This window comes from Ureibacillus chungkukjangi, from assembly GCF_003217295.1.
Classification (GTDB): Bacteria; Bacillota; Bacilli; order Bacillales_A; family Planococcaceae; genus Ureibacillus; species Ureibacillus chungkukjangi.
The window spans coordinates 1-57,671 of sequence record NZ_QJTJ01000005.1; the positions used below are offsets into that span (position 1 = coordinate 1).

The following is a 57,671-nucleotide window of genomic DNA, read 5'->3' on the forward strand; positions in this document are numbered from 1 at the left end:
AACATTCGAATTCACGGAACACTAGGTTATTTATCGCCAGTGGAATTCAAGAACAGGTCCTTATAAAGATTGTCCAGTTTAGTGTTGACATTCCAATGAGAAACCATGTTGAGTTAGAGCCTAATACTGTAAGAAGAGAAGTAACTATATTGGAACTCACTTGATCTATACACTTTCGAAAATCTCTTCAACTAAATCAGAAAATGGAAGTTATTATTTAATTATAGTGGCTTATCTTAAATAAAATAGCGCTTATTTTTAATAATTAAATTTTTTACTTCTATTAGTAAACTATTTTATCTTTTATTGATGTCTTTATTTTTGCCTATGAATGCCTCACATATTCTTCATAAACTATAGTAGTAAATATAGTAAGGAGGAATAAATATGTCAACTTGTCAAAATCTTGCGGATATTATCGGTGGTGAAGTTATTCAATCTACTCTTGTTTGTGTAGTGATGCGTCTTCGAGATATTGGAGCAACCATTTTAGGTCGTCGCACTCTTTCTCCATTAGTACTACCATTTATGTTATCTTTTGAAAAAAATGGTCTTAACCTAGGAGAAACTGTGCTCCTTGAAAAAGAAGTTAATCCAATGCTCGATGCTTTACAAAAAAGAGGGCTTAAAGTAACTGCATTCCATAACCACTGGTTGTTTGAAGAACCAAGGTTAATGTATATGCATTGGGAGAATGCTGGAATGGATCCGGAAGAGTTCGCTAGAAGAAGTTTTGAGGCAGCAAAAGAAGCACGTCTTAGATTTGTTTGACATTTAAAAGTAATATTCGACAATCGGGTTCGATTTGTGGAGTACATAGATAGAATAATCAAACTTCTTTATTGTAAATAGTAATTCATTTTAGTACATTAAAACCTTAAAATCAAGTCGCAGAAAAATGATACAAAAATTAATATGGGCTTCAGGTTATAATATTATAGCCATTCGATTTGCTGTAGGTGTTCCTGTGCATAGATTGTTATTACTCCTGAAATTGGAGAGGCAATCATGTCACTAAGTACAATTATGGGTGTTGTATAAGCACAATTGTTTAAAGATCGATTAATTAGTGAAAGTAATTAATTCGCCTACATACTTTAGGTGGATTTTTTATTATTAAAGTATTATAAGAAGTATTAGAATTAAAGAATACACTATATAAAATGAAATGAATCTAAAAAGTTATTGAGGTGAGAGAGTTGTGTGTTAATAATGATTTTATTGAACAGTTTGCATATAAAATGTATGAGGAAATAAATAAAAGTTCATTGTTTAGAGTCGTTCGAGTAGAAGGAATAGAGGGGACATATTTAAATTCTGAAAGTTCAAAGAAACAATGGGATAGTAAGAATCTTATTACAAAGCTCGTGCTCAAAGATAAAAATAATAACTCTTTTGTTGTAAACCCAGATTCTATTGGTTTAAAATTTGCCACTGGAGAAATTAGTTATAAAGAATATAAAAGAATGCAAAAACTGGACGATTTTAAATGGATAAGTTTTTCGCTTTTAGGAATTAGTTTTTTATGTCTAATGATTTATTTTCTATTAAAATTTTTTAACTAAGAATAGCTATGAATAACTTAGATTTAGATAAAAAACAAAGCTAATCTACAATTTGATTAACTTTGTTTTTAATTTGTCATTTCAACTAAAGTAATCATTAAAAAAGTTTTTCTGCATAATTTTTGCAAATTTAAAGTTTATACTACGAGAAGTAGGATAAATTAAAATGAAGAAAATTTTAGGAGGACTATATAATGACAAGTAAAATTATGATAAGTATTATTTCATTGACTGCAGCTTTAGTGCTTTCCGCATGCTCAGGAGATAATAATGAAGAGGCAAATCAAAATGAAACAGCTCAAAAAGAAACAAATGAAATGTCCGGGCATGACATGGAGGGAATGGAAGAGACTGATGAATCTGAAGGAATGGAGGACATGGATCATTCCTCAATGAATCACTCAGGAGATGGTGAAATTCCAGAAGGATTAGAAGAATCAGCTGCTCCTGCATTTCCTGTTGGTAGTAAAGCGACAATTCAAGCAGATCATATGGAAGGCATGAATGGTGCTGAAGCTACAATCGTAGGCGCTTATGATACTACTGTTTATACTGTTTCCTACACTCCTACAAATGGTGGAGAGCCAGTAACAAATCATAAGTGGGTAATCCATGAAGAGTTAGAAGGAGCAGGAGATGAACCATTTAAACAAGGTGATGAAGTAACGATTAATGCAGATCACATGGAAGGGATGCAAGGAGCTACAGCAACAATTGATACTGCAGAAGAAACAACAGTCTATATAGTAGATTATACTTCTACAACAGGCGTTGAAGTAACAAATCATAAGTGGTTAACAGAAAGTGAACTTTCTGCTACTGAATAATTGTAATTAAAGTACACCTTGAACTTTCAAGGTGTACTTTATAATTTTAGGGTGTTAATTAACATTTTCTGTTGGGAGTGTTTCTTGAAGAATAGTTGAAATGGCTTTTGAAAGAACTGATAGAGTGCGATTGATTTCCTCTTCAGTATTATCAATGCCACCTAGCTCAATCAATACCATATTTTCTGCGAGATCTTGATTATAGACGCCATCAACATGATCTCCTTTTTTACTAATTACACCACGCGAAATACCAGGGATCAATTCATTTAATTGCGTTGACATCTTTTGAGCATAAGATTTATTCGCAAGGTAATTTGAATGTTCTTCGCCGACAACAAAGTATAGTTTTCCATAAGTCTCATTCTGGTAATTAAGGGTTGTAATTTCCCGGTTTGCAGAGTCCCTGTGCAAGTCTATTATTATGTCATATTTTTTGTTATTAATCTGAGATTCTAAGGCAGGTCTAACTATATTGTAAGCCTCAGAAAACTTTCGATTAGTTTTTGCCATTTCATCCATTGTATTGAATTCCAAAAAATCTGCAGTTATTGAATTAAGTGTAAAGTAATTTTTAATTGTCTCGTTAAATGACATAATATTAGATGTGGAATCATAAACAGCTGTTTTCCCATCTTTACTTTTAACTATCGGTTTAAAGGCTTCGTGTGAGTGAGTAAACAGTATTAATGCATTCCTTGGTACTATTTCTTTAGTATTATCTAAGGGGGTATCGCGGGTATCACTGTTAGTAGAATATACAAGCTGGTTACTTTCTATTTTTTCAGCAATAGCTAAGTCCTCTTGTTGTGTTGTGGGTACTAGTTCTTGTTCAGTACTTGTATTTGTACTTGCAAGGAGTGTAGCATTACTATCCAAAGTTGCAACAACTATTGGAGATATAAATAATAGTAATATAAATCCAAAGAATATTAGTATCCTATTTTGCACATCTTTTCACCTCACAACACTATATGTCAGAGGTGAAATTATTATTTAATAAAAAAATTAAAGTTTTAATATGAAATTTTAACTTTTAAATTTTATAAGGGGTTAGTTTTAGCCATGTTTTTTTAATAGCAAATAAAAGAGAACAATATATCAATCTTATTAATAAGGTAAGTCAATGAATTTATGAAAATGAGTTGGTGCTATGATGAAAATTTTAGGTCCAGCTGGGATGTTTTCGATTTTTGAGAAACGAAATTTAGGCTATAATAAGTAGTTAACAAAAAATAAATTTGTAATTGTTCGTACTTTTATAAATTTTTTACTACAAAAATAAGTTTTTATTATTCGCATTGGATACAAACGAAATGAGAGTCAGGAAAGGATAGAAGTAACTGAATGTCTCCAAGATTAAAACAGAATAAAAAGGCTAGTCCCAAAAAAAGAACTTTACTAGTACTTCTTTTAAATTTTGCATTAATATTATTTTTCCTTTGGTTTCTGAGTTTCCTATGGTTTATGTTTTTTAATGAACCTAATAAAAATGAAAACAGTGAAACTTTTGATAAAACTACTTTACCTGCTAAAAGAAATGTAGGCGATGGTTCGAGTAATTCAAAGAAACCTAATGATACATTTGGTGAAAATACAGAAATAGAAAAAGAAAATAACTTAGGTCCACCAGAGCGTGATGAATATCAACCTTCAATGAAGTCTCTTTTTGAGAAAAGAGAACTTAAATTTGAAAACATAGAAGCTATTTTCGAAAATATGAAATCACCCAAAAGACCTGAAATGCATTCTACTTTTGGAAAAGATGTAGTTTTCGTCTATCATACCCATAGTAGAGAATCTTTTTTGCCCTATCTTAAAAATACATTTAGACCAGAAGAAGCTTATCATTCAGTAGTAAACATTACTTTAGTTGGGAAAATGCTTGCTAGAGCTTTAGAAAGTAATGGTGTAGGGACAAAAGTTGATACATCAGATATAGTACAACTATTAGAGACAAATAATTTAGATTATGTTAGTTCATATGATTTATCAGGAGAAATAGTAAGTGCTGCACAAAGCGAAAATAAGGATTTGGCCTATTTTATTGATGTACATCGTGACTCTTTAAGAAAAGAAAATACTTCAATTGAAATAAACGGTTTAAAGTATGCTAGGTTACTTTTTGTGGTGGGTACTGGACATCCAGATTATGAGAAGAATCTTGCGTTTGCAAATGAATTACAAACAATGTTAGATACTTTATATCCAGGACTATCGAAAGGAATTTTACAAAAAAGTAGTAGTCAAGGAAATGGGGTCTATAATCAAGATCTTTCGCCAAATTCCATTATATTAGAAATTGGCGGTGTAGATAATACAGTTGAAGAACTTAACCGTTCTACTGAAGCTTTTGCTGAAGTGTTAAGTGAATTCTATTGGCATGGCGAAGAGTAATGGAAGGCCAAAATTTTTGCAAATATTAATTTTTGAAAGATGTCCGAAAAAGATGGGCATCTTTTTTTATAAGCTCTTTTAAAAGTAAATGTTGATAGGGATACCTGTTTATTAAACTAAGGGCTACAGTTTAAATAATTTTGGATTTTTCAAAGTAAGAACCGAATTATTAAAACCATCTACTAAATTCTGAATAATAGATGGTTTTGTGCAGTTTAATTTATTTCACAAGTTGGCAACATAAACTGCCTTTACCTTTTTCAAGAGCAGACTTTAAGCTACTTAAAACACCTGACCATGCCATTTGATGCCATTCAAATGCTTCTTTCCAAATATCATCTTCTTTGAATCCTGTATGTTCAATAGTAACTTTAGTAGTGTTGGTATCAACTGGTTCAAAACTAACATTTACAGTAGTTAATTCATTTTCATTATTCATTATAGATTCAAATTGATCTGGGCCTTTCCAAGTAAATCGTAATTCATTCTCGTCAACAAGTTTAACAATCTTGCAACCTTTGGTATTCATTCCAGTTTTATTCCCAGGAATAAAAATAAAGTTCATAAGCCCAACCTTCTATAGCTTCTACGACTGTTTCAGGTGGGAACCATTCTGAAACCCGTTCAGATATTGTCCAAGCGAACCAAACTAAATGCAAAGGGGCGTTAATTGTAACTTCATTACTAATGGTTCTATCATTTGTAGTGGTTCTTAAAACAAATCCTCCTTTTGTAAATAATTTCATTTGTAGAATAGCATTAATAGTAAGTTGAATAAAGAATTTTCTGATTTATCTATCGAAAAAGACTGTGAAGGTTAGTACTTAAAGTAACTGGTAATGTTAGTTGAATAAGTATTAAGGAAACCCAGTTTATTAGGGTTTCTTCTTGCTTTCTCGCCTTTATTAATATTAACGTTTAACAGAGTCTTTATTTAATTTTACGATAAAAAGCCATGGTGCTTTAAAAATGCATATTTTTTTCATATTTATTTGTTACATTACAAGTGTGATATATATAAGGGGGAGATAATATGAATTCAAAAGTTTTATTTACTTCATTATTACTTGGTATTGTAATCATTGGGGGATGTAGTGGAAATAATTTTGAATCCAATGGAAATGCGTCTATGGATCATTCGAATATGTCAGAAGAAGAAATGATGGATATGGAAGGAATGGAAATGGAGGGCGATCCAGAACCTGTTGAATTAAAAAATTCTACAGGAGAGAACGAACTTGTACTCCCACCATTACTTGAGCCTGAAAATGAAAAAGGAATTGTTTATAATATTACAGCTCAAAAAGGAACAACTGAAATCTTTGATGGTGTTCAAACTGCCACATATGGATACAATGGTTCTTTTTTAGGTCCAGTCATTCGACTAACTGAAGGTGATACAATAAAACTTCGCACAAACAATGCTTTGTCAGAAGCAACGACATTCCACTGGCATGGTTTAGATGTACAAGGAGCAGGAGATGGAGGACCTCATCAATTGTTACAACCAGGGGAAACTAAAGAGGTAGAGTTTACAGTAAATCAACAAGCCTCTACATTATGGTTCCACCCACATCCGGAGGGTGCTACAGCTGAGCAAGTGTACAATGGGTTAGCGGGGTTAATTTATGTGGAAGATGAAAATTCTAAAAATCTAGCTTTACCAAATGAATATGGAGTAAATGACTTTCCGTTAGTATTCCAAGACAGAGAATTTTCTAATGATAAACAATTAGATTACCAAGCTGTTTTAAATGAAGATGGGACTCTGGGTGATACGTTATTAATTAACGGAACACTTAATCCAAAACTGACAGTTAGAAAAGAAAAAATCCGACTACGCTTATTAAATGGATCTAATGCCAGAGAATATACATTTAAGTTAAATACAGGTGATAAGTTCCAACAAATTGGAACAGACGGTGGCCTATTAAATAAACCAACGAAACTTACTGAAATAATTTTAACAACTGGAGAACGAGCTGAGATTGTTGTTGATTTTTCAAAGTACAAACCATCAGAAGATATTGCAATAATCAATGAAAATGGTGCAGTTTTGTTACCCTTTAAAATAGATGAACAAAAGTCAAATTCGGTTGATCTACCAGAAACATTAAATAATTATGCAGTTACTGAAGAAGAGCGTAATTTACCTGTTACGAAAAAAATTGAACTTTTCGGAATGGGAGATATGGTAACTATTAACGGTAAAAAATTTGATATGAACCGAATTGACTTTACCCAACAACAAGGTGAAACAGAGATTTGGGAACTCTATAATAAACCAGATATGATGGGGGGAATGACGCATCCATTTCACATTCATGGAACTCAATTTAAAATTGTCTCAATTGATGGAAAAGAACCACCTGCAAGTCTCCAAGGGTGGAAAGATACTGTTGCCATTCAACCGAAGCAAACAATTAAACTAGCTGTGAAATTCAATAATAAAGGAGTATATATGTTCCACTGTCATATACTTGAACACGAAGAAAACGGGATGATGGGACAAGTTGAAGTGAAGTAGAGATAATTTATAAAGCATCTTAAAGATAAATTATGTTTTTTGTAGTTATATTAATATTTTCAATTACTAGCTGAAATTGTTTTGAACAAAATGAAAGAGGTTAGAAGTAGTTATAAAAAAGCAAACCACTAATTACTTAATAAACCTCTATAGAGTCATATTATCATGTATCTTAATAAATATGGGGGAGTTAGATTATATTGTAAGTTTACTTGGTAACGAGAGTGAAACAAGAAAAGAATATATACTTAATAATTTCTATATTCCAATAAATTTAATTGAATTTAAAATAGAAGAGAGAGATATCAAAAGTGCTTTTGAAATTGCAAGAGTCGATTTATTAATATTATTAATTCGATTGAGGAAATTGATATCAAAGTATTAAATAAAGATTCTTTGATATTCACGTTTAAAATATTGAAGATGGAATGAAAGTGGTATGTCGAATTTATTCAAATATTGAACAAAGAGATAAATTGCATATAATATCTAATTAAATTAGTAATAGTAAAAATGCTAATTAGGATTCTAGGAAATTAAAGATTAGAACAGCTTGTGGATACAAATATCTACAAGCTGTTTTTTATTTCACTTTATAAGTACTAAAAATTTCATTTGCAATTTTTATAATCATTGTAATTTCTTCTTCGTTTTTATTTTCAATAAGATTTAATAAAAGAGTTATTAATTCTTTTCTCTTAAAAAATTGATCATTAAGGTTTAAATTTTCGAAATTAAAGATGTTTGCGGGAACTTCATCAAGACCTGTTATTATTTTTTCTAATGTTTGTAGAGTGATATTTCTATCTCCTCTTTCAACATTTGCTATATATGGTGTTTGTAGACCACATTTTTCAGCAAGTTCATCTTGTGTCATTTTTTTTGATTTTCTAATCTCTTTTATATTCAACCCTACTAATTTAACTAAATTATCCACATAATCACCTCACTTTAAGATTATGTGAGGTAATCAAATGATTACAGATACATATATGATAACTTTTATTGAAAATTTAACTTATAAGTTATATAATTTCAAAGTGTCAAATTTTTAATAAGGAGAAATTATTTATATGAGTAATGACTTACTTTCAAATATAGCAATAGAAAACGTAATACAATCAAAGATGCGTGGTCGTGTAACATATCAAGGTTTTGTATCATCTCAAGTGGCAGTTAATTTTTCATATTCAAAACTATTTAATGATCCTTCAGGTAAAGGATATCAACGTCCTATAGATAAAAAACGTTGTAAGGATTTTGCTAATTATCTATCTAAAGGGGAAGAGGCTCTCTATACACCAATATTATTGAATGCAGCTGGGCATTGGGAATTCCATTCATACGATAATCTGCGTCCAAATTATGGGAGGCTAATTTGTAAAAAGAAAGCAACTTTAATGGATGGTCAACATAGACTAGGTGGAATTGAAGCGTATATAAAGGAAACTGATACAACCTTAAATGTTCCGTTTCTAGCATTTCATTTTTTAGATGAAGATGAAGAGATTAAATTATTCGATGTTATAAATACCAAAGCAAAAGGTATAGGTACTTCATTAAGCCGTTATCTCAATAGAGGAAATGATGAAATTAGTTGGATAGCAACAAATTTAATTCTTAAGCCGGAGAGTCCGTTCTTCAGTAAAGGAACACTAATAGGAAAAAGAACAAAAGAGAAAAATATTACTCTTCAAAACTTATATAATATTGTTAAATATTTAACTAAGAAGTCAGAATTAGAGGGATTATCTAAAGAAAAAAAACTTAATATCGCATTGTTTTATTTTAACTTAATCAAAGAATTATTTCCTGAAGAGTGGGAAGATAGCAAAGATTATAAAATCACACATATAACTTGCTTGTATGGCTTAGCAATAGCGGGAAATAAAATATTAAATGATAATTATTTAGCTAAACCACAACAAGTAGATTCAGTAAAAATAGCAAATATATTAGTAAATTTAAAAGAGATCGATTGGTCTTCAAATGGAGATTTAAAGTATATAAAAGGTTTACCTGGAGCAAATATGTTAGCAAGTGATATTTTAAATTGCTTAAGGAACTAAGTGATTGAAAAATCTCAAAATTTATCACAGTATTGATCCCTACTTTCAATAATATAGTAGGGATCTTATTTGTGTTTCAAAAACTTGTGTTTGCAGGAATTTATCTTATTCCACAATAGGCGTGTTTCTGTAACAAGGAACAGCGCTTATTTTTTCATTATAGGGCCATATTATTGAATATAAGCTTTTATGAAAGTTACCAAACGACACTTTTGGGGCATTTTAAAGGATTCTTATAGCCCTGTCTAGAAGTAGTATGTTATTAAAATGAAATTAAATTGGAGGTATTTTATATGAGACATTCTATATATTATATATTTCAATTTGTTTAATGCAATTATGTATATTAACAAACATAACTTTATTAGAAGGTGAATGGAATCACTATGTGGTTAAGTACTGGTAACTTTTCTTTGCATCTACAATTTTTGGATTAAGCCGAAAAAGATTACTCTAAGAAAACAATTGATTTTAAGTGATTTTATCTAAGGTAGTTTCCAAACAACGCTTTGGTACCTTTTGTAACGCAAAAAATAAGCAGGTTAGCTAGACTGAATATCATTTTGGAACTTCAAATTTTTAATTGAGTGGGGGATAAAAAATAAGGATAACAATACAGTATACGATATAAATTCGACTGATTACCAATAATGATTTTTATTTAATGATTACATGGTTAAATCACCCGAAGGTATTAGAGTTCTATGAAGAACAACCTTCAAATAGAGAGAGTGATAAATAAATGTGGTCCCAAAATTTAAGGAAAACACTATATTACACCTTTTTTTATAGAGTACAAAAATGAACCAATAGGTTATAAACAACAATATAAAATTCAAGAAACTTATTATATAGAATAATAAATCCATTTCTGTATAATAAGTATAATTATAATTTTCAATATTGTGAATAAGGATGTGGATTTTGCTTGGTAGAACAAAAGCATGGAAATGAGAAGAAAATTTATGTCGGTGAGGGAAATGTACCTCGAGAAAATAATAGACAATACATAAAACCCGTACAAAGTGCCAATGTACTTTTTAAATTTATGAAGGACATAGAATATTTAAAGACAATTTTATTACATAAAGCCATATTACCTCGATATTGTGAAGAAGATATTAATTACTTAAATATCAATGGGATAAATAAAATTGCTTTTCCTATGTCTTGTTTTTGTGATATTCATTTTAATAAATTGAAATTTCATGTTCATAAATATGGGGCGTATGGAATTGGTCTTAATAAAACATGGGGAATTGAACAAGGAATTCAACCTATTCATTATATAAATATGGATTCGAGATTACGCAAAGATTTTAGTGATGCGTTTAATATTGCATTAGAAAATACTTTTGAGAATAAAGAGTCTGTGAAATACCTTAAGAACTATGTTCTACATCATTTGTTATATATGAAACCAATAGATGGGCAGATGAAAATTGGAAAGGATGAAATTGAAGACCGCAATTTCCATGATGAGAAAGAATGGAGATTTATCCCCGACTTTAATAAGGTTGAAACCCAACTTCCGCAAATCGTGATTCCCCCTCATATAAATTATGGAAGCCTAAACAGTTATTCGGAAGGAATAATTAAAAAACCAGATTTATGGTTACATTACAAACTTGAAAATATAAAATATATCATAGTTAATTCAGAACAAGATAGAACAGAACTAATACGCTTTATCATCAGCAACAAAGTAGCCACTGACGAAGAACAGTATATATTATTTAGTAAAATTTTGGTTTTCAAAGAGTTAGGAGAGGATATTTAATATGTTTATTAATTTTGATAAGGTTTTTTTTAACGAAAATAATTCAAATCAGGTTCCTAAAGAAGTAATAGAAGCATTAACAGATAAATTGCCAAATGGATTTAAGTATGAAACTTTAGAGGGTGGAGCATTAGTTTTAAATCCAACAACTCAAGGAATAAAAATAGGTGGGCTTAAGATTGATTATACTGATCCTATATTTGAAGATTTTGTTCCTAAAGATAATGCAGAAGCTTTAGAGTATTTATACCGCGCCCAAAGAAATTTGCAAATAAAATTGAATGATGAAGATGGATTGTTTATTAATGATAAATTTTTCAGTATGAGTGATGTGATTAAATTACCATTAGTAGAAAGTATTAAAGGGGAACATCAAATTTCAATTATTCCGGAACCATTTCAACCGCCATTTGAATTAAAGTTAGAAACAGAGGACATAAATGAAAAATTTATGGTTCAACGTATGCCCTTAGCCGACATGAATAAATTAAAATTTGAAAGTATTGATGAAGGTAGCTTTAAAATTTCATATATTATAGATGAGAAAAAGAAGACATTTAATTTTAATTTTAAAATTCAGTTCGATAAGATAATAAGCACTTTGGATATGCTTAATGCTTTGAAATTATACTATGGATGTCTCACAAACAATTTTATAATAAATGGACATGAAATAAATAATAATAGATTTAATGAAGAAGAAGCCAAATCTGTATCAAAAAATATAGAAATATGGAAAAAAATTCTATCATTAGAAAGTAAATTAAATGTAAATTTTATTCCGGAAATTGGGCTGGACAAAGAGGATGTAATAATTATTGAGAAATTATATAGAAGTTTAATTGAAAATATGCCTTATAAAGAGTTTATAACACTTAATAATTTTTCAATGAACAGAGTTGGAAGCATTGAAAAATTACACGAGGTCTTGGGCAAAGAGGGAATAATGTTTAGTTTAACAAATGAGGTTGAAATTAATTTGCTAGGTATTCAATTGAAGCTTTATCAGCTGGCTTACTTATTTGATTTAATTGTGATTGATCTTGAAGAAGAGAATGATAATATAAAACTTATAACAGTTGCACCCAAAGGGAAGAAGACATACCAATCTGTGAAATTTTACTTAAATGAATCAGAAATAGAAATTTTTGATAAAGAGACAACGGAATTTCATTATGCCAAGGAAATTATGATATAAGTGGTTGGCATCAGATTTTTAAACGGTCTTCTTGTGTTATCGGGTATTATAATAAGGAGCCATATAATTTAAAAATTCCTAAAAATAAGCTATTGTTTTGAACAATCTTTAATTAAACAACAGGTTTTTATTTGCGATGAAATTAAGATTTAATTGTAATTTTTAATCAAACTTACTATAAAGCTACAACAATCAGACTTTCTAGATATTGCAAAAAACGCTGTAGGTGTATTATCTGAATTAAACGGGTATATACCGAAATTTATCTTGGTATATCTGAATTTCTTAATCTGTACCTCAAAGTCAATAACAAGGGCATTTCTTGAGATGAGCTTGAGCAATCGGGCGCTAAAATTTCTTAAAATATAATTCATCAGAAAAATAAAAAAGAAGCGTAATATACAAATTGTATATTACGCTTCAGACTGTAGACAAACTCGAAATTTCGAGTTTGCCTACAGTCTTTTTTCTTTTAAAATAGTATTAAGAGCTTTTGAAATATAGGTTGAGGTGAATGGATATGATGTCGAAAAATCAAATAAATGAACGTGATCAAATTGAGATGATTACAATTGAACAACTTGTACCACGGGATCATCTTGTCAGAAAGCTTGAATCAGCTATTGATTTTTCTTTCATTTATCCACTAGTAGAACCACTTTATTCAACACTAGGTCGGCCTAGTGTTGACCCTGTAGTATTAATTAAAATGACATTTGTGCAATATGTATTTGGGATTCGTTCAATGCGTCAAACAATAAAAGAAATTGAAACGAATATGGCATATCGATGGTTTATAGGGTTTGGTTTTCATTCTGAAGTACCTCACTTTTCTACCTTCGGTAAAAACTATGAACGTCGTTTCAAAGATACCGATATCTTTGAACAGATTTTCTATCGTATTCTTAAAGAAATCGCAGATAAGGGATTACTTAGTGCTGATCATGTTTTCATCGATTCAACTCATGTTAAAGCGAGTGCGAATAAACGTAAATTCGAAAAGAAGATTGTCCGTAAAGAGACTCGTGCATATGAAGCTAAACTTCAAGAAGAATTGAATCAAGATCGTATCGATCACGGGAAGAAGCCATTTCCACCTGATAAATTTGAAAAAGAAGAAGTGAAGGAAATTAAGCAAAGTACGACAGATCCTGAAAGTGGATACTATGTAAAAGATGAAAGAACGAAACAGTTTGCTTATTCATTTCATGCTGCAGCTGATCGGTATGGATTTATACTTGGATCGATTGTGACACCTGGGAATGTTCATGATAGTCATATTCTTCAGCCGCTTGTTGAAAAGATTATGGAAAAAGTGAAGAAGCCACTTGCTGTTGCTGCCGATGCTGCTTATAAAACTCCTGCGATAACTAAATTCTTATTTGACCAAGAGATTCAACCTGCACTCCCTTATACACGTCCAAAAACGAAGGATGGATTTTTACGGAAACACGATTATGTATATGACGAGTACTTTGATTGCTACCTTTGTCCGGAAGGGCAAGTTCTTAAATATTCGACTACCACTAAAGAAGGTAAACGCCAATACAAATCGAACCCTTCTCAATGTGCAACCTGTCCTTTGCTTACTCAATGTACGAATAGTAAAGATCACCGAAAAATCATCGAGCGTCATATTTGGGCAGAATATGTAGAGGAAGCGGATCATCTTCGTCATCATAACGAGATCAAACAAATATATTCGAGACGTAAAGAGACGATTGAACGTGTCTTTGCGGATGCGAAAGAAAAGCATGGTATGCGCTGGACAACCCTACGAGGGATTAAAAAATTGTCCATGCAAGCGATGCTTACTTTTGCTGCCATGAACCTAAAGAAGCTTGCCAATTGGACATGGCAAGCTCCAGAAATGGTCTAAATTATAATACTCGAAGAGTACTTTTGACTAAAATCAGACTATAAAATACCCAAAAGAATCTCAAAAAGACAAAAGGCCTTCAGAATGTGACCATTCTGAAGGCCTTTTGTCGACAATCTGAAGCGTAATATACAAATTGTATATTACGCTTTTTTCATAATTTAATTTGATTACAAGAAAAATTTTTATATGTTTCACTTTTAAATAAATCTCAAAAAAATTTAAAAAGTGTCTAATAAAACCATATAAAATATTATCAAGTAGATAACAATTAATGAATTTAAAGGTAATCTACTGTTTTATTTGTGTCTAAAAGGTTTATTATGTTAAATATAGCTATAGAGCCTAGTGTATCAATAAATGATAACGATTAGACATTTTTCCCACTAATCATAAATGATTGATATGAATAGCTTTTATGCTTCAGTTGAACAAGCACATAATCCTGATTTGAAGGGGAAAGCAATCGCGATAGCTGGTAATCCAAAGGAACGTCGGGGAATTATTGTTACGAGCTCATATGAAGCGCGGCACAAAGGTATTTATACGACCATGAATGTAGGAGAGGCCCTTCGCAAATGTCCAGAATTAATCTTATTACCTCCTGATTTTCAGAAATATCGTGTTGCCTCCAAGGCAATGTTTACAATCTTAAGGAGCTACACGCAATTAATAGAACCTGTTTCTATCGATGAAGGCTACTTAGATATTACTCAAATAGCATCTACAAGACATCCAATCGAGATAGCGAAAGAGATTCAAATGAGAATTTTTCATGAATTAGACCTTCCATGTTCGATAGGGATAGCACCGAACAAATTTCTTGCAAAAACTGCTTCAGATATGAAAAAACCAATGGGCATATCAATTCTAAGAAAACGTGATGTACCAGAAAAGCTTTGGCCATTACCTGTCATCGAGATGCATGGAGTAGGGGAAAGCACTGCAAAAAAGCTTGCTACACATAAGATTAATACAATTGGTGAACTAGCGAATATAGAAGAATATATAATTCGACAGGCTTTAGGGAAAAATGGGATTCGGTTAAGAATGCGTGCGAATGGTGAGGATTCTCGTGAAGTAGATCCTAATTCTATATATGAAACAAAAAGCGTTGGCAATTCTACCACGCTGCCAATAGATGAAACAGAGCTAGAAGAGTTGGAAAAGACATTTCTAAAATTAGCAGGAAAAGTTGCCGAACGATTGGATGCAAAAAAACTTAGTGGTTCAACAATAAGTATTCAAATACGAGATGCAGATTGGCACAACCATTCTAAGAGTAAAACATTCCAAAATCCGGTTTACAATAAGGATGTAATTTATGAAGAAGCTGTAAAACTATTTCATAAATCATGGGATGGGGCTCCAATTCGGCTATTGGGTATTACGGTTTCAAATGTGATGGACCGAAAACAATCCGTGGAGCAGCTATCAATTTTTAATTTTGAAGATTTCGCAAAACAAGAGCCGATTTATGAAGTGATCGATGAAATAGAGAAGAAATTTGGCAAAGGAGCCATACAAAGGGGAATTGAGATTTCCAAGTCAAGTTATGCGTCAAAAACAAGCTTTAGCAAAGATTTCCTGGAGGACTTAAAGGATAACTAAGTAAGGGCTATTAGGATCTATGAAGGAAAACTAAATTAAATTAAATAGAGTATTACGAACGGGAGAATTAAAATGCAGCTACAATTTTTAGGAACAGGTGCTGGAATGCCCTCAAAGGAAAGGAATACGAGTGCTCTTGCTCTAAAACTATTAGAAGAACGTGGAACGGTTTGGCTTTTTGATTGTGGGGAAGCAACTCAGCATCAAATTTTACATACGACAATAAGACCGCGTAAGGTGGAGAAAATTTTTATTACTCATCTTCATGGGGACCATATTTTTGGGTTACCAGGATTCCTTAGTTCAAGGTCCTTTTTGGGTGGGGAAGATATATTAACAATTTATGGGCCTAAAGGGTTAAAAGAGTGGGTTACGGCTAGTTTTAATGTTTCTAAGACACATTTAACCTATCCTATCGAATATGTCGAAGTCCAAGAAGGCGTAGTTTTTGAGGATGAGCAATTTATTGTTAATGCTCAGTTACTTGAACATGTAATTCCGTGTTATGGCTATCGAGTTGAGCAGAAACCATTACAAGGGGAGCTCTTAATTGAAAAAGCTAAAGAACTCGGTGTGCCCAAAGGTCCTTTGTTAGGGAAATTAAAAAATGGGGAAGATATAACGTTAGAAGACGGAAGGACTGTGTATAGTAGAGACGTAACAGCTCCGCCGAAAAAAGGGTATACAATTACCGTATTAGGGGATACGAAATACTGTGATTCAGCAATAAAATTAAGTGAAAATGCAAATGTTGTCGTACATGAAGCAACCTTTGATCATAAAACGGAGCATTTAGCAGCGAGCTATGGTCATTCTACAAATGTTGAAGCCGCACGCGTCGCAAAGGAAGCCAATGCTGGGTTTTTAATTTTAAATCATATAAGTTCGCGCTTCCTACCTCATGATCTTGAAGACTTACTATTAGAAGCAAAAGAAATTTTTCCAAATAGTTTTTTTGCTAATGATTTTTCACACTTCGAATGGAAAAATAGCGAATTATTAGAAGATAAATAAAGCATCTTAAGCAGGCTTGTTGTAAGCTTGCTTTTAATTTGTCGAAAAATACGATTATATTAAGAAAATAATAGATTATTCGAGCGAAATTTTATATGATAGTGCTTGGGGAGGGATTATGAATGAATCAACCAAAAATAAGTCCCGCAGTTCTGCGTTTACTTGTTATTTTTCCAAATGTTATAAGTTATATTTTATTGATTGGGGTCTTAATATATATCGCTACAAATTTTTCTGGTTTAAGAGCTGCTGAAGCACTTAACTTTTGGCTTATCTTAGTGGCAATACTTGGTCCAATGGCTGTATTTACAACATATTCTATCGTTAAGCGTATACGGGCTGGCGTATTATAATCGAAAATAATTAAAAACGCGTGTGCAAATTTCTACATTTGCACACGCGTTTTTATGTGAAAAAAAGAGATATTTGTAAAATGGTGAAATAAATTACTAGGAAAAAGTACACCTTTCGACAGATGAAAATAGTAAAAAACGACATTTCCTAGGAAATATTATGATTAAAAGTGGAATATTCAACAAAAATCTATTAGGAGTTGCCATTAGTAACATGATTGATGTTTAGTTAATTTGATAGTCTTCACAAAAAACAGTACTAATCTATTGTCCGTTCGCCAGTTCTCTTGATCTTGCTTCAGCGCTTTTTACACAAGCATAAATAGCTTCATTAAATCGATTACTTTCTAGTGCGTGAATTCCAGCTTCAGTGGTACCGCCTGGACTTGTTACTTTCCTTCGCAATACATTCGGTTCCTCATTCCCAGATTGAAGCATGGCAGCAGAGCCGGCAATTGTTTGTACCATTAACTCTCGCACAATTTCTTTAGTCAGTCCGAATTCAGCGCCAACAGCCTCCCAAGCCTCCATTAAGTAGTAGAGATAGGCAGGACCACTACCTGAAAGAGCGGTTACAGCATGCAATTTATCTTCTTCTACTTCAATCACAATGCCAATAGCTTTAAGTAATTGCAGGTAAAGGACTTTTTGATAATCATCTACCTGTGCATTGAATGCTATGCCGCTAGCAGACATTCCGATTGTTGCTGAAGTATTTGGCATTACACGAGCAATTGGTCGCTTTCCTATTCCTTCTTCAATAGTGTTAATTGGAATACCAGCCAAAACAGATAGAACAGCTGTATTTGGACTAATAAATGGTTGAATTCTTTCCATCGCATGAAAGATATCCTTTGGCTTTGTAGCTAAAATAATCAAATCCATTTCACTGATAAATGCATTATCTTCTAGGATATTTACGGAGTAACTCTCATTCAATTTGACTAGTCTTTCGTGATTCGAACGATTTGTTATATAAATGTTTTGGCTTGGTATTACCTTTTGTTCAACCCAACCATGGATTAATGCCTCTGCCATAGAACCAGCACCAACAAAAAGTATTTTTTGCATAAATTATCCCTCCATATAATGTATTTATCCCCCATAAACTTCCATTAGAACCGCTTAAGTAAAATCGATTAAATCTTATTCAAAGGACGAAAATGTATTTAAATAGCAATATAAAAAGCGTTCCCATCCTTATACTAAGGACGAAAACGCTTGAAAGCTTTTCAGCGGTACCACCTTTATTTGCCTAATTTAGGCACAACTCGAATCCTCCTTATCGCAGAGGGGACGGTCATGTTTACATGACAGCTCCGAAGTAGGTTCAATGAAAATAGTGGGTTATGCTACTTGCAGCAAATGTAGCACTCTCTAAAAACCTTAGATTCATTTACTTGTCTTCATCATCGCTTTAATATTTTTTGAATTATGAAAATTATATGCACACTTTTTAATTCTGTCAATTACATACGTGACGAAACACAAAAAAAGAGATAAAATGAATGAATAACAATTCATTATAGGAGTAAAATAGTTTCACTTTCAAGATGAGGGGGATTGTTCATGAATATACATAAGATTATCATACCTACACCATACCCAATAGGGGATGTTAATGCTTTTTTAGTAAAGGGAGATCAGCTTTCGCTTTTTGATGTTGGACCAAAAACAGAGGTAGCTTTAGATGCTTTAAATAAAGGAATCAATGAGGCAGGTTATAAGCTAGAGGATATTGAGCAGGTTGTGTTAACACATCATCATCCAGATCATGCCGGGTGGGTAGATGCATTTCCTAAAGCAGATATTTTAGGTCATGAATACAATGATCATTTCCTTCGCAGAGAACCAGAATTTATGTCTTATCGTACGAACTTTTATCGCAATCAGTTAAGCTTGCAAGCAGTTCCAGAAAAGTATCTTGAGAAAATTGTTGAATCCAAAGAAGCGCTTAAACTATATGGTTCAACGCCTTTAACTAAATTTATAGGTGATGGAGATGTGGTTCCAGGGCATCCAGGCTTGAGAGCAATTTATACACCTGGTCATGCACAAAGTCACCTTATTTTTCTTGATGAATCAACAAATGAGGTAATTGGTGGAGATCTTTTGTTAGATAAAGTTGCGGCCAATCCATTAGTAGAGCCCCCGACGGATCTTTCAAATCGTCGTCCTAAGGCATTAATCCAACAACAAGAATCCTTAAAGCTTTTACGTGAGTTAAACGTTTCCAAGGTATATGCAGGGCACGGAGAAGAGATAGTTGAAGTAAACGACTTAATCGACAAGCGTTTAGAGAAAGATCAACTGCGTTTAAAACAATTAATAAAACATGTTGTTAATACTCCTAAAACAGTTATTGAGCTAACGATGGACTTATATCCAGCACATTATAGGGCTGAATTAGGCTTAACATTGTCTAAAACCTTAGGCTATCTAGATTGTTTAGTTAGAGATGGGCTTGTGTCTGAAGAAATTGTAAATGATGTAATTGTCTATACACGTAACTAAAAAAATCCACAGCTAGAGTGAAATTCTCTGTCTGTGGATTTTTTCGTCGTTAAATATAGATACAACAAAATTAGTTAGCGTTTGATTGTGCTTCTAATGACATTGCAGGACCGAAGAATTCAAAATGAATATTTTCTCCTGAAATGCCAAGCTCTCGAGCAATGGAAATAACTGTCTCCATAAATGGAGCTGGCCCACAAATGTATACTTCTGTATACTCTTTAACAAATGGTGTTAAATCTTCTTTAGTTACATAGCCATTTTCATCTGAAAATAAAACACGATAAGAACCATTTAGATCATTTACCTTTTTCTCAATTTGCTCTCTAAATGCTACTGCTTTTTTATCACGTACACATTGAACAAATGCCACCTGTCTGCCAAGGTCCATTGTTTGCAGCATTGTATTTAAAGGTGTAACACCAATCCCGCCACTAACAAATAGAATCGGGTTGTTATTTTCCTCTAATGTGAATAACCCAGCAGGTGCACTTACCTGAATTGAATCGCCTTCTTTTACTTGTTCGTGAAGATAATTTGAAACAACACCTATTGGATTAACTGCATCTTCACGTTTCACTGTTATACGGAACTCATTTTTATTTGACGGCTGTGATAAAGTATAGTGACGATTTGAAGTGTATTCATCTCCTGGTACTTTCACACGAACTGTAATATATTGACCTGCTTTATATTCAGGTAATTTTACACCATCTTCAGGTACTAAATAAAATGACGAAACTAAATCATTCTCTTCAACTTTTTTTGCTACTTTGAACGATTTAAATAATCTCCAGCCGCCATTTTGCTCAGCTTCCTTGTATAGATCTTCTTCTATAGAAATAAATACATCTGCGATAACTCCATATGCTTCTGCCCATGCATTAATTATGTCATCAGTAGCTGCATCTCCAAGTACTTCTTTAATAGCAGCCAATAAGTTTTCACCAACGATAGGGTAGTGCTCAGGTAAAATTCCTAGGCCACGATGTTTGTGTGCAATCTGCATAACAGGTGGAATAATGGCCTGTAAATTATCGATATATTTTGCTGCAGCCAGAACTGTATTTGCTAATGCAGTTTGTTGGCGACCTCTTGCTTGGTTTGCGCGGTTAAAATAATTTAATAGTTCAGGATGTTTGTTTAACATATTACTGTAAAAGGTTTTTGTAATAGTAACTCCGTGTTGCTCTAATACTGGTACGGTTGATTTGATAATGTCGATTGTTTGCTGTGATAACATACGATCACGTCCTTTCAAGGTCATCTTACGCCTGGCAAATATTAAAAGCAATATCCTAAATGCATCTTTAACAAATCTGACACAAAGTAGTGCGGAGAATACATCTTTAACATTTTAGACAAATATATGTATTGAAAATACATGTTTAAATCAAAGTATTACAATTTATTTTTATAAAAATAAAGAAATCAAGTGATATAATAGTGATATAGAAAGAGTGGTGTTCTAAGATGCGCTTAACTTTATATACCGACTATTCCTTAAGAGTATTATTATATCTTGGTGTAAAAGGGAATGATCGTTTATCAACTATACAAGAAATTGCAGATAGCTATCATATATCAAAAAACCATCTTATGAAGGTTACCTATGACCTTGGACAGCTTGGTTTAATTGAAACAATCCGTGGTCGAGGCGGTGGAATTCGTTTAAATCTCCAGCCAGAGGAAATTAATATTGGACAAGTTGTAAGGCATACTGAGGAAGATTTTCATCTGGTTGAATGCTTTGATGAAGAAAATAACCTTTGTAAATTATCGCCTGCCTGTAAGCTTAAGTTTGCTCTTAATGAAGCTTTAAATGCTTATTTACAAGTATTAGATCAATATAGTTTAGCTGACTTTCTAATGTCGAAGGATGAAATGTTTAGATTGCTTGGAATTGAACAGTATTAGAAGGGTATAGATTAATTCTATACTCTTTTTTGCTTTTCGAGCATAAAGAGCCAGAAATAGTATCCACTAAAGTGAAAGGAGTATACATAATTTATGAATAAAAAGGCAATTTTTATAACAGGAGCAACAAGCGGAATCGGGAGAATTATTACAGAGCTTTGTATAGAGAAAGGTTATACCGTTTATGCAACAGGTAGAAATGAATCTTCGCTAGTAACCTTATCCAGAATGGGGGCTATCGTGTTCCAGGCAGATTTATCAGAGCTTGAAGATATCGATCGAGTTTGTGAGCAGCTTCCTTCTATAGATATAGCTATTATTAATGCAGGTGTCGGTATCTTTAATAATGCTTTTGATTTAGATGATGAAGATATCGAAAATATGATTAATGTTAACGTAAAAGCGCCCATTTATCTATCAAATCGATTGGCGAAGAAGATGATTATTCAGAAGTCCGGACATTTTATATTTATAGGCTCCCAGGCAGGAAAAGTTCCAACAAAAAAAGCGAGTGTTTACGCAGCATCAAAGCATGCAATAACGGGCTTTGCAAATGGCTTAAGAATGGAACTAGCTTCGTATAATATTCAAGTAACAGCCATCTATCCTGGCCCAATTGATACGCCATTTTTACAAAAAGCTGATACAACGAATAATTACAGAGAGACCATGAAGCCTTTTTTATTAAAGCCTGAGAAAGTGGCGTCAGAAGTATTAAAAGTAATTGAAAAAACCGTAAGAGAAGTGAATCTTCCAAGGATAATGTCTATCACAAGCAAGCTTTATGCTGTAGCACCTTCACTTGTTGAAAAGCTGGGAAGCGGTTTCTTTAATAAAAAATGATACATTAGTAAGTATTATTATACGCCTTTAACTTAGGCGTATTTTTATTTGTTTTAAAAATCTAATATTTTATAAAAATACACTTGAATTAATTTTTATTAAATGATAACATTCATGTATAAACAATTATTCGAATGTATAAAAATACATATTTGAAATTGGAGGAGCGGGAACATGGCAAATAAAAAAGTGATTTTAGCTTATTCAGGTGGACTTGACACATCAGTTGCAATCCCATGGTTAAAGGAACAAGGCTGGGACGTAATTGCAGTATGTCTAGATGTGGGTGAAGGTAAAGATCTTGAGTTTATCAAAAATAAAGCACTTCAAGTAGGGGCAATTGAATCTTACATGGTAGATGCAAAAGATGAATTCGCTGAAGAATATGCTCTTATCTCTTTACAGGGTCATACTTGGTACGAGCAAAAGTATCCATTAGTTTCTGCGCTTTCTCGTCCACTTATATCAAAAAAATTAGTTGAAATAGCTAACGAAACAAAAGCTGATGCTGTAGCTCATGGCTGTACTGGAAAAGGAAATGATCAGGTACGTTTTGAGATTTCTATTAAAGCACTAAATCCTAATCTTGAGGTTCTTGCACCAGTACGTGAATGGGGATGGAGCCGTGATGAAGAAATTGAATATGCAGAAAAGCACGGTGTACCAGTACCTGCAACGATTGACTCGCCATTCTCAATCGATCAAAACCTTTGGGGGCGTGCAAACGAAGCGGGAGTTATGGAGGATCCGTGGGTAGCTCCTCCAGAAGAGGCTTATGGATTAACAGTTTCTCTCGAAAATACGCCTGATACACCGGAATTCGTTGAGATTGAATTCGTTGAAGGAAAGCCGATTTCTTTAAATGGTGAGGAGATGAAGCTTGCCGATCTAATTCAAGAGTTAAACAAAGTAGCAGGTGCGCATGGAATCGGACGTATTGACCATGTAGAAAATCGCTTGGTGGGTATTAAATCGCGTGAGGTTTATGAAATTCCAGGTGCTAAAGTGCTTTTAACCGCTCACAAAGAATTAGAAGATATCACTTTAGTGAAAGAATTAGCTCATTTTAAACCAATTATTGAGCAAAAGCTTTCTGAAATCATTTATGAAGGTCTATGGTTTAACCCGATTCGCTTAGCTTTAGAGGGTTTCCTAAAAGAAACACAGAAATATGTGAACGGTACAGTTCGTGTGAAGCTATTTAAAGGTCATGCCATTGTTGAAGGTCGTAAATCGCCAAATTCTTTATATAGCGAAGAGCTTGCAACATACTCAAAGGCAGATCAATTCAATCATGCTTCAGCTGTAGGTTTTATTGAATTATGGGGGTTACCGACAGTAGTAGCTTCACAGGTTAATAAGAAAATAGAAGAAGTAGTTAATAACTAATATAATCGAAATCGATTCAAGCTCTCGAAGGCTACATGAGGGTATTGATAGAAGTAGGTGTAGGGGATGACAAAATTATGGGGAGGTCGCTTCCAAAAGTCCGCTGAAAGCTGGGTAGACGAATTTGGAGCTTCCATTGGCTTTGACCAACAGTTAGTTATGGAGGATATTGAAGGCAGTGTTGCACACGTAACAATGCTAGGTGCTCAAGGGATTTTAGACTCTAAGGATGTAGAGCAAATTCTGGGAGGTTTGGCTGAGTTAAAGCATTCAGCAGAGGCTGGAGAACTCGAGTTTAGTGTTGCAAACGAAGATATCCATTTAAATTTAGAAAAGCTATTAACGGATATAATCGGACCTGTTGGAGGAAAACTTCATACAGGCCGTAGCCGTAACGATCAGGTTGCGACAGATATGCATCTGTTTTTGAAAAAACGTGTTGTTGAGATTGTAGACTTAATCGAAGCTTTCCAAAATACGATTTTACAAAAGGCAGAGCAACACGTTGAAACAATTGCACCTGGTTATACACATTTACAGCGAGCACAGCCAATAAGCTTTGCACATCATTTGATGGCCTATTTCTGGATGCTCGAGCGTGATAAAGAACGCTTTAATGAGTCAATGAAGCGTATAGACATTTTACCATTGGGTGCAGGTGCTATGGCGGGAACTACTTTCCCAATTGATCGGGAAAAATCTGCAGAGCTACTTGGATTCAGTACTGTCTATGCAAATTCTATGGATGCGGTTAGTGATCGTGATTTTATAGTAGAGTTTCTTTCAAATTCATCACTGGTCATGACACATTTATCTCGTTTTGCTGAGGAAATTATTATTTGGTCAACGGATGAATTTAAATTTATCGAACTAGATGATGCATTTTCAACAGGCTCATCCATCATGCCACAAAAGAAAAATCCAGATATGGCAGAGCTTATTCGCGGCAAGACTGGTCGTGTATATGGAAATCTTATTGGATTGTTAACAGTATTAAAAGGAACACCTTTAACTTATAACAAAGATATGCAGGAAGACAAAGAGGGGATGTTTGATACAGTTCATACCATCCTTGGTGCATTGAAAATCTTTGAAGGTATGGTTCGTACAATGACTGTTAAAACTGAAAGGCTTCATCAAGCAGTGCATAGTGATTTTTCGAATGCTACTGAGCTTGCAGATTACCTTGCAACTAAGGGGATGCCATTCCGTGAAGCTCATGAAATTACAGGTAAACTTGTGTTCACTTGTATTCAAAGAGGGATATTCTTATTAGATTTACCTCTTGAGGATATGAAAAATGAAAGTGATTTAATCGATGCTGATGTTTATGACGTTTTAGCTCCTGAAGCTGCTGTTAGACGTCGTAACTCACTTGGGGGCACAGGCTTTGAACAAGTGCGCTTGCAGCTTGAGAAAGCAAAAGCTTGTCTTTAACTATTTGTTACAAACCTAAATTTTAGGATTTGTTATATAGGCCGCTATTAATGATGTACAGAGATGCACAATAGTTTGCCGACTTTTATCAACAAGCCAGAGGGTAACTTGATAAAAGAAAAACTTTATAAGCAGCCATTACTTTTTTAAGTACAGGTGACCATATAAAGTTACATAAACCGTTCTCGGGGTCGCGAGGCGGTTTTTTTGTTTTTGGTGAGAAAATTCTTGAAGTTTTTAATTATTGTTAAGAATTACCCAAGCATGATTATTTAAAAATGGACAATACTTATTTAGATTGCACATTAACTTATTAATTATGAATTGAATCTGTTGTTAATTAATACATAAGATAATTAAGAATATCCTCTTTAGATTAGAAAACACTAATCAAAAGGAGGATTGAGGTCAGTTGAAAACTAAAGTTGCTATTTCTGTGCTGTTGGTTTTAAGTACGATTGCGGTTGGAAAGATATTGACGGTACCTCCAGAGGATCAAACAACGAATGCTGAAGAAATTGCACCTGCTTATGCAAAATGGGGAAGGATGGCCATGCAAAATGTTATGGCCAAATATCCAACATCTGATGTAATCGATTATTTGCATATTGGACGAGAAGTAGGTAGTGTGACTTCAGTTGAAAAGTTCAAGCTTTGGTTAAAGGCAGAGGATAATAGTGAATTTGGAGTTTTCGTCGATATCACTTTTAATAACCAAACCGAAGAAGTTGTCGATATTAAATATACAGAAACAAAACAATAGTATGATGAAAAGAGGTGCGGTATTTTCGCACCTCTTTTATAATATATTTTGAACGTTTTTCATTATTTTGGACAGAGCATTTATAGATTTACTCGTATCAAATTCTACAATATCCAATGAATGGTTCGCATCTTGGACTACTTCAATTTTCAAGTTAGTTTCTTTCGTTAATCGATTAATATTCTCTGCATTATAATGAGGGTCCCTGTCACCTATGACTAATAGCCCTTTATGTTGGCTTATTAATACAGGATCAAATATCTTACCAAAATTTAAAAGTGGGGTGAATAAGATCATTTTAGAATTTAGATATTCTTCTCTTTTCATTAAAGAATTGGCAATAGGAATAGTTCCAAGAGATTTGCCCAAAAAAATAGTCTCTTTATAATCTCCATTAAAAAGAACAGTCGAAATAACTTGGTCAATATCCTCCAACATTATTTTAGACAATTCCTCAATTGATTTTTTCAATGTTTGTTCATCATAGGAATAATGAATATGTACGATATCGATATTATTCTCAATCATCTTCATTGTTGAATAATAAAACAATGGTTTGTCATAATTGTAACCAGAGCCAGAAAACATGAAGCATATCGTTTTAGAACCTAATTTGATATGGGTAAATTTAATTACTTTACCTTTGTGATATATTTCCCTGTTAGATACCTGCATCGTTTCCTCCTAAATTCGTTTATATTTATTTTAACATTTATTTCCAGTTATTTCACCTCAATTTTGAATACATAAGAGCTGTCACCACTTGTTCCCGAGTCATTTTTCTCCCATATTGCATAATAGTTTATGATGTATACCCCCTTCGTAGCAGGAGCTTTAAATTTATGATTTTTAGTTAGGGATATTTCTTCTATTTGATTAGATTCAACGTCACTGATTGTTAGAGTTTGCTCTGTCGGGCGGCGTTTTGTGAGTAGGGTAACCGTTGCCTTTTTTTTAATAGGCAAAGCCTTTTCATATTCAAGAATTTCTATCGGAGTAGGAAGGCTAAGGCATTCTGCTGATTCTTCATCTCGCCAACAGTAATCTCCTTGTTCCATATTGTAAACAGTGTCCTCGAGTTCAAGCTGAACTACTGGAGGTAGAAGCTTCTTAGAACCTTTTTTTACTTGTTCCTCACTACTATCATAAGAACATCCAGCAATTAAAAATAAAAGACTCACAACAGTTAATAATTTGTACAAACAGTAAGCTCCTTCCTATCTTTCACTAACCATTTACGTAAAAATCAGTCCATTTATGCTTTTAATGAAGATTTATTTTCAAAAATATTCGTTTTAGGGGCATTGGGAGTATTATTATTGATAGTAATAATAATAATAGAATCGATAAATAGAATTTTAATAATAAAACTACCAATCTTTTGGAAATTTGAGGTGATTCCATGGTTAATGGGAATTGGTTTCTGGATTTTCCTTATATTCCTTTTTCCAGCAAGAATAGGCACTTTAAACAGCGTTGTAGTTTAAAGTGCCTTAGTTTTATTCTCTTATTTGTCCATTCCCGTAAATAAAGTACTTTGTCGAGGTTAATGCCGGTAAGCCCATTGGACCTCGGGCATGTAGCTTTTGAGTACTAATTCCAATTTCTGCTCCATAGCCGTATTCAAAACCGTCTGTAAAGCGAGTAGAAGCATTATGATACACTGCAGCCGCATCGACACTAGCTAAGAATAGTTGGGCTGCGATTGGATCTTCTGTAACTATGGCTTCAGAATGATTAGTGCCAAATCGGTTTATATGTTCAATTGCTTCATAGACATTTTCAACAACCTTCACGCTTAGCGTTAAACTTAAAAACTCTGTAGCATAATCTTCTTCTGTGGCAAGTGAGATAGAAGGGAGCAATTCACAAACCTGTTCGTCTCCGATGAGATGGATATTGGTAGCTTGTAATTTCTCCAATAACAGTTTTCCATGCTTTGTAAACCAACTACTTTCAATAAGTAAGCTTTCTGCAGCATTACATACAGAAGGTCGCTGAGTTTTAGCATTTAAAATAATTTCTGTGGCCATTTGATAGTTTGCATTTCCATCAACATATACATGACAATTTCCAGCGCCTGTTTCTAATACAGGAACAGAGGCTTCATTTACAACTAGATCAATTAATGCTTTGCCACCACGAGGAATTAACACATCTAAGTATTCTTTTAGATGAAATAATTCCTTTGCGGTTTCATGGCTCGTATCCTCGATTAACTGAACAGATTCTTTAGGTAGGGCTGTGTGCTCTAATGCGCGGTGAACCGTTTCAATAAGTACTTGGTTTGAGAATTTAGCTGAAGAACTTCCGCGTAATATAACAGCATTTCCAGTTTTTAAACTAAGTGTTGCCGCATCAATTGTTACATTTGGCCGAGCTTCATAAATCATGCCAATAACACCGATTGGTACCCGACGTTTCTCAATAAGTAGCCCATTTTCTTTTGTTATGGTTTCAAGAAGTTCACCGACCGGGTCTTTTAAATTGATAAGCTGTTGGATTGCATCAGCCATTGCTTGAATACGTGCTTCATTTAACATGAGTCGATCAAGGGTAGATTCAGAGAGGCCTTTTTCTTTGCCAGCAAGTAAATCCTTTTTATTTTCTTCTATAATACTGTTTTGGTCGAGGAGTAATTGATATGCTATTTTTGCTAACGCATCATTTTTTTCAGTGGTAGTTTTTAAGTTCAGCAGATAGCTCGCTTGTTTTGCTTGTTTTCCTTTTGTTTTCACTTCACTTTTAGTTACAATATCCGTCATATATGAAACCTCCTTTAGATTCTGACCCATTTATCCCGATGGATGACTTCGATTGATGTAGAGGTTATTTCATTAGTCCGTTTACCTAGTGCACGACCAAGTTCATCACTGGAATAAAGCACCTCTCCACGTCCTAATAATTCTGTTTCACTATATACCTCTACTACATCGCCCTGCCTAAATACACCTTCTAGCTTATATATCCCGGCAGGCAGGAGACTTTTTCCTTTTAATAAAATGGCTTCTGCAGCGCCTTTATCTATAAACAACTTCCCGCAAACCTCTGTAAATGAAATCCATTGTTTAGGATTCGGTAGGGGAGTGTGCAAATCATTTCCAATATACGTACCGTCCCCGAGTCCATCAAGAATGTCAATTAACTTATTTTGTCCATTGCCATTGCCTATAAAAACTTTGACCCCTGATTGAAGGGCAGTACGAGCTGCTAATAATTTTGATTGCATTCCGCCAGTACCAACCTTAGAGCCACTACCAGTCGGGATTTTGAGTAAATCGTCTGAGATAGTAGATAAATAGTCTATTTGTTTAGCGTTAGGATTTTTTGGATTCTGGTCATAGAGGCCGTTAATATCCGTTAAGATAATGAGATAATCAGCGTGGATTAGTCCACTAACCAAAGCTGAGAGCATGTCGTTGTCACCGAATGTTAATTCTGAAACTGAAACTGTGTCATTCTCATTAATAATTGGAAGTATGTTTCGCTCCAGTAATTCAGTAAAGGTTGCATAAGCATTTCTATAGCGATCCTTTTTAGAAAAATCAGTACGTGTTAAAAGAATCTGAGCTGTGCTAATATGATGCTCACTAAAGAGCTCTGAGTAATATTGAATGAGTAAACTTTGACCAACTGCAGCAGCAGCCTGTTTACCTTTTAATGTAACAGGACGGGAAGGGTAACCTAATTTACGAAAGCCAGCTGCAACTGCTCCTGACGAAACAAGTAAAACATCATGACCATCTTGCTTTAATGCTACAAGTGCTGAAATATGATCTTGAAGCCTGATGTGGTCAATTTCTCCCTTGGCATTAGTGAGAGAGCTGCTCCCGATTTTAACGACAATACGTTTTTTTTTCACCTAATTTCCTCCTAGATACCTTTAACTTGATTTAAAAGAGAGGGAAAACCCTGCTTTGAGTAAAAATAAAAAGCCTTCTTCACCCTAAAAATTAGGGCGAAAAAGGCTTCTTTTCCGTGGTACCACCTAGTTTGGAATGCAAAAGCAATTCCCACTTATGCTCGATAACGCTTGAGTCTGCGTCTAGTTTTGCTAGAGGCTAGCGAAGTAGGTTCCGTAATCCTTTTTGTACGATGTCTCGCAGCCATGTACATCGCTCTCTTACCAACAGGGTTTTACGTACTATTCTTCGATAAGCTGATAGATATTGACTCTAATATGCAACAAACTTTTTAAATTGTCAATATATTTCGTGGAATATTCAGATTATTGTAAAATTGAAAAAGAGACATCAATTCATCGATGTCTCCGGAAATATTAAGCTATTAAAGTTAAATTTGTGTATGAAAGAATTGCTGGTATTTCGATTTTTTTTAATGCAGTAGTGGCTTCTTCTTTTGTGTCGAACTCAAAAATACGATAAGTTTTTTCCTCAAAAATTGTTACTACCCACATGTCGGGTCGCCTCCTAATGTTTTGAATTTATTTATCATAAAAGACCGCTGCAATTTTAAAAGTAATTCTTTATCAAAGGACTAAGGTTATTTGGTAAACGATAAAATGGCGGAGCCTTTTAATCCTATGAGGGCTTGACGTGCTTCCATTTTGTTTTCAAACTCGAACATACGATACGTATTTCTTTCAAATACAGTGATAACCCACATAACAGGATCTCCTCCATTTAATATTATTAATTGTTATATAACAATGCGTTTTGTATGGGTGATGATTGGTTGTTGTTATATATCAACTTAAATCTATTGTACCCCTAAAATAGTAAAAATAAAATAGCTAGTGAAACATTTCACATATTGTTCATATTGATGACGTTTTCATAAAAATTTCCAGCCTATCCAAACTAAATTCGGTTATATTTCATGAAATAAAACGATTAAATAGGAGTCATTTTTGTGTAAATAAAAGAGTGAGGAAATCAATTTTGATTGGAGAGGGGAGTGGTGGTAATATATAGGATTAATAATATTATTATGTTAACTAGATGGGGTGAGCTGGACTTGGGTTATTGGAATGAACAGCATGGAGCTGGCTTTTGACTTCGTGGTGCAGTTCATCCGCCATATGAACGGCATGGCGAAGCCTTTCTAACTTCGTGATGCAGTTCATCAGACATATATACTCCATCAAGCGACATTTCTAGCACCGTTCTGAAGTTCTCCCGCTATCATGAACTCCATCCATCCAGCCGTCTTTCTTGCCACAGCATGAAATTTATCCTCATCTCAAACCGCATCCCACCGTATTTCTAGCTCCTAAGCATAAAAAAAGAGCTAGTCTAAAAAGACCAACTCTCCTTCGAATTTTTATTTTATTTTCTCCCATTCTTCACGTAATAGTCCCATGCGAATGGAATCGTAATACTCGCCATTGTATAATCGAACCTTACGAATTCTTGCCTCTAGGGTCATGCCGAGTTTTTCACCAACTCGAATCATACGATCATTCCCAGACCAGGTTGTATAGCCAACTCTTATAAGTGGCATTGTAGAGAATAGATGATCAATCCACAACTTCATGGCTCGTGTACCAAGACCCTTGCCCCAGGAAGTGGGCTCATGAAAAACAATTCCCATCTCCAGCCACTTTGATGGCTCGTGCTCCCAATAATATGAAACAATCCCTCGTATTTCATTATGAACCTCAATTACCCAAAAATCTTTACTATCAACTAATGATGCTCCCGTAGGTAAAAAATCTTCTAAGGTCATGGCCGTATGTGGATAGTAGGGGGCGTCCCATTTTTTCCATTCTGGCTGCTCTTCTTTATAAATAAGCTCCCAAAGCCTATTTAGATCACTTGTCTTAACTGGTCGTATTGTTAATTCGTTATCTGTATACATAATTAGCCTCTTTTCAAAAATAATAGGTTGGTAGATTAGATTGAAAAGAGAGTACAAGACTTTTACTTTTCAATCACATTTTCATTTATAGTCATTTTCATCACACCTTTCGTTACATTACTATCATTATAAACTAGAATTATTTAAATTTTCTACATTTTTACAAAACATAACTATAAATAAGACTTATTCGTTTTATTTGCTTTTGAAATAAAAAGAGATTATATTATTGAGGGCTCAATGATTGATAGCTCAAATAATCAATAACTAACTTTGTAGTTTTTGACTGGAGGGAGAGGCTTGAACATTAAAATTTCAGAGCAGGAAGAGCTGTTATTTTTACTTAAAACACTTAGTAATCAGCTAGGACCTAAATTTGAGAGAAGTACAAACCTTAGCTTATCGCGCTTTGAGCTTTTGTATCAGCTTATTCAATATAGTGAAATTTCTCAATCCAATTTACAAAAAATTGTTAATATCGATCATGCCGCAATTACTCGTCATTTAAAGCAATTGGAGTCGGATGGCCTTGTATCTAGAAGACGTAATCCAGCTGATAATCGGGAAACGATTGTACAATTAACAGAAGAAGGCTACAAGCAAATCATGAGTTGTCAAAAGGATAAGTTAAGCTTTGCTAATCAAATGTTTCAACAATTCAGTGATGTAGAATTACAGAGTTTAATGGTTATGCTAAAACGTATCCAAGAAAATATAAAGTAAGCATTCAATCAAGGGTTTATCTTTTAGTATTGAAAGAAAAAATAATTATTTACGTTAGGAGCTTCTATAGATGAAAGATTATTTAGTAAGAGCAGTAGGTTATAATGGACAAATTCGTGCATTTGCAGCACGTACGACAGAAACAGTTGGAGAAGCACAAAGAAGGCACAGTACGTGGCCAGTTGTTTCAGCAGCACTTGGTCGCTCAATGACAGCAAGTGTGATGATGGGTGCGATGCTTAAAGGGGAAGACAAGATTACTGTAAAGGTAGAAGGAAACGGTCCAATTGGTGCAATGGTCCTTGATGCAGATGCAAAAGGAAATGTCCGCGGTTTTGTAACACATGGACAAGTTCACTTTGACCTAAATGAGCAAGGTAAATTAGACGTGCGTGCAGGTGTTGGCACAGAAGGATTTTTATCTGTTGTGAAGGATTTAGGAATGAAGGAAATGTTCTCAAGTCAGGTTCCGATTGTATCAGGGGAAATCGCTGAAGACTTTACTTATTACTTCGCTACAAGTGAACAGTTACCTTCATCAGTTGGTTTAGGGGTTCTAGTAAATCCTGATAACACAATTCTAGCCGCAGGGGGCTTCATCATTCAGTTAATGCCTGGCTGTGAAGAGGAAACAATTGCGGCATTAGAAAAGCATTTAGCTACAATTGAGCCTGTTTCAAAAATGATTGAAAAGGGATTGACACCAGAGGAAATTCTAGAAGCTGTTTTAGGTGAAGCAGGCAATGTACAAGTTTTAAGCCATATGCCAGTACAATTCGAATGTAATTGCTCAAAAGAACGATATAGTCGTGCAATCATCGGATTAGGTGTTCAAGAATTAGAAGAAATGATTAAAGAAGAAGGCAATATTGAAACACAATGCCACTTCTGTTTAGAAACATATGATTTCTCTGAGGCTGAATTACAAGCATTAGTAAATGAAATCAAAACCCAATTAAATTAATGGAAAAGCCTATTTTGAACGCTGAACGTTTTAAATAGGCTTTTATAATATTTAATTCTATTTATAATCTAACTCTTAAGTTAAATATATGCACAAATATAAAAACTACTGACAGTAGATGAGTAATTTAAGTAGTTTTTTGTTTGTATTAATTTAAATCATACTAAAGTTTAAGAAAATGATTAACTTTACTAACGTATTCATTGACAGGATAACTGAGATAAAGATCACTAGATAAACGGATTGGATCACCAAAAAAATATCTTTCATACTGTGTTTGTCTAGTTCCAAAAGCACTCATAGATAAGTCCCATGCTAATCGGAAAATTTTAACCCTATCATAAGCAGGTTTTGTTGCGGATTGAAGATATTGATCTAAATCTTTACGAATAGGAGAGTGAAAAGATTGTTCTGTAGGTAAGGTAATCATCCCACTAGCTCCGATTAATTGCATAATTTCAATAAAACGTGGATAAATTTTAGAAAATAGATTTCCAGCTACCTTTAAAGGAAGCACATCAGGTCTCATGTTGCCCCATTCATCTAAAGAAGCATGGTTCTCTGATTTTTCTAACAAGGCTCTTAAGGTTTCAAGACCGATAATGATTTCTGACATTTTTTCTTGAATATGTTGATATTCTCTAACATTAATAGTTTTTATTAGTAATTCTGTAAGTCCTAATATAAATTCGGTTTTCACGATTTGTCGAATTAAAACTTGATGTTTGGCAAATGCATGGAAGGAACATTTCTCTAAAAATTCTTCTGCTACATCTCCATTATTATAAAAAAATACTCTTTCCCAAGGAACTAAAACATTATCAAAAACAACAATTGAGTCCATTTCTTCGTAACTGGAACTTAAAGGATGGTCAAAATCTGACTCTCCCCCAATAAATGAATCTCTACAAATAAATTTTAACCCTTTTGTATTCGAGGGTATGGAGAAGGCAAATGCTTCTTCTTCATTAAAAATGAATTTTCCAATACTAAAAACCAATACTTCATCAGTTAGTCCTCCTTGAGTGGCAAGAAGGCGAGCCCCTTTAATAACAATTCCTTGCTCATTTTCCGCTATTACCCTCGCTGCAATTGGTGATTCGCCATTTTCAAGGTGAAGTTGAGAACGATTTACTTGTGGTGTAATAAAGGTATGTGTAAAAGTTAAATCTTTTTCTCTTGCAGTTTCATATAGTCTAATAAGATTTTCAGGAAAGCTTTTCTCTTTTCCCTTTAAGTAATCAGCAGAAGATGCAAAGCTCATTAACACCGTATTTAAATAGTCTGGACTTCGCCCCATAATACCGTGAGTATGTGTTGCCCAGTGCTCAATCATTTTTCTTCTTTTTAGTAAGTCCTCTTTAGTTTTCGGTGCTAGGAAGGAAAGACCAACAGCATCTCCTGATATAGGAGAGGGAAAGGTCAGTTCATCTTTAATTTTTGGATTATGCTGTAAATCATAAAGTGCTGCTTTTGATAGTATTAACCCTTTAAATAGGGGATGTTCTGAAAGTAGCCCGCTAATTCGTTTTCCATCAGCCCAAATTTCAGGGTTCAATTGGTTTATCCTATCAATATATTGTTGCCCACTAATAGCCCCCATATTTTACACTCCCTAAAATTAAATTCTAAGGTTAAGTATATTCAGTAGTTGTTGAACAATTTGGGTAATACAATTTATTTTATTTAAAAATTACTAATTTGTTCCTTTCCTGGTTAGTATAATTGGATTGGGACAAAAAATTTTAATGTTCTTTGGATAAGTCAAAACAATGTCTCTTATAAATTGAAATAATAAAATAGAAGTTCGGGATGCAACGGGAGCAAATATTACACCTGAAAATAGCAAAATTTTTATTATTGCGATTTATAAATAATTAAACGTTTGCTAACAACAAAATTACCTAAAAAAATCTTTTAAAAATATGATTAAATAAGAGCTTTGAACTAATTTATATAAAAATAAAAGTTTAGCATTTAGAGTGGTCTGTAAGTATCTTTTTTGAATATAATATGAAACAGTTAAATGGAAATAAAAACTCTATAACACAAAATACAATGTGACAAATACAAAATAACCTGGAAATTAAAAATGAACATCTGTATAATAAAACCATCACGTGATGGTTTGGAGGGAAGTAAATTGGGATCGAGAAACTGAAAATTGGCGAATTAGCTGAAACCACTGGAATCACAAAACGCACAATTGACTATTATACAAATCTTGGCTTACTCAAAGCTGAACGTTCTACTTCAAATTATCGTTTCTATACTTCTGAAGCAATCGAACGTATTAAAATAATCGAAGAGATGAAAGCACAAGGCATGTGCTTAAGTGATATAAAACTTTCCTTTGAAAATTTAAATGTGCAAAAAGAAGAAATTGATATACAAGATATTTGTAATCAAATGACTTCATTGAAAAATGAAATTTCAACACTTGTACAAAAAATGCAACAGCAGGAACAATCAAAAAATGAATCCATTAAAGATAAAGTTTCATCAGAAAGTGTTGCATTAATGCAATCCTTATTATTACTTATAACCTAGGAGGTGAAGTCTTACTTTTTTAAGTAAGACGATGATTGACCGCACTGAATTTAACAATATTTGCAATTTTATTAGCTTTAACTGCATTTTTCGTGGCAACTGAGTTTGCCATTGTAAAAGTAAGACATTCAAGGATCGACCAATTAGTTGCTGAAGAGAGAAAAGGTGCTTTAGCTGCCAAGCATGTAACTACCCACTTGGATGAGTATTTATCTGCCTGTCAATTAGGAATTACTGTAACGGCATTAGGTATTGGTATGGTAGGAGAATCAACCTTTGAGTTTATCTTAGAGCCATTGTTTGGAATGTTTGGGATTGCATCAGAGCATATTCATTATTTCACTATTGCTGCTGCTTTTGTAATCGCTACATTCTTACACGTAGTTGTTGGGGAATTAGCACCCAAAACAGCTGCTATTCAAAAAGCTGAAACAATTACTCTTTCATTTGCAAAGCCAATTATGATTTTCTATAAAATACTTTATCCTTTCATTTGGTTCTTAAATGGTGCAGCTCGTATTTTAGTTGGAATTTTCGGCATGAAGCCAGCTTCTGAGCATGAGCTTTCACATACCGAAGAAGAACTCCGTTTGTTAATGACAGAGAGCTTTAAAAATGGTGAAATCAATCAAAACGAATTAAACTATGTAAATAATGTTTTTGAATTTGATGCTCGTATTGCTCGTGAGATAATGGTTCCAAGAACTGATATTATTGCTTTCGATAAAAAGGCAACTTATGATGAGGTTTTAACGACTATTCAAGAAGAGCGTTATACTCGTTACCCTGTTTATGAAGAGGATCGAGATAATATTATTGGGTTCATTAATATTAAGGATTTTTTAACACAGGGAATGACCAATCGCATTACGGTAGAAAACTTTAATATCGAAAATTTCATTAATCCAGTGATTTATACAACTGAGGTTACACCGATTCAAGTACTTTTAACCAGGATGCAAAAAGAACGAACACATATCGCTATTTTGTTAGATGAATATGGAGGTACCTCTGGACTTGTTACAGTAGAGGATATATTAGAGGTATTAGTTGGTGAAATTCGAGATGAATTTGACGATGATGAGATTCCTGAAATTCGTAAGGTAAATGATGGTCATTTTATTGTCTATTCAAAAATACTATTAGAAGAAGTAGCACGATTCCTGAACATTGAAATGGATAATTCAGATGTCGATACACTCGGTGGGTGGTATTACTCGCAAGATATGGAGCTAAAGCAAGATTACATCATTGAACATGCTGGTTATACATTCTCTATACACGAGATAGATGGACTTCAGTTACGCTATATCGAAATTAAACAAAATTCAAACTTAACAGTATAAACCTTTATTCGACCTCTTTTGTCTTATTGAGACTAAAGAGGTTTTATCTTTAGGCTTTTTTATTATTATTTGGACGCGGATGGGACTGTGTATATTATCTAGAGGGGGAATATTTTGAAGAAGCTCTTTAATCTTTTGTTCCTATGTTTGCTGGGAACGATGCTTGTGGCATGCTCAAATGATGAAAATTTCTTGATAAGAATAGATGTCCAACGCGTAGCAAGTGATGATTCTTTAGAGGATGAGGATATGATTCTTGATCTTATTACGTTAGATTCTATTAAAAGTCTACTAGAAGAAGTTAAATGGGAGCCAGAAGAAGAACCAGAGGATGCTGGTTCTGAGGATTTAATTGCCACTTTGTTTTATGCAGATGAAAAGGATAAGCCAGACGAGCTTTATCTATATAGAATTTGGTATAACTTTGACGATACAATCACTATAATCAGTAACAATGAAGAAGAGGGCTACGGCAAATTGGATGAGGAATATGCAGACAAATTAAAAAGTCTATTGGAAAGTGAATTGTGAAGTTCACTTTAAAAGAGGTGTTTCCTAAATGGGACACCTCTTTTAATTTAGGTTGAATAATTCGTTACCTTTATTTGGTTCTTTAATGCAATTTATCCCCATCATTTTCATAAACTTATTTTGGCCATTTTAACCCACCTATTAGGTACTTTATGGATATGGACTAGCATATATTGGGGCAAATATAGTTGGAAAATTGAATTATAGATTTTCTAACTTATTATATAGGTAGGTGGCTGAATGAAAAAATTATCCATCAATGAAGGATTATTGTTAACGGATATGGAAATCCAATACAAAGGGAGAAATTTACATTTAACTCGTGTGTTGATTGATACTGGTTCATCGAGCTCTATAATTTCATCAGAGATAGCTGAAATGATTGGGATTTTTCCAGAAGCAGAGGATCCAATTTATCGAGTGTATGGAATTGGCGGCTCTGAAATTGTCTATTCTAAAATACTTGATTCCATTCATATCGGCCAAATGAAGGCAGAGCAAATTGAGATGGAAATTGGTGAGATGGATTATGATTTTCAGTTAGACGGGATAATAGGTTTAAATTTGCTAATGCGTATGAAAGCATTGATCAATATTGAAAAACTTTTAATACAAAGTGAGAGTTAGATTCTTCCTTACCAAATAAACCCTTGGAGTAGTGATGAAAATGTGGACTCAAAAAATTATTGAAACAAAAAGAGGATCATTTGAATACTTTGAAAAAGGTGAAGGGGAGCCTTTAGCTGTTACACATTTATATAGTGAATATAGCCAATTAGGTAATACCTTCGCGAATCCTTTCACTAAGCACTACAAAGTCTATTTAATCAATCTTCGCGGGGCAGGTAATTCAGCCGCTGCAGCTAGTGAGAATCAATTCAGTATGGGAGAAGCTGTACTAGATTTAGAGGCAATTAGAGAAGCGTTAAATTATGATGAGTGGGGTTTTGCAGGCCATTCTGCTGGAGGGATGCTTGCTTTAAAATATGTAATTAGCTTTCCACAAGCTTTAACTAAAATAATAGCTGGTGGGGCGGCAGCTAGTTACGAGTATGCGAATGACCCGGATAGTATTTATTGCTCTCTAAATCCTAATTTTACTCGTATTCTAGAAATTATGGATGCCCTAAATAACCCGAATACACCGATAGAGGAACGTCGGAAATTAGGCTATGAGTGGGCATTAATGTCTTATGTTAGTGAAGAAAAGCTACAGGAATCCTTAAAGGTTCCAAATAGTGGTAAAACGGTTGGTCCGCGTTTAGATTATTTTAGAAAGATTGAATACTCGAATTTTGACGTACGGGAGCAATTAAAATCCGTTTCAATACCAAGCTACATATATGCGGGGAAGTTTGATGCACAATGCCCTATGAAATTCGGTGAAGAGATTGCAAGTTTAATACCGAATGCACACTTTACTTTATTCGAGGAAAGCAATCACTCACCGTATTCTGAGGAAGAAGATAGGTTTGAGGAATTCGTAAACAGTACCATGACAGTAGCAAGTCCATCTTAGGATGGGCTTTCTTTTTTGACGTGATGAAAAAGGATTTTTAAAATAAGATGTCGAATAAAGTATTATTACTATCTATACACTAAAGGAGTGGCATTCACTATGGAATTTATTCGGATTACTAACATAAATGACCCTTTATTTGCAAAATTGCATACGCTTTTAGGAGAGATCTTCCCTCCAGAAGAAGTATTAGAATTTGACCTATGGAAGGAACCGTTAGAGGATCCAAGTATCCGTGTTTTTGTTGCGGTTCACGAAGGAGAAGTTGTGGGTGCTACAGAATACCGCTATTACCCAGGTTGGTCAATTGCCATGACTGATTTTACGATTATTGGTAAGCCTGGTCAATCTATCGGGCGTTTTTTAGCACAGGAGCGACAAAAGGATTTAAACCGATTAGCTGAGGAAAATGGCGAAGTTTTAAAGGGTGGATTTGCCGAAATTTATAATCCTTATATGATGAAGGAGGAATTTGATTTTGGTGGCGTGATGCCAATGAATCCTTATGTTCGTCGTGAGGTTTTATCGCATCTAGGCTACAAAAAAATCGATTTCTCATATGTTCACCCATCGTGGAAAAATGATGGAGAAGCTGTATCGGGATTAGATTTTTGCTTTATGCCAACAGATGGAGCTTTAAGTGAAATTCAAGCTTCATTAGTTATTGATTTTTTGAAAAATTACTACTCAGTTTTATCAAATAAACCAAAGCAATGGTTGGAGATGATTGAGAATTTAGAGGCACAAGAGACATTGAGGCTCTTACCTCTATAGGCTTTAACTTCTTATAAAGTTTAATAGTGCAGTGGGGAATTCTATGCATAATAGAAATCCCCCACTTTTTTTATGAAAAAATATTTTACTTTCCCCTGAAAATATAAAAGCCTCAATTCCCTTTTATGAAGCGGACAGAGCGATTTAGCAGCATACGAACAAAATTCCTTAATAATTTGTCAGAATTTATCGATATTTAAGACTAGTATGTTAATGAAAAAAGTGTAATATTAATCTATAGAAAGTTTATTAGAAAAATTTTTTAATTTTTAAGTTTAATGGGGGCTATAAACAATGTTTGACATCAAAACAGAACTAACAACAAATCCAAAAGAAAAACCAGCTCCGGAAGAGTTAGGTTTCGGTCATTTTTTCTCTGACCATATGTTTATCCTTGACTACACTGATGGAGTGGGGTGGCATGATCCTCGTATCGTACCCTATCAACCGATTTCTCTAGATCCTTCTGCAATGATTTTCCATTATGGTCAATCTGTTTTCGAGGGCTTAAAGGCTTATGTTACTGTGGATAATGACGCTTTATTATTCCGTGCAGACCAAAACTTTAAACGTTTAAATAGATCTAATGAACGTCTTTGTATACCAGCAATTGATGAAGAGCTAGCATTAGAGGGCTTAAAGCAATTAGTTACAGTAGATCGTGATTGGATTCCAAATAATCCAGGGACTTCACTGTATATTCGACCTTTCATTATTGCTACAGAACCAAACTTAGGTGTACATCCTTCTAAAAAATATCATTTTATAATTATAATGTCTCCATCTGGTTCATACTATAAGGAAGGTATTAATCCGGTGAAAATTTTGGTTGAAGAACAATTTGTCCGTGCCGTAAAGGGAGGAACTGGAGAGGCGAAAACTGGCGGAAACTATGCCAGCGCCTTAAAGGGACAAGAAATTGCGAGTCGTGAAGGTTATGCTCAAACTTTATGGTTAGACGGTAAGGAAAATAAATATATTGAAGAAGTTGGAAGTATGAATATCTTCTTTAAAATTAATGGTATTGTGATCACACCGGCTTTAAATGGCAGTATTTTGCCTGGCATAACTCGTGATTCCATGATTCAGGTGTTGAAATTCAAGGGTATTCCAGTTGAAGAAAGACAAATTTCGATCGATGAAGTGGTAGAAGCTCATCAAAATGGAACACTTGAAGAAGTGTTCGGTACTGGGACAGCTGCAGTAATTTCTCCAGTTGGAGAGTTAAAATATTTAGATGACAAAATGAGTATTAACAAAGGTGAAATCGGTGAAATTTCACAAATGCTTTATGACACATTAACAGGTCTTCAATACGGTTCCATTGACGATACCTTTGGGTGGACAATTAGATTATAGATATTTGCTAAAACGCGGTCAGCTCTTTTGCTGGTTGCGTTTTTTATTGTTGCTGAATACGTTTTTAACTTCTTTTTAAACAATTACAGAATATGAATTCTGACAACGGTCAAACTAACAAAGATTAAATTAGGAGAGGAGTGTTATACCATGAAGGAGCATAAGCAGCCACATGAGCAGTTAACAGTACAAGACAATCAACTAACTGCAACACAAGAAGTTCTATACCATGATGAATTTAAACGTGCAGATAGTGCAACAAAACGAGATAATCAAAATAAACAAAAAAAGAATATGTAACAAATCGCCCCAAGGCAGGTAGCTGCTTTGGGGTTTATAATTTCCCTTTACTTTTATACATATTAACCTTCACATACGAGACAGTAATAGATTGCAAGTAATAATGTCTAATAGAAATCCATATAATAGTATTAGCTTTTTAACATGAATTATTAGTTTGTAAAATTAGGCATAAATAGAAAAAATATTTCTAGGGGGAGTAGGAATGGATTTACAAAGCAAAATAGCTATCGTTACTGGTGGTGCATCTGGATTAGGTCTTGCTACAGTGCGCAATCTTCATCAAAAGGGTGTTAAGGTTACTATTTTTGATATTAATGAGGTAAGAGCGAAAGAAATTGTGGAAGAGCTAGGAGATAATGTTGCTTTCGCCTCTGTAAATGTAGCTGATGAGGCATCGGTAAAGGCTGGAATCGAGCAAACAGTGCAGCAATTTGGAGGTCTTCATATTTGTGTGAATTGCGCGGGGATTGCTCCTCCTGCTAAAACAATTGGTAAAAAAGGGATTCACTCATTAGAGCATTTTAAAAAAGTAATAGATATTAACTTAATCGGTACCTTTAATGTAATTCGATTAGCTGCTGAACAAATGGCAAAGAATGAGTCAATTACAGAAGATGGAGAAAGAGGAAGTATAGTGAATACAGCTTCCGTTGCTGCTTTTGATGGGCAAATGGGTCAAGCAGCATATGGTGCAAGTAAAGCTGGAGTAGCAGGAATGACTTTGCCAATAGCTAGAGATTTATCTGAATTTGGCATTCGCATCAATACTATTGCTCCTGGGCTTTTCCATACACCAATGGCGGCGGGTCTATCTGAAAAAATAGTAGAAAAATTAGGCAGTATGGTAGAGTTCCCCAAACGGCTTGGAAAAGCGGAGGAATATGCTGAGTTAGTTCAATTTTTATTAGAAAATAATTATATTAATGGGGAAGTGATTCGATTAGATGGCGGGATTCGAATGGCTCCACGTTGATTGAAAATTGGAGGGGTGTCACCAATATACAATATAAGGCAAGAACCAAAGGGGGATTTTTAGGGAAATGAGAGAGGTCGTAATTGTAGAGGGTGTCAGAACAGCTGTGGGTAGACGAAAGGGAGCGCTCTCGGGCATTCGTGCAGATGAGCTGGCTGCAGTGGTTCTAGATGAAGTCGTAAAACGTGCGGGTGTAAATAAAGGGGATGTCGAAGATGTAATTTTAGGCTGTGTGACTCAAATTGGGGAGCAAGGTTTAAATATTGCAAGAGCTTCTTTGTTAATAGCAGGCTTCCCAATACATGTACCTGGTGTAACGATTGATCGACAATGTGGTTCCAGTCAGCAAGCAGTACACTTCGCAGCACAGGCCATAGCGTCAGGGGATATGGAAATTGTAATAGCTGGTGGAGTTGAAAGTATGACACGTGTACCTATGTTTTCAAATAGCTTAGGTGTAGAACCAAGCTCAAAGCTAACTGACAAGTATTTGATTGTAAATCAAGGAATCTCATCAGAGTTGATGGTCAAAGATTATGGATTTAAGCGAGAACAGCTTGACGAATATTCTGCAAATAGTCATTTAAAAGCACTAGCTGCCATTAAAGAGGGAAGATTTGAGAAGGAAATAGTTCCTGTACAAATACAACAGGAGGACGGAACAACAAAGCATTTTTCAGTAGATGAAGGACCTCGTGAAGGTTCCACTGTTGAAGTACTTAGTCAGCTAAAAACAGTATTTTATGAAGATGGTGTCATTACTGCAGGTAATGCTAGCCAAATTAGTGATGGAGCATCAGCTGTTCTTTTAATGTCACGTGAAAAGGCGGACCAATTAGGAATTAAACCAAAGGCACGTATAATTGCTCGTAGTGTTGTTGGTTCTGATCCGACTTTAATGTTAACAGGTCCAGTTGAAGCCTCGAGAAGAGTTTTGGAAAAAGCGAATTTATCTATTAATGATATGGACACATATGAGATTAATGAAGCGTTTGCTCAAGTACCTCTAGCTTGGTTAGAGGAGTTAGAAGCTAATCCTGAAAAACTAAATCCAGACGGAGGGGCAATCGCACTTGGTCATCCATTAGGCGCAACTGGAACGAAACTTTTGGTTACTCTTATGAATCGACTAGAGCGTACAAACCAACGTTATGGTTTATTAGCAATTTGTGAGGGGATGGGGATGGCAAACGCAACCATTATCGAGAGGCTGACATAAAAATTCATATCCAATTGTAACTATTTCAATTCCATTAACTACCAATCTGGTACTTGATGTTCTATAATGAACTAACAAGTAAAAATGAAAGCGAGAACTATTAAATTGAGTAATCACGATAAATACCTACTGAAAAACTTTTCAATTGGGTTACCGAAAATCATGACTTATGAAAATGAAAAACAAGTAGAAACGGCCATTTGTAAGGAAGCAGTTATTGAAGCATTTCTAACAAAGAATGGTTTTGTTGGGGATGGTGTTGCGGATTTAAAGAACCATGGGGGACCTGACCGTGCTGTTTGTGTCTATCCATTTGAACATTACGCACTATGGGAAAAGGAATTTGGTATTACATTGCCAAAATCAACCTTTGGAGAGAATATTACAGTGACAAATATGCTTGAGGCAGATGTATGTATTGGAGATATATACAAGCTTGGAGATGCAGTAATTCAAATTACACAAGGTCGTGTTCCCTGCAGCACGATCAATAAAAGAGTCGGGCTTCCATTAATAATGAAAAGGATGGTGGAGACTGGTTTTACAGGGTACCTTTGTCGTGTATTAGAAGAAGGAAATGTGTGTGCGGATTCAAAAATTACCTTAATAGAAAAACATCCAAAAGCTATTTCAGTTCTTTTTGGCAACGAAGTTTATTTCAGAAGAGCAAAGGATGCTGAAGCTATGAAAACTCTTCTATCCGTGGAAGAGCTTGCAGGAGAATGGAAGGGGTATATGACGAATAGATTAGCAAAACTAGCCTCATCCTAAAAAAATGCGTACTCAGTTCAGCTAATTGAACTGAGTATTATAATGTGCTGATTAGTAAAAAAGTAATATTTTTACAAACTCCAATAAAAAATTCGGAAAATCTGTAACTTTCTTGTCGTTTTTATAGTCTATATTATGAGAGCAATTTACATAAAAATTTTGGACATATGAAAAGTTAGCTAAAACGTTTTGAGGTGATAAAATGGATAGGGATTTTATAATCCGAATTATTTCAGAAAATTTCAAGAATTTGAGAAGAGAAAGTCACTATACACAGGATAAGATGGCAGAAATAGTAGGGGTCTCCAAAAAAACAATCATCCAAATTGAAAAAGGAAGAGGGCTAGCAGATTGGACAACATGCATTGCAATTTGCGCTATATTCCGTGAAAGTGACATACTACATAAAATTTTCGGTGGGGATCCTTTAGAGGTAATTGAAATTACTGTTCAAGATGTGAATATCAGACCGCAGGAAAAAACGATGGGCGGACATATCATGTGGAAGAACATAACTGAATATAAAGGCTTTAAGCTTCAAAGAAATGTAATAAGTAAGCATTTTCGAATTTTAGATGAAGAAAATTATCGCTTAATCAGTACTTTTAATGAAGATGTGGCACATGAGATGTGGCAAGATATTCAAAAGACAATTTAATGATTAAGCTAATGCTTATAGATTGAAGAAGTTTTGCAAGATTGGTTACAAAACTTCTTTGTATATCTATTAAATCAAATCATCAGGGAATATTATAATATTTTATATAAATAATATTCATTTGTTGGTGCTCCATCAATCATTAGTGAGTGTACCTTTTCACCTTCTAATACAAAGCCCATTTTTCTATATAAATTAAAAGCTCTATCGTTTTCCTTGATCACTGTTAGTTCAAGACGAGTGATTCCGTTTTGTTTAGCCCAAATAAATAATTGCTCAAATAATGACTTTCCAATGCCTTTTCCTCGGAATTCTTCTAGTAAGCCAATAACGATATACGCCCGATGCTGTGTTCGCTTAAGGTTATTCCCAATAGCAGCGATAAACCCGGCAAGTTCTTCTTCAACTTCTGCTACTAACATAATCGAACGGTTATCTGCCAGGATTTTTTCTATGAATTTCTCTTGCTGTTCTAGAGTAATCTGTTTTTCACCTGGTTCATAAAGCATAAAACCAGACTCATCAATTTTCTTATTTAAATTAAGATAATTTTTTGTATCCTTTAATTCAATCGTACGTATTTTCATGGAAACTACCTCCCTTTATTTAGATAGTTTACCATATTTATCAAATGAGTCGCTGCTAAATTTTAATGTAGAATTCCTCACTAATATAGTCATACTAATTAGTAATTGATTTAAGGGAGAGAACTACTATGCGAATTGAATTAGGCTTCGGGTTGGACATTATAGGTGATATTCATGCTTGTTTTGAAGAGTTTATGACATTACTTGATAAATTAGGCTATCAAAAAAATAGAGAAGGTCTATATATACATCCAGAAGGACGGAAAATACTATCTTTGGGCGATGTTATGAGTAGAGGACCACAGTCAATTGAATGTATGCTGTTCTTCTTAAGACATGTGGAAGCAGGCCAAGCTTATATGATTGATAGTAATCATGGATGGAAGATTGCCCGCTGGTTAGAGGGAAGAAAGGTTCAATTGAAGCATGGTGATGAAAATGTTCAAAAGGAATTTAAGAATTATGAGTTAAAGCACGGTAAAAAAGAAACTTTAAATTTAAAGGCAAGGCTGAAAACATTACTTATGGATGCACCCTCTCACTATATCGTCTCTAATGAAGGTGAAGATCTAGTTGTTTGTGCACATGCAGGTATTAAAGATGAATATATAGGTAATGAAAATTCAAGAATAAAAGACTTTTGCCGCTATGGAGATGTAGCAGGGATGGATGAAAAGGGAAAGCCAATAAGAAGAGACTGGTTTAAAGAGCATAAAGGAGACCTACTAATTTTATGGGGACATGATCCAAAACCTGAGCCACTTTTAATTAACAATACTCTTAATATTGATCAAGGTGTTGTATTTGGAGGCAAGCTTACATGTTTTCGTTTCCCAGAAAGAGAGTTTGTGTTTGTAGAAGCATTGGAAAACTACTCAGGTAAAACTGGAGCAGATAATCCGATTGGAAAATAGCTTCTTTATGAAAATGTGGTCATTGTTGCATAGCACGATGACCCATTATGAACTAATAAAGGAAGGAAGAAATATTAAATTTCTTAAATTTGTAGATATTTAATGTAAAATTTTATAAAATATGTGTAACTTTTAATCTATAATTATGTCAGATTATTATGAAAAGTATATATGTGATACATAGAATAGGGGACTGGGTATGTTAAAGGATCTATCAAAAGAGCAGTATCAATTCATACTAAAAGAAATACAGCAGTTTTTTTTGAATGAAAGGCAAGAAGAGTTATCTGAATATGAAGTCGAAAAAATGCTTAAGTTTTTTAATGAAACAATATCACCGATTATTTTCAATACAATTATAAATGATGTATTTAATGCAATTGATAAACAATGCCAAAATTTAGAGGAAGAGCTATTAAAGCTAAAGCTACCCGGCTTGAGTAAATCATTAAACTAAATTAAAAATGTCCTACTAGTATGCAGCTTAACAACTAGTGGGACATTTTTAATTTAATAGTTTTTAGTCAAAGAAGAATGCTCCGACATAACCAAGCAGAAGAACAAACCCAAAAATTACGAAACTAACCAATGAATTAGTATGCAGCATTAATTGTGAGGCAAGCATTGGACCGAAGCTTGCACCAATAAAAAGTATAAAAGCATTAAAAAGAATGGCTGTTCCTCTTTGTGCGGCACTATTTTTATTTATCAGTGAAATATTTACTGGTACTAGTAATGCTATACAAGCAATGAAAAATAAGCTGAATAGTATAGACAAAATCGGATTAGGGCTAATCGCCATTAAGAATAATGAAAGCGAAGCCACTAACAAGCTGCACTTAACAGACTGTACTACACCAAATTTTCTCGTTATGTTATTAGCGAAAAGACTTGTTGTAACAGCAATTAGACCCGTTGCTCGTACAATAAGTATCTGTTCGTCAGTGAAGTATAAGGGTTTAGCTGCTAGGTATGTCCCCAAAATTGTATACATACCTATTAAAGAGAATAGCAGCATAAAAGATATAAGGAACGAAATACAAAGAGAACGATTTATAAATAAGTTTTTAATATTTATAAAGTTTGTTAAGATGCTATTTTCATGTTTAACTCTCGTGTCTTTGGGTAAGTAGACGATAGTAAGGATGGAGGTAACAATATAAAATAGCCCCAGTAGTAAAAATATGTAGTGCCAGCCAAAAGTCTCTTGGACAAGTGTGGAGAAAACCTGGGCGACTACACTAGCAATCAAAAAAGAAGAAGAAACAAAACCTAAAGCTTTAAGTCTTTTTTCAGCAGGTAAAACGTCTGCTATATAGACTAACGAAATGGGAACAAAAGCAGAAGCACCCATAGCTTGTAGGATACGAAGTATGAGAAGTAGCTCATAATTTTCGACAAATCCGCATAAAATGGTGATGATTGTAAGAAAGGTAATTCCATATACTAAAAACACCTTTCTACCAAATCGATCTGAAAGCGGTCCATAGATTAAGCTTGAAAAGGCATAGCAAAGGGAAAAGGCACTGCTTAACCAAATAGCTTTCGTTTCATTGATAGAAAACTCAGATATCCAGGTTGCTGTAAGAGGGATTGTAATATACATGGACATTAAGATAGTAAGTCCAGCAAAAGTTAATATAAATGTAATTAAAGGGTAGTTAACGGTTTTGAGATTATCATCATTCATAAAAAAACTCCTTTTAGAAAGAATTTAAACCCAGTTAGACAGATTAACTCTTGTCTAACTGGGCTCATAATCGGATAGATATTGTATTGTATTATTAATAAAAATTCCTCCTTAACCCTTAAGCTACTTTATGACTGTATATATTAAGCAATGCATCGAGTTCCTGACTACAGGTTACAGTTTCTGGATGTGTGAAACCTAAATTATTAGCTTTCTTATACATATCTTTTCTTTTCATCTCAATTAGTAGCTTTAAAATTTGTCTGTAAAATTTACTTCTCATTCAAGTAATCCCCCATGGTTTAGTATTATATTAATTGCTTAATATAATTTGTTAACTTTAGTAATTGTATATTACTTCTTTTGAAAATTATGTCGGTTCGTGGTTGATAAATGAAAATTCACATTTTTGTCACATTTAGCATTAATATTCTATAATCGTTTTCTTCAACTCTGATGTGTTTAAGCTTTTAATTCTGCGTAAATCTAGTAACCACCTGATAGATAGTGATGAATTAAATATTCAAGACTTGTTTTTTATGGAAGTAGAAAGTCAATTTATTTTGTCAAAAAGACTCTTTTTAAAGTCGACAAAAACTCGAAAAATGACGATTTTTTTAGAAAAGAATGGGTTGAAATTTGAAAAATAAGCGCGAGTTAAATAGTTTGAAAATTTAAAATTTTTAAAGCTGTTAATTATATTGATATACCTATTTTGTACGCAAAATTAAGCTTTTCATTTACTTTTTCCTATTGTTAGAAGAAATTAGTTTATATTTATTAAATAAATTTAAAGAGATTATAGAAAATGTATAAAATAGTATACAAAGACTGTACTAAAATATTTTAATTGATAGGAAATTAATTTACAATATTTTTCTTTTTTAATATACTTATGGAGATTTTAATGAGAGAAGGTTGAACTATAGTGCAAACAATTCGAGTAATTACACAAGAACAATTAGACCAAGCATTCGAAATTCGTAAAGAGGTATTTGTTATAGAGCAAGAAGTTCCTTTAGAGGATGAATTTGATCAATTTGATCAGCTAGATAGTAATTGTAAGCATATTCTTATAATGGATACAGACAAGTGTGTAGGAACAGCGAGGCTTAGAGAGGTAGACGGAACTGGAAAGCTCGAAAGAATCTGTGTTTTAGAGCCATTTCGTAAGCTGGGGCTTGGAAAAGTAATTGTTCGTGAATTAGAGGAAATTGCAAAAGAAAAAGGATTAAATAGAGTGAAATTACATGGACAAACACATGCAGAAGCTTTTTATAAAAATCTAGGTTATGAAACTTCATCGGACGTCTTTATGGAGGATGGTATCCCACATGTTCTAATGACTAAAAAGATATAATTCTTTTGACATTTGAAATAGCGGAGGATATATATGAAATCTTGGACGAAGGATATTGTGATTGAAGTTCCTATTGAACAGGTATGGAATTTGTTAAATGGAAGCTTAGAAGATATGCAAAAAATAATGCCTGCTGTTGTAGCGCATGAGCCTGTTAAATTGACAGATGAAAAAATAGGAAGTATTTACCTTCAGAGGTACCGTGAAGGTAATCGCGAACAAGAATATGAAGTACAAACATTAGATTATATTAATGACGATTTTTTTAAAAAACTAAAGGTTGGCTTTACTTTAGCCAAGTTGTTCAAAATTACAGCAGAATATGAGTTAAAGAGTATTGAAACCAACAAAACAAATTTTAGATATACAACGACAAATACCCCTTTAAAATGGTTTTTAAAGCCACTAGTGAAATTTGCTTCTGACAAGGTAGTCGTTCAATTTGTTGAACGTGTAAAAAAGGAAGCAGAGCAACAAGCATTACAATCAAGCGGACAGCTTTAAAAACTGTCCGCTCTTTTTCATTTTAGGAGCATTACCTTACCAATAGTTTCTCCAATTTCTCCGTTAAAACAAATATTTCCTCAATTCGTAAAAAGAATTTTAAAAGTTTAAATCTCATTTTAATAAAAAATAATAATTTTAAATTCATATGTTTGTTAGTTTTGGACAAACTAAAGGGTACAACAAGAGAGGTGTTGTTATGATTATTGAAAGGTCTTCAAATTGGCGAGAGGACTTTATTGAACGCTTTGAGCAAGATGGTCCATGGGATAGCTGGACACTTTATAACATGAGCTATGAGATAGAAAAGATGAACTTAATACCTGAATTTTCAGGCCTACAGGCACCAAAATTTTTAACAAATATACAATTGCTCCCACATCAGGTAGAGGCTGCGCAAACCGTAATTGAAAAAATGAATGGAAAAGCAATTTTGGCTGATGAAGTAGGGTTAGGTAAAACGATAGAAGCAGGGCTAATTATGAAGGAGTATATGATTCGCGGAATCGTAAAAAAAGTCCTCATATTAGTGCCGGCATCCTTACAAAATCAATGGGTAACAGAGTTAAATATACGATTTTTTATACCAGCCATAGCTTATAGAAAGAACACGCCTATTGAGAGCTACGATGTAGTTGTAATGAGTATGGATACGGCCAAAAAGAGCCCGCATCGAGAGAAAATCTATGAACAAGACTATGACATGATTATTATTGACGAGGCTCATAAACTGAAAAACCATAAAACACAAATTTATGAGTTCGTACAAAGCTTAAAAAAGAAGTTTTGCTTATTATTAACGGCTACACCGATACAAAACGATATATTTGAAATTTTTTATCTTGTGTCATTATTAAAGCCGGGCCACCTAGGTAATTACGAGACATTCCAGGCTTCATTTGCAGCTACTAAAAACTCCATTGATGGGGAAAGGTATTTAAAGGAACTCGTAAATCAAGTGATGGTAAGGAATCGAAGACAGGATACCGGCATTGAATGGACAACGCGTAAGGTTGAAACTATTCCGATTCAATACACTCCTGAAGAGAGAGAGGTGTATGACATGATTAGTGAATTGAAAAACGTGTCATCCGTCTTTTCTAGCTCCTTTACTATGGTAACTCTACTTAAGGAGATGTGTAGCAGTAAGGAAGCAACATTCTTAACGTTAAATAAAATGCTGCAAAAAAGTATCACAAAAGAAGAACATGATTATATAGAAGAAATACTAGCAAAGCTCATAAAGCTAGAAATCAATTCGAAGGCTGAAAAAGTCATTGAAATTATAGAAAAGGCAAATGATAAGGTGATTATTTTTACCGAGTACCGCGCTACACAGGCATACCTCCAATGGTATCTCTATACTAAAGGCATTACGAGTGTATTATTTAACGGGAAGTTTAGTAAAAGTAAAAGAGATTGGGTAAAGCAATTATTCCGTCAACGAGACCAAGTCCTAATTGCAACTGAATCTGGTGGTGAAGGGATCAACCTTCAATTTTGTCATCATGTTATCAATTATGACTTACCATGGAATCCTATGAAGCTTGAACAACGAATTGGACGTGTGCATCGTTTAGGACAAGAAGAAGATGTGCATGTATATAATTTAGCCATTGAAAATACCATTGAGCAAAAGATATTGGATTTACTAGAAAGTAAAATTGACGTCTTTGAGAAAGTTGTAGGAGAATTGGATGATATTTTAACTAGGAAAGCTTAATTTTTGTAAATTCGAAATGAAATAAAGTTGATAGTGTAATGAACAAAAGGAGGAAGCATAAGGATGTATGCAGAACAAGTTCATGACTATTTAAAAACGTTTTTTAAAGAAACCGATTGTGAGATTGTATCAGACGAGGGACATATGCTTTCAGTACAATTAACAATTGATATGGACAAAAGAATTATGAATCGTCCATTTTATTGGCAGTATATCGAAGCAACGAATAGTCCAGCAAATCCAGCTCGGTTGAATTTAATAACAGATCGTACAAAAATCCAAAATCAGTTTTTAGGAGAAATTATCCACTTTGGATCTGGTAGACTACATCAAATATTTAAATCCACGAAAGAATTAGGTTCCTTTGTACGTATGTATCAGCATGGAAATGAAGGAAGTAAAATGCTAACTCCATACTTCTGTGTTAATTACAAGGTATCCTATTATTGCGACCAAACTAAGGAAGTGCTTTACTCTTTAGGAATTAACTTAATCAATGGTGAAATAGAAGATAATTTCCATGAATTTGTTACTAAGCTTGCGCTTAAGCCAACTATTCCAGAAAAAAGTTTTTGTCTGCAATATATTATAAAACCCAAAAGAGCCCTTGAACGTCTGGATTCCATGATTCAAAATATTATTCAAAATGATGACCATTCATGGGCGGAAGAAGCAAAAAAACGATGGGATAAAGAGCTGGAGGTCCTCGACTATTTCTATGAGGGAGTAGAAGAAAAACCAGAAAGCTATGAAATCGAAAAAAAGGGACTAGAAGAAAGATTTAACCCCCGCATAAAAGTAGAAATCATTAATGGTGGTTTGTTTTTCTTACAATAAAGGGAAATTAAACTTCTTAAATGCTCAAGTATTTTTTGAGCATTTTATTATGTGAAAAAACGATATTTAATTGTGCTTAAAGTGAATAGAAATCAGTCTGAATGGGATAACTTGATAGAAAAGAGCATCTTAGAAGGAGAAAACTTATCATGCGTAAAAATTACATCTATGCCATATTATCTATTGCATTAGTTATAGGTATTGTCGGATATTTTGCAATTGATACGACAGAACAAGCGCCTGTTGAGGACAAAGAACAATTAACAGCAACTGGTGTCTATTGGTCGTATACAGGTGAAACAGGACCTGAACAATGGATGAATGTGAATTCAAATTATGAAGCATGTGGGAGAGGTGAGCTTCAATCTCCTATTAATATTGAAATAAAAGAAACTGCAGATCAACAAGAGGCTGTAAAATTAGCAGAACAAATTTCACTTAACTATGACCAGGCGATTTTTGCAGTAGAAAATAATGGTCATACAATTGAAGCTAATTCGACAACCCTTGAAAACTCGTTATTAATAAATGATAAAGAATACAAGCTTACAGGTATTCATTTCCATTCACCAAGTGAGCATCAGTTAAATGGACAATATTTTGATATGGAGGCTCATCTGTACCATGAGTCAGAGGAAGGAAAATTAGCTGTTATTGGATTATTCATTCAAAGTGGGGAAGAAAATCAAATATTAGCAGAAATGTGGGACGAAATACCAACAGACGGTAAAGAAGCAGCGAAAATATTAAAAAATCCTGTTGATTTACAGCTACTATTACCAGAACAGAAAAGTGTTTACCAATATGTTGGTTCTTTAACAGCTCCTCCTTGTACAGAAGGTGTAAATTGGTTTATTTTAGAGCAGCCTATAGAGATGTCAGACAAGCAAATCAACCGATTCAGCTCCATATTCCTACAAAACAACCGACCAATCCAAGAGTTAAATGGACGAGATGTTTATAAATTTAATCTAAACTAAATAAAAACGCGATTGGGCTAAAATTCCTAATCGCGTTTTTAAAATTATTTTTTGTTTTTGTCTTTATTAAATGTTTCGACATCGATTAAACGGGCACCAACCTTATGCAGGATATCTTCAATTTCCTTGATTGCTGCCTCGTGAGCATCTTTACCAAGAGTTAGAATGACTCTTCTTAAGTACCAATTATCATCATCAAGTGTAAAAACACTATGAACAGAAGTTTTTTTCTTTACAAGGGTTAGGACTTTTGCCAATATTCCTTCTGTATCGGGCAATGCAATGGTTAATGCGTAGCTTCCCGTTTTGTAGCCCCATGCCTCTTCAAGTAATTCAAATACCTTTGAATGTGTAAGAATACCTGTAAAATTTTCTTCCTCATCGACAACAGCAAGATAAGGAAGCCTTTTGATTGAAAAAAAGCTTTCAAAAAATGAGCTTTCTTCAGAGATTGTTCCATCCTGATCACGTGCCAGCTCAATGATCGGAATTTCTTCCTTTTCATGCTCTAGCATATGCTCAAGAATTGATACTTTATAAGCGTTTCCGATAAATTTTTGTCCGCTATTATCCAATATTGGAATACAGCGGTAACCTGATTCTTTGAGCTTTTTAAGTACCTGTGCTGTTGTTTCGGACTCTTTACACCAAACAACGTCATTTTTCTTCAATAATCTTTGTTTAATAATCATTTTGTTCGTCCCTTCTAATTACAAAACTCAATACAAGCAAGCAAGATAGAGATTTGGGCAAATGAGTTTCATTATATTTTATAATATGAATAGCCTTTTGGAGATATACATAAACAAGGTATAAATAAATAAGAATTGTAAAAGATAAATGGACACAATATTGAAGGTTGTGTACAAAAAAATATTTATAGGAGGGGAACATGGGAATAGTATATCGACTTGCATTAGTTCTTGTTATTGTAGGTGCAATCAATTGGGGGTTAATTGGGCTATTCCAGTTCGACCTTGTGGCAACACTTTTTGGTGGCCAGGACACGGCTTTATCAAGAATTGTTTATAGTTTAGTCGGATTAGCTGGATTACTGAGTATCCCATTACTATTTAAGGCATATGAAGAAGACGATGTAGAGCTTACAAATAATAACCATAGTAATGCCTACACTAATATGAATTATCAAACTGAGTTTGGTGAGGAAGCTGATTTAAATGAAGTGCAAAGAAACCGTACTACTGACGTAGATCAAGCTACACGTTTTCCTAAAGTTGAAAACAAACGAGCATTAGAGTTATATGAAAATGATGGTAAAGGGAAAGACAAAGGGGATAAGGATAGCATGGTTTAGGTCATTTATGAGTGGGTAATTAAACATTACCCGCTTTTTTTATTGGAAAATTTTAAGCGGTACTCTCATAGAAGAGAATACCGCTTTTGTTCTTACTCTGCAAAAAATTCGAATTTTTTAGGAAGGGTTATTCCTAATTCTTGAAGGTCTAACTTCGCCTGCTCTACACGTTCTTTTACTTTTATTTTCGATGCATTGTCAAGCTTCTCAAAGCTTTCATGCATTGGATGCTTAGGTATTTCAACACCCAACTCTGCTAGTTTTTTATGTGCTTCTTCTTTTGTAATTTTACCTAATTTTTTATCATTGAAGATTGCTTTTGCTTTTTTCTTAGTTGCTTCGTCTAGGTTTTCAAATACTTTGCATTTTTTATGCTCTGGTGGCTCTACTCCAAGCTCTGTCAGCTTTTTATGTGCTTCTTCTTTTGTAATTTTACCTGATTTTTTATCTTTAAAAATGGCTTTAACTATTTCTTTTGTTTCATCATCTAACTTTTCCATTTGTTCATGGAACTTATTTTGAGGAATTTCAATGCCCATCCCTTTTAAATCTGCCTTTAATGAGCTTAAGACTTCATCGACCTTTGCTTTTGTCTCATCATCTAATTGATCATACTCATCATGGAAATCGTGTGTATGAGCGTATGCAGGTGCAATCGTTGTACCAAATAAGCCTATAGAAATAACGGCAGTAAGGAAATAAATCCAAAGATTGTTTTGTTTTTTCAATGTACTCACTCCTAAGTGTTTTATTTATTTTAAATAGGTAGGGAAGTGAAAAGAATCTAAAATCTCACCACCTTGATATCTTCTCTATCTGTTTCAATTCCCAATATAAAAAGTGACAAAATGAGTCACTTATCACATTTCATATTTTGTGTCACCACAACTAGAATAATGTAACTAAATTGAAATTCTTTTTCCAAATAAGTTATAAAGTAATTCCAACTTTTGAATGGTAACCCATATTTTGGGTAATAATATTTATAATTGGAAGAAAGAGGTGTTATAATGAGTTATGCACATTTATTGCTTGTATGTTTGTTAATGATAGGATCTATTGCACTGGTTATGTATTATTTAGGAACCAAAATTTCATATAATTACATACTGTATAATGGCTCAGTCAGCATCGGATCTGGGGTGGTTTTCTTTGTATTTAAAATCCTACTAACAATGGGAAAAGTCGGTCCAATTGAACAAGTATTAGATGTCGTTATTACTTTATTGCTTCTAACAGTTTGGCTTGTAATCCTTATTGAAACTTTTACTGTAGAAGTAATGGAAAATGGTCGTGAAATAAAAGCAAGCATAATTTCAATGGTGAAGTGGATAAAAATGGTAGAAATAAAAACCTTGCCACAGCAAATTATTCAGAAAATAAATATAATTTCTGTAAAAACAAAAAACTACATGGTTAAAAATAAGCTGACTATAAAAATTCAAAAATTAATTGGCGAGCAGATTAAGCAAAGAGAATTAAATAAAAGGGTGTGATCAATATTGAAGAAGGCTGTTTTTTTAGATCGCGATGGTGTAATCAATGAGGTATTAACAAGCCGAGTAAAATTTGTAAACAAACCAAGGGATTTTTATTTTTTGCCTGGTGTGCCCGAAGCTGTAAAAAAGCTAAATGAATTTTTTGATTATGTATTTGTGGTAACTAATCAAGGTGGCGTCGGGTTAGGTTTTATGAAGGAAGCTCAACTTATTAAAATTCATGAACATATGATTAGTGAATTAAAGAAATCAGGTGCAATAGTACATGATGTAGCCTATTGTGCGCATAAACCAAAAGCGGGTTGTGAATGTAGAAAGCCTGGCAGTAAAATGATTATAGATTTGGGGAAAAGGTATGAAATCGACTTATCAAAATCATTTATGGTAGGGGACACCGATACAGACATCCAAGCAGGGAAAAAAGCTGGAACAAAAACAGTATTTTTAGGCGAAATCGATCCAATTGCAGATGCTATTTTTCCAGATTTAGCTACTGCTGCTGATTGGATAATAGAGAATTCCAGAAATTAAAAATAACCACTTTTGATGTAGCCAAAAGTGGTTATGAAATGCCTCTATTATTTTCTTTTCTTTTTATCAAGAGCACTAACTAGAGGGACCTTCTTAATAGCTTCTAATTCTATTTGTACATGGTATTTGTTTTCTTGG

At 33.9% G+C, this 57,671-nt stretch carries 60 protein-coding genes, 2 pseudogenes and 1 other annotated feature (1 of these 63 running past the window's edge); of the genes and pseudogenes, 43 read left to right on the plus strand and 19 right to left on the minus strand.

Annotated elements, in window-relative coordinates; translation table 11 throughout:
- Window positions 1-387 precede the first annotated feature (387 nt).
- From BJ095_RS05490 to BJ095_RS05500, 3 genes are all read left to right on the plus strand, one after another.
- Window positions 388-771 carry a DUF1259 domain-containing protein gene (locus tag BJ095_RS05490; RefSeq protein WP_107933147.1) on the plus strand — a complete coding sequence of 128 codons (384 nt, stop codon included), beginning with the start codon at window positions 388-390 and terminating at the stop codon, window positions 769-771.
- Between the two features lie 470 nt (window positions 772-1,241).
- Complete coding sequence (locus BJ095_RS05495; RefSeq protein WP_153062692.1) at window positions 1,242-1,565, plus strand: hypothetical protein; 324 nt, start codon at window positions 1,242-1,244, stop codon at window positions 1,563-1,565.
- 194 nt (window positions 1,566-1,759) lie between these two features.
- The gene (locus tag BJ095_RS05500) at window positions 1,760-2,392 is read left to right on the plus strand and encodes a YdhK family protein (RefSeq protein WP_107933151.1); all 633 of its coding nucleotides are present in this window, start codon (window positions 1,760-1,762) and stop codon (window positions 2,390-2,392) included.
- 54 nt (window positions 2,393-2,446) lie between these two features.
- Here the strand turns inward: BJ095_RS05500 and spoIIP (BJ095_RS05505) are convergent, their stop codons facing one another.
- Window positions 2,447-3,343 carry a stage II sporulation protein P gene (spoIIP, locus tag BJ095_RS05505; protein WP_107933153.1) on the minus strand — a complete coding sequence of 299 codons (897 nt, stop codon included), beginning with the start codon at window positions 3,341-3,343 and terminating at the stop codon, window positions 2,447-2,449.
- 396 nt (window positions 3,344-3,739) lie between these two features.
- Between spoIIP (BJ095_RS05505) and spoIIP (BJ095_RS05510) the strand changes: the two genes are divergently transcribed.
- The gene (gene spoIIP, locus BJ095_RS05510) at window positions 3,740-4,789 is read left to right on the plus strand and encodes a stage II sporulation protein P (protein ID WP_107933155.1); all 1,050 of its coding nucleotides are present in this window, start codon (window positions 3,740-3,742) and stop codon (window positions 4,787-4,789) included.
- A 220-nt stretch (window positions 4,790-5,009) separates the two neighbouring features.
- Here the strand turns inward: spoIIP (BJ095_RS05510) and BJ095_RS05515 are convergent.
- Window positions 5,010-5,535: pseudogene (locus BJ095_RS05515) on the minus strand (SRPBCC family protein).
- 287 nt (window positions 5,536-5,822) lie between these two features.
- On the opposite strand from BJ095_RS05515, the gene BJ095_RS05520 reads away from it, so the two are divergent.
- On the plus strand, window positions 5,823-7,316 hold the full coding sequence (locus tag BJ095_RS05520; protein ID WP_107933157.1) for a multicopper oxidase family protein: 1,494 nt from the start codon (window positions 5,823-5,825) through the stop codon (window positions 7,314-7,316).
- Between the two features lie 583 nt (window positions 7,317-7,899).
- Here the strand turns inward: BJ095_RS05520 and BJ095_RS05530 are convergent.
- Window positions 7,900-8,253: a helix-turn-helix domain-containing protein gene (locus BJ095_RS05530; protein ID WP_107933160.1), complete on the minus strand. Its 354-nt coding sequence runs from the start codon at window positions 8,251-8,253 to the stop codon at window positions 7,900-7,902.
- 136 nt (window positions 8,254-8,389) lie between these two features.
- On the opposite strand from BJ095_RS05530, the gene BJ095_RS05535 reads away from it, so the two are divergent.
- The 7 genes from BJ095_RS05535 to BJ095_RS05565 all read left to right on the plus strand — a co-directional run bounded on the left by BJ095_RS05535 (window position 8,390) and on the right by BJ095_RS05565 (window position 17,220).
- Complete coding sequence (locus BJ095_RS05535; RefSeq protein ID WP_107933162.1) at window positions 8,390-9,385, plus strand: DGQHR domain-containing protein; 996 nt, start codon at window positions 8,390-8,392, stop codon at window positions 9,383-9,385.
- A gap of 928 nt (window positions 9,386-10,313) precedes the next feature.
- Window positions 10,314-11,165, plus strand: a complete 852-nt coding sequence (locus BJ095_RS05540) for an abortive infection system antitoxin AbiGi family protein (protein ID WP_107933164.1) — start codon at window positions 10,314-10,316, stop codon at window positions 11,163-11,165.
- A gap of 1 nt (window position 11,166) precedes the next feature.
- The gene (locus BJ095_RS05545) at window positions 11,167-12,363 is read left to right on the plus strand and encodes an abortive infection system toxin AbiGii family protein (RefSeq protein WP_107933166.1); all 1,197 of its coding nucleotides are present in this window, start codon (window positions 11,167-11,169) and stop codon (window positions 12,361-12,363) included.
- A 520-nt stretch (window positions 12,364-12,883) separates the two neighbouring features.
- The gene (locus BJ095_RS05550) at window positions 12,884-14,242 is read left to right on the plus strand and encodes an IS1182 family transposase (RefSeq protein WP_107933168.1); all 1,359 of its coding nucleotides are present in this window, start codon (window positions 12,884-12,886) and stop codon (window positions 14,240-14,242) included.
- 396 nt (window positions 14,243-14,638) lie between these two features.
- The gene (locus tag BJ095_RS05555) at window positions 14,639-15,853 is read left to right on the plus strand and encodes a DNA polymerase IV (RefSeq protein ID WP_107933170.1); all 1,215 of its coding nucleotides are present in this window, start codon (window positions 14,639-14,641) and stop codon (window positions 15,851-15,853) included.
- Between the two features lie 72 nt (window positions 15,854-15,925).
- Complete coding sequence (rnz, locus tag BJ095_RS05560; protein WP_107933172.1) at window positions 15,926-16,867, plus strand: ribonuclease Z; 942 nt, start codon at window positions 15,926-15,928, stop codon at window positions 16,865-16,867.
- A 122-nt stretch (window positions 16,868-16,989) separates the two neighbouring features.
- Window positions 16,990-17,220, plus strand: a complete 231-nt coding sequence (locus BJ095_RS05565) for an acyl-phosphate glycerol 3-phosphate acyltransferase (protein WP_107933173.1) — start codon at window positions 16,990-16,992, stop codon at window positions 17,218-17,220.
- A gap of 264 nt (window positions 17,221-17,484) precedes the next feature.
- On the opposite strand, the gene proC is transcribed toward BJ095_RS05565, so the two are convergent.
- Window positions 17,485-18,291 (minus strand): pyrroline-5-carboxylate reductase, encoded by an 807-nt coding sequence (proC, locus tag BJ095_RS05570; protein WP_107933175.1) that lies wholly within the window; start codon window positions 18,289-18,291, stop codon window positions 17,485-17,487.
- Window positions 18,292-18,424: 133 nt separating this feature from the next.
- Window positions 18,425-18,642 (minus strand) — a binding site (T-box leader).
- 147 nt (window positions 18,643-18,789) lie between these two features.
- Between proC and BJ095_RS05575 the strand changes: the two genes are divergently transcribed.
- Window positions 18,790-19,734, plus strand: coding sequence for an MBL fold metallo-hydrolase (locus BJ095_RS05575; protein WP_107933177.1), 945 nt, complete (start codon window positions 18,790-18,792; stop codon window positions 19,732-19,734).
- Window positions 19,735-19,804: 70 nt separating this feature from the next.
- Here BJ095_RS05575 and hmpA read toward each other — a convergent pair whose 3' ends face one another.
- Window positions 19,805-20,977: an NO-inducible flavohemoprotein gene (gene hmpA, locus BJ095_RS05580; RefSeq protein ID WP_107933179.1), complete on the minus strand. Its 1,173-nt coding sequence runs from the start codon at window positions 20,975-20,977 to the stop codon at window positions 19,805-19,807.
- A gap of 230 nt (window positions 20,978-21,207) precedes the next feature.
- Here hmpA and BJ095_RS05585 point away from each other — a divergent pair, with 230 nt between their 5' ends.
- The 5 genes from BJ095_RS05585 (at window position 21,208) to BJ095_RS05605 (ending at window position 26,083) form a co-directional block, all read left to right on the plus strand.
- Complete coding sequence (locus tag BJ095_RS05585) at window positions 21,208-21,651, plus strand: RrF2 family transcriptional regulator (protein ID WP_107933180.1); 444 nt, start codon at window positions 21,208-21,210, stop codon at window positions 21,649-21,651.
- Window positions 21,652-21,744: 93 nt separating this feature from the next.
- Window positions 21,745-22,494 (plus strand): SDR family NAD(P)-dependent oxidoreductase, encoded by a 750-nt coding sequence (locus tag BJ095_RS05590; RefSeq protein ID WP_107933182.1) that lies wholly within the window; start codon window positions 21,745-21,747, stop codon window positions 22,492-22,494.
- Between the two features lie 174 nt (window positions 22,495-22,668).
- Complete coding sequence (locus BJ095_RS05595; protein WP_107933184.1) at window positions 22,669-23,883, plus strand: argininosuccinate synthase; 1,215 nt, start codon at window positions 22,669-22,671, stop codon at window positions 23,881-23,883.
- Window positions 23,884-23,949: 66 nt separating this feature from the next.
- Window positions 23,950-25,320, plus strand: a complete 1,371-nt coding sequence (gene argH, locus BJ095_RS05600; RefSeq protein ID WP_107933186.1) for an argininosuccinate lyase — start codon at window positions 23,950-23,952, stop codon at window positions 25,318-25,320.
- A gap of 412 nt (window positions 25,321-25,732) precedes the next feature.
- Entirely contained in the window at window positions 25,733-26,083 is a 351-nt protein-coding gene (locus BJ095_RS05605; protein WP_235867582.1) for a DUF3889 domain-containing protein, read from the plus strand.
- Between the two features lie 36 nt (window positions 26,084-26,119).
- On the opposite strand, the gene BJ095_RS05610 is transcribed toward BJ095_RS05605, so the two are convergent.
- The 7 genes from BJ095_RS05610 to BJ095_RS05630 all read right to left on the minus strand — a co-directional run bounded on the left by BJ095_RS05610 (window position 26,120) and on the right by BJ095_RS05630 (window position 31,903).
- The gene (locus tag BJ095_RS05610) at window positions 26,120-26,758 is read right to left on the minus strand and encodes an alpha/beta family hydrolase (RefSeq protein WP_107933188.1); all 639 of its coding nucleotides are present in this window, start codon (window positions 26,756-26,758) and stop codon (window positions 26,120-26,122) included.
- A gap of 47 nt (window positions 26,759-26,805) precedes the next feature.
- Window positions 26,806-27,285 (minus strand): hypothetical protein, encoded by a 480-nt coding sequence (locus tag BJ095_RS05615; protein WP_107933190.1) that lies wholly within the window; start codon window positions 27,283-27,285, stop codon window positions 26,806-26,808.
- A 297-nt stretch (window positions 27,286-27,582) separates the two neighbouring features.
- Complete coding sequence (locus BJ095_RS05620) at window positions 27,583-28,848, minus strand: glutamate-5-semialdehyde dehydrogenase (RefSeq protein WP_107933192.1); 1,266 nt, start codon at window positions 28,846-28,848, stop codon at window positions 27,583-27,585.
- Window positions 28,849-28,862: 14 nt separating this feature from the next.
- Window positions 28,863-29,945 (minus strand): glutamate 5-kinase, encoded by a 1,083-nt coding sequence (gene proB / locus BJ095_RS05625; protein WP_107933194.1) that lies wholly within the window; start codon window positions 29,943-29,945, stop codon window positions 28,863-28,865.
- A gap of 417 nt (window positions 29,946-30,362) precedes the next feature.
- A complete protein-coding gene (locus BJ095_RS18975; protein ID WP_181417969.1) occupies window positions 30,363-30,500 on the minus strand; it encodes a hypothetical protein in 138 nt (45 codons plus the stop codon).
- An 86-nt stretch (window positions 30,501-30,586) separates the two neighbouring features.
- On the minus strand, window positions 30,587-30,709 hold the full coding sequence (locus tag BJ095_RS19360) for a hypothetical protein (protein WP_268968867.1): 123 nt from the start codon (window positions 30,707-30,709) through the stop codon (window positions 30,587-30,589).
- Between the two features lie 657 nt (window positions 30,710-31,366).
- A complete protein-coding gene (locus BJ095_RS05630; RefSeq protein ID WP_107933196.1) occupies window positions 31,367-31,903 on the minus strand; it encodes a GNAT family N-acetyltransferase in 537 nt (178 codons plus the stop codon).
- 300 nt (window positions 31,904-32,203) lie between these two features.
- On the opposite strand from BJ095_RS05630, the gene BJ095_RS05635 reads away from it, so the two are divergent.
- Both BJ095_RS05635 and hslO read left to right on the plus strand, forming a co-directional pair.
- Entirely contained in the window at window positions 32,204-32,626 is a 423-nt protein-coding gene (locus BJ095_RS05635) for a MarR family winged helix-turn-helix transcriptional regulator (protein ID WP_107933198.1), read from the plus strand.
- 70 nt (window positions 32,627-32,696) lie between these two features.
- Complete coding sequence (gene hslO / locus BJ095_RS05640) at window positions 32,697-33,590, plus strand: Hsp33 family molecular chaperone HslO (protein WP_107933200.1); 894 nt, start codon at window positions 32,697-32,699, stop codon at window positions 33,588-33,590.
- A 163-nt stretch (window positions 33,591-33,753) separates the two neighbouring features.
- On the opposite strand, the gene hpaB is transcribed toward hslO, so the two are convergent.
- Entirely contained in the window at window positions 33,754-35,193 is a 1,440-nt protein-coding gene (gene hpaB, locus BJ095_RS05645) for a 4-hydroxyphenylacetate 3-monooxygenase, oxygenase component (RefSeq protein ID WP_107933202.1), read from the minus strand.
- A gap of 602 nt (window positions 35,194-35,795) precedes the next feature.
- Here hpaB and BJ095_RS19490 point away from each other — a divergent pair.
- From BJ095_RS19490 to BJ095_RS05705, 13 genes and pseudogenes are all read left to right on the plus strand, one after another.
- Window positions 35,796-35,885, plus strand: a pseudogene (locus BJ095_RS19490) (MerR family transcriptional regulator); the annotation flags it as partial.
- A 15-nt stretch (window positions 35,886-35,900) separates the two neighbouring features.
- Entirely contained in the window at window positions 35,901-36,140 is a 240-nt protein-coding gene (locus BJ095_RS19495) for a transcriptional regulator (RefSeq protein WP_235867583.1), read from the plus strand.
- Between the two features lie 35 nt (window positions 36,141-36,175).
- A complete protein-coding gene (locus BJ095_RS05655; RefSeq protein ID WP_107933206.1) occupies window positions 36,176-37,486 on the plus strand; it encodes a hemolysin family protein in 1,311 nt (436 codons plus the stop codon).
- 114 nt (window positions 37,487-37,600) lie between these two features.
- Entirely contained in the window at window positions 37,601-38,017 is a 417-nt protein-coding gene (locus BJ095_RS05660; RefSeq protein ID WP_107933209.1) for a hypothetical protein, read from the plus strand.
- Between the two features lie 240 nt (window positions 38,018-38,257).
- Window positions 38,258-38,644 carry an aspartyl protease family protein gene (locus BJ095_RS05665; RefSeq protein ID WP_107933211.1) on the plus strand — a complete coding sequence of 129 codons (387 nt, stop codon included), beginning with the start codon at window positions 38,258-38,260 and terminating at the stop codon, window positions 38,642-38,644.
- A 40-nt stretch (window positions 38,645-38,684) separates the two neighbouring features.
- Window positions 38,685-39,536: an alpha/beta fold hydrolase gene (locus tag BJ095_RS05670; protein ID WP_107933213.1), complete on the plus strand. Its 852-nt coding sequence runs from the start codon at window positions 38,685-38,687 to the stop codon at window positions 39,534-39,536.
- A gap of 99 nt (window positions 39,537-39,635) precedes the next feature.
- On the plus strand, window positions 39,636-40,310 hold the full coding sequence (locus BJ095_RS05675; protein ID WP_107933215.1) for a GNAT family acetyltransferase: 675 nt from the start codon (window positions 39,636-39,638) through the stop codon (window positions 40,308-40,310).
- Between the two features lie 294 nt (window positions 40,311-40,604).
- Entirely contained in the window at window positions 40,605-41,669 is a 1,065-nt protein-coding gene (locus BJ095_RS05680) for a branched-chain amino acid aminotransferase (protein ID WP_107933217.1), read from the plus strand.
- 150 nt (window positions 41,670-41,819) lie between these two features.
- Entirely contained in the window at window positions 41,820-41,969 is a 150-nt protein-coding gene (locus BJ095_RS05685) for a YfhE family protein (protein WP_107933218.1), read from the plus strand.
- Between the two features lie 205 nt (window positions 41,970-42,174).
- Window positions 42,175-42,945, plus strand: coding sequence for a 3-hydroxyacyl-CoA dehydrogenase (locus tag BJ095_RS05690; protein WP_107933220.1), 771 nt, complete (start codon window positions 42,175-42,177; stop codon window positions 42,943-42,945).
- Window positions 42,946-43,012: 67 nt separating this feature from the next.
- Window positions 43,013-44,164, plus strand: coding sequence for a thiolase family protein (locus BJ095_RS05695; RefSeq protein ID WP_107933222.1), 1,152 nt, complete (start codon window positions 43,013-43,015; stop codon window positions 44,162-44,164).
- Window positions 44,165-44,326: 162 nt separating this feature from the next.
- Window positions 44,327-44,935 (plus strand): MOSC domain-containing protein, encoded by a 609-nt coding sequence (locus tag BJ095_RS05700; RefSeq protein WP_235867591.1) that lies wholly within the window; start codon window positions 44,327-44,329, stop codon window positions 44,933-44,935.
- Window positions 44,936-45,137: 202 nt separating this feature from the next.
- Window positions 45,138-45,593 carry a helix-turn-helix transcriptional regulator gene (locus BJ095_RS05705; RefSeq protein WP_107933226.1) on the plus strand — a complete coding sequence of 152 codons (456 nt, stop codon included), beginning with the start codon at window positions 45,138-45,140 and terminating at the stop codon, window positions 45,591-45,593.
- Between the two features lie 92 nt (window positions 45,594-45,685).
- On the opposite strand, the gene BJ095_RS05710 is transcribed toward BJ095_RS05705, so the two are convergent.
- Window positions 45,686-46,180, minus strand: a complete 495-nt coding sequence (locus BJ095_RS05710; protein ID WP_107933228.1) for a GNAT family N-acetyltransferase — start codon at window positions 46,178-46,180, stop codon at window positions 45,686-45,688.
- Between the two features lie 128 nt (window positions 46,181-46,308).
- On the opposite strand from BJ095_RS05710, the gene BJ095_RS05715 reads away from it, so the two are divergent.
- Together BJ095_RS05715 and BJ095_RS05720 are read left to right on the plus strand one after the other, a co-directional pair.
- A complete protein-coding gene (locus BJ095_RS05715) occupies window positions 46,309-47,094 on the plus strand; it encodes a metallophosphoesterase (RefSeq protein ID WP_107933230.1) in 786 nt (261 codons plus the stop codon).
- 199 nt (window positions 47,095-47,293) lie between these two features.
- Window positions 47,294-47,551: a DUF2164 family protein gene (locus tag BJ095_RS05720; protein WP_107933232.1), complete on the plus strand. Its 258-nt coding sequence runs from the start codon at window positions 47,294-47,296 to the stop codon at window positions 47,549-47,551.
- Window positions 47,552-47,614: 63 nt separating this feature from the next.
- Here BJ095_RS05720 and BJ095_RS05725 read toward each other — a convergent pair whose 3' ends face one another.
- Together BJ095_RS05725 and BJ095_RS05730 are read right to left on the minus strand one after the other, a co-directional pair.
- Window positions 47,615-48,784 (minus strand): MFS transporter, encoded by a 1,170-nt coding sequence (locus tag BJ095_RS05725; RefSeq protein ID WP_107933234.1) that lies wholly within the window; start codon window positions 48,782-48,784, stop codon window positions 47,615-47,617.
- Between the two features lie 118 nt (window positions 48,785-48,902).
- Entirely contained in the window at window positions 48,903-49,067 is a 165-nt protein-coding gene (locus BJ095_RS05730; RefSeq protein WP_107933236.1) for an aspartyl-phosphate phosphatase Spo0E family protein, read from the minus strand.
- A gap of 645 nt (window positions 49,068-49,712) precedes the next feature.
- Between BJ095_RS05730 and BJ095_RS05735 the strand changes: the two genes are divergently transcribed.
- From BJ095_RS05735 to BJ095_RS05755, 5 genes are all read left to right on the plus strand, one after another.
- On the plus strand, window positions 49,713-50,144 hold the full coding sequence (locus tag BJ095_RS05735; protein WP_107933238.1) for a GNAT family N-acetyltransferase: 432 nt from the start codon (window positions 49,713-49,715) through the stop codon (window positions 50,142-50,144).
- A gap of 33 nt (window positions 50,145-50,177) precedes the next feature.
- Entirely contained in the window at window positions 50,178-50,648 is a 471-nt protein-coding gene (locus tag BJ095_RS05740) for an SRPBCC family protein (RefSeq protein ID WP_107933240.1), read from the plus strand.
- A gap of 199 nt (window positions 50,649-50,847) precedes the next feature.
- Window positions 50,848-52,371: a DEAD/DEAH box helicase gene (locus BJ095_RS05745; RefSeq protein WP_107933241.1), complete on the plus strand. Its 1,524-nt coding sequence runs from the start codon at window positions 50,848-50,850 to the stop codon at window positions 52,369-52,371.
- Window positions 52,372-52,434: 63 nt separating this feature from the next.
- Window positions 52,435-53,208 (plus strand): YqhG family protein, encoded by a 774-nt coding sequence (locus BJ095_RS05750; RefSeq protein WP_107933243.1) that lies wholly within the window; start codon window positions 52,435-52,437, stop codon window positions 53,206-53,208.
- Window positions 53,209-53,357: 149 nt separating this feature from the next.
- On the plus strand, window positions 53,358-54,188 hold the full coding sequence (locus BJ095_RS05755; RefSeq protein ID WP_107933245.1) for a carbonic anhydrase: 831 nt from the start codon (window positions 53,358-53,360) through the stop codon (window positions 54,186-54,188).
- A 44-nt stretch (window positions 54,189-54,232) separates the two neighbouring features.
- On the opposite strand, the gene cbpA is transcribed toward BJ095_RS05755, so the two are convergent.
- The gene (gene cbpA / locus BJ095_RS05760; RefSeq protein WP_107933247.1) at window positions 54,233-54,880 is read right to left on the minus strand and encodes a cyclic di-AMP binding protein CbpA; all 648 of its coding nucleotides are present in this window, start codon (window positions 54,878-54,880) and stop codon (window positions 54,233-54,235) included.
- Window positions 54,881-55,080: 200 nt separating this feature from the next.
- Here cbpA and BJ095_RS05765 point away from each other — a divergent pair, with 200 nt between their 5' ends.
- Complete coding sequence (locus BJ095_RS05765) at window positions 55,081-55,503, plus strand: DUF378 domain-containing protein (protein WP_107933249.1); 423 nt, start codon at window positions 55,081-55,083, stop codon at window positions 55,501-55,503.
- 92 nt (window positions 55,504-55,595) lie between these two features.
- Here the strand turns inward: BJ095_RS05765 and BJ095_RS05770 are convergent, their stop codons facing one another.
- On the minus strand, window positions 55,596-56,231 hold the full coding sequence (locus BJ095_RS05770) for a hypothetical protein (RefSeq protein ID WP_107933250.1): 636 nt from the start codon (window positions 56,229-56,231) through the stop codon (window positions 55,596-55,598).
- Window positions 56,232-56,513: 282 nt separating this feature from the next.
- Here BJ095_RS05770 and BJ095_RS05775 point away from each other — a divergent pair, with 282 nt between their 5' ends.
- Window positions 56,514-56,999 carry a hypothetical protein gene (locus BJ095_RS05775; RefSeq protein ID WP_107933252.1) on the plus strand — a complete coding sequence of 162 codons (486 nt, stop codon included), beginning with the start codon at window positions 56,514-56,516 and terminating at the stop codon, window positions 56,997-56,999.
- Window positions 57,000-57,005: 6 nt separating this feature from the next.
- Complete coding sequence (locus BJ095_RS05780; RefSeq protein WP_107933254.1) at window positions 57,006-57,533, plus strand: D-glycero-alpha-D-manno-heptose-1,7-bisphosphate 7-phosphatase; 528 nt, start codon at window positions 57,006-57,008, stop codon at window positions 57,531-57,533.
- 47 nt (window positions 57,534-57,580) lie between these two features.
- Here BJ095_RS05780 and BJ095_RS05785 read toward each other — a convergent pair whose 3' ends face one another.
- Window positions 57,581-57,671, minus strand: partial view of a hypothetical protein gene (locus BJ095_RS05785; RefSeq protein ID WP_107933255.1) — the end only. The gene runs 128 nt beyond the window's last position; the window shows 91 of its 219 coding nt (coding positions 129-219); its start codon lies off the right edge, out of view — the gene reads right to left on this strand; the stop codon is at window positions 57,581-57,583.

Excerpts from the sequence above, each read along its gene's own strand:
- hmpA (WP_107933179.1), bottom strand. The coding sequence starts at position 20,977 with ATGTTATCACAGCAAACAATCGACATTATCAAATCAACCGTACCAGTA.
- BJ095_RS05685 (WP_107933218.1), top strand. The coding sequence starts at position 41,820 with ATGAAGGAGCATAAGCAGCCACATGAGCAGTTAACAGTACAAGACAAT.
- BJ095_RS18975 (WP_181417969.1), bottom strand. The coding sequence starts at position 30,500 with ATGTGGGTAGTAACAATTTTTGAGGAAAAAACTTATCGTATTTTTGAG.
- BJ095_RS05695 (WP_107933222.1), top strand. The coding sequence starts at position 43,013 with ATGAGAGAGGTCGTAATTGTAGAGGGTGTCAGAACAGCTGTGGGTAGA.
- rnz (WP_107933172.1), top strand. The coding sequence starts at position 15,926 with ATGCAGCTACAATTTTTAGGAACAGGTGCTGGAATGCCCTCAAAGGAA.
- hpaB (WP_107933202.1), bottom strand. The coding sequence starts at position 35,193 with ATGGGGGCTATTAGTGGGCAACAATATATTGATAGGATAAACCAATTG.
- BJ095_RS05630 (WP_107933196.1), bottom strand. The coding sequence starts at position 31,903 with ATGTATACAGATAACGAATTAACAATACGACCAGTTAAGACAAGTGAT.
- BJ095_RS05555 (WP_107933170.1), top strand. The coding sequence starts at position 14,639 with ATGATTGATATGAATAGCTTTTATGCTTCAGTTGAACAAGCACATAAT.
- BJ095_RS05720 (WP_107933232.1), top strand. The coding sequence starts at position 47,294 with ATGTTAAAGGATCTATCAAAAGAGCAGTATCAATTCATACTAAAAGAA.
- hslO (WP_107933200.1), top strand. The coding sequence starts at position 32,697 with ATGAAAGATTATTTAGTAAGAGCAGTAGGTTATAATGGACAAATTCGT.
- argH (WP_107933186.1), top strand. The coding sequence starts at position 23,950 with ATGACAAAATTATGGGGAGGTCGCTTCCAAAAGTCCGCTGAAAGCTGG.
- BJ095_RS05490 (WP_107933147.1), top strand. The coding sequence starts at position 388 with ATGTCAACTTGTCAAAATCTTGCGGATATTATCGGTGGTGAAGTTATT.
- spoIIP (WP_107933155.1), top strand. The coding sequence starts at position 3,740 with ATGTCTCCAAGATTAAAACAGAATAAAAAGGCTAGTCCCAAAAAAAGA.
- BJ095_RS05620 (WP_107933192.1), bottom strand. The coding sequence starts at position 28,848 with ATGACGGATATTGTAACTAAAAGTGAAGTGAAAACAAAAGGAAAACAA.
- BJ095_RS05700 (WP_235867591.1), top strand. The coding sequence starts at position 44,327 with ATGACTTATGAAAATGAAAAACAAGTAGAAACGGCCATTTGTAAGGAA.
- BJ095_RS05610 (WP_107933188.1), bottom strand. The coding sequence starts at position 26,758 with ATGCAGGTATCTAACAGGGAAATATATCACAAAGGTAAAGTAATTAAA.
- BJ095_RS05690 (WP_107933220.1), top strand. The coding sequence starts at position 42,175 with ATGGATTTACAAAGCAAAATAGCTATCGTTACTGGTGGTGCATCTGGA.
- cbpA (WP_107933247.1), bottom strand. The coding sequence starts at position 54,880 with ATGATTATTAAACAAAGATTATTGAAGAAAAATGACGTTGTTTGGTGT.
- BJ095_RS05715 (WP_107933230.1), top strand. The coding sequence starts at position 46,309 with ATGCGAATTGAATTAGGCTTCGGGTTGGACATTATAGGTGATATTCAT.
- BJ095_RS05730 (WP_107933236.1), bottom strand. The coding sequence starts at position 49,067 with ATGAGAAGTAAATTTTACAGACAAATTTTAAAGCTACTAATTGAGATG.
- BJ095_RS05575 (WP_107933177.1), top strand. The coding sequence starts at position 18,790 with ATGAATATACATAAGATTATCATACCTACACCATACCCAATAGGGGAT.
- BJ095_RS05495 (WP_153062692.1), top strand. The coding sequence starts at position 1,242 with ATGTATGAGGAAATAAATAAAAGTTCATTGTTTAGAGTCGTTCGAGTA.
- BJ095_RS05585 (WP_107933180.1), top strand. The coding sequence starts at position 21,208 with ATGCGCTTAACTTTATATACCGACTATTCCTTAAGAGTATTATTATAT.
- BJ095_RS05500 (WP_107933151.1), top strand. The coding sequence starts at position 1,760 with ATGACAAGTAAAATTATGATAAGTATTATTTCATTGACTGCAGCTTTA.
- BJ095_RS05535 (WP_107933162.1), top strand. The coding sequence starts at position 8,390 with ATGAGTAATGACTTACTTTCAAATATAGCAATAGAAAACGTAATACAA.
- BJ095_RS05670 (WP_107933213.1), top strand. The coding sequence starts at position 38,685 with ATGTGGACTCAAAAAATTATTGAAACAAAAAGAGGATCATTTGAATAC.
- BJ095_RS05565 (WP_107933173.1), top strand. The coding sequence starts at position 16,990 with ATGAATCAACCAAAAATAAGTCCCGCAGTTCTGCGTTTACTTGTTATT.
- BJ095_RS05705 (WP_107933226.1), top strand. The coding sequence starts at position 45,138 with ATGGATAGGGATTTTATAATCCGAATTATTTCAGAAAATTTCAAGAAT.
- BJ095_RS05740 (WP_107933240.1), top strand. The coding sequence starts at position 50,178 with ATGAAATCTTGGACGAAGGATATTGTGATTGAAGTTCCTATTGAACAG.
- BJ095_RS05755 (WP_107933245.1), top strand. The coding sequence starts at position 53,358 with ATGCGTAAAAATTACATCTATGCCATATTATCTATTGCATTAGTTATA.
- BJ095_RS05725 (WP_107933234.1), bottom strand. The coding sequence starts at position 48,784 with ATGAATGATGATAATCTCAAAACCGTTAACTACCCTTTAATTACATTT.
- BJ095_RS05765 (WP_107933249.1), top strand. The coding sequence starts at position 55,081 with ATGGGAATAGTATATCGACTTGCATTAGTTCTTGTTATTGTAGGTGCA.
- BJ095_RS05590 (WP_107933182.1), top strand. The coding sequence starts at position 21,745 with ATGAATAAAAAGGCAATTTTTATAACAGGAGCAACAAGCGGAATCGGG.
- BJ095_RS05520 (WP_107933157.1), top strand. The coding sequence starts at position 5,823 with ATGAATTCAAAAGTTTTATTTACTTCATTATTACTTGGTATTGTAATC.
- BJ095_RS05710 (WP_107933228.1), bottom strand. The coding sequence starts at position 46,180 with ATGAAAATACGTACGATTGAATTAAAGGATACAAAAAATTATCTTAAT.
- BJ095_RS19360 (WP_268968867.1), bottom strand. The coding sequence starts at position 30,709 with ATGTGGGTTATCACTGTATTTGAAAGAAATACGTATCGTATGTTCGAG.
- BJ095_RS05550 (WP_107933168.1), top strand. The coding sequence starts at position 12,884 with ATGATGTCGAAAAATCAAATAAATGAACGTGATCAAATTGAGATGATT.
- BJ095_RS05545 (WP_107933166.1), top strand. The coding sequence starts at position 11,167 with ATGTTTATTAATTTTGATAAGGTTTTTTTTAACGAAAATAATTCAAAT.
- BJ095_RS05745 (WP_107933241.1), top strand. The coding sequence starts at position 50,848 with ATGATTATTGAAAGGTCTTCAAATTGGCGAGAGGACTTTATTGAACGC.
- BJ095_RS05595 (WP_107933184.1), top strand. The coding sequence starts at position 22,669 with ATGGCAAATAAAAAAGTGATTTTAGCTTATTCAGGTGGACTTGACACA.
- BJ095_RS05675 (WP_107933215.1), top strand. The coding sequence starts at position 39,636 with ATGGAATTTATTCGGATTACTAACATAAATGACCCTTTATTTGCAAAA.
- BJ095_RS05665 (WP_107933211.1), top strand. The coding sequence starts at position 38,258 with ATGAAAAAATTATCCATCAATGAAGGATTATTGTTAACGGATATGGAA.
- proC (WP_107933175.1), bottom strand. The coding sequence starts at position 18,291 with ATGCAAAAAATACTTTTTGTTGGTGCTGGTTCTATGGCAGAGGCATTA.
- BJ095_RS05775 (WP_107933252.1), top strand. The coding sequence starts at position 56,514 with ATGAGTTATGCACATTTATTGCTTGTATGTTTGTTAATGATAGGATCT.
- BJ095_RS05680 (WP_107933217.1), top strand. The coding sequence starts at position 40,605 with ATGTTTGACATCAAAACAGAACTAACAACAAATCCAAAAGAAAAACCA.
- BJ095_RS19495 (WP_235867583.1), top strand. The coding sequence starts at position 35,901 with ATGAAAGCACAAGGCATGTGCTTAAGTGATATAAAACTTTCCTTTGAA.
- BJ095_RS05750 (WP_107933243.1), top strand. The coding sequence starts at position 52,435 with ATGTATGCAGAACAAGTTCATGACTATTTAAAAACGTTTTTTAAAGAA.